Annotated in this window: 56 protein-coding genes; 34 read left to right on the top strand and 22 right to left on the bottom strand. The window is 34.2% G+C overall.

The window, feature by feature from the left end:
- The first annotated feature begins 61 nt into the window (after positions 1-61).
- The 12 genes from paaD (at position 62) to ED556_RS00225 (ending at position 10,709) form a co-directional block, all read left to right on the top strand.
- On the top strand, positions 62-562 hold the full coding sequence (gene paaD, locus ED556_RS00280) for a 1,2-phenylacetyl-CoA epoxidase subunit PaaD (protein WP_296318522.1): 501 nt from the start codon (positions 62-64) through the stop codon (positions 560-562).
- A gap of 230 nt (positions 563-792) precedes the next feature.
- The gene (locus ED556_RS00275; protein ID WP_296318520.1) at positions 793-1,572 is read left to right on the top strand and encodes an enoyl-CoA hydratase-related protein; all 780 of its coding nucleotides are present in this window, start codon (positions 793-795) and stop codon (positions 1,570-1,572) included.
- Between the two features lies 1 nt (position 1,573).
- A complete protein-coding gene (locus ED556_RS00270) occupies positions 1,574-2,509 on the top strand; it encodes a pyridoxal-phosphate dependent enzyme (RefSeq protein ID WP_296318518.1) in 936 nt (311 codons plus the stop codon).
- Positions 2,510-2,518: 9 nt separating this feature from the next.
- The gene (locus ED556_RS00265; RefSeq protein WP_296318517.1) at positions 2,519-3,676 is read left to right on the top strand and encodes a 3-hydroxyacyl-CoA dehydrogenase NAD-binding domain-containing protein; all 1,158 of its coding nucleotides are present in this window, start codon (positions 2,519-2,521) and stop codon (positions 3,674-3,676) included.
- Positions 3,677-3,783: 107 nt separating this feature from the next.
- Positions 3,784-4,188 (top strand): hotdog fold thioesterase, encoded by a 405-nt coding sequence (locus ED556_RS00260; RefSeq protein WP_296318513.1) that lies wholly within the window; start codon positions 3,784-3,786, stop codon positions 4,186-4,188.
- On the top strand, positions 4,185-4,748 hold the full coding sequence (locus ED556_RS00255) for a hypothetical protein (protein WP_296318511.1): 564 nt from the start codon (positions 4,185-4,187) through the stop codon (positions 4,746-4,748). Before ED556_RS00260 ends, ED556_RS00255 begins: the two co-directional genes overlap by 4 nt.
- A 30-nt stretch (positions 4,749-4,778) precedes the next feature.
- Positions 4,779-5,993, top strand: a complete 1,215-nt coding sequence (gene pcaF, locus ED556_RS00250) for a 3-oxoadipyl-CoA thiolase (protein ID WP_296318510.1) — start codon at positions 4,779-4,781, stop codon at positions 5,991-5,993.
- An 89-nt stretch (positions 5,994-6,082) separates the two neighbouring features.
- Positions 6,083-6,685 (top strand): short chain dehydrogenase, encoded by a 603-nt coding sequence (locus ED556_RS00245; protein WP_296318509.1) that lies wholly within the window; start codon positions 6,083-6,085, stop codon positions 6,683-6,685.
- Between the two features lie 32 nt (positions 6,686-6,717).
- Positions 6,718-6,915: a GIY-YIG nuclease family protein gene (locus tag ED556_RS14620; RefSeq protein ID WP_366663733.1), complete on the top strand. Its 198-nt coding sequence runs from the start codon at positions 6,718-6,720 to the stop codon at positions 6,913-6,915.
- A gap of 154 nt (positions 6,916-7,069) precedes the next feature.
- Positions 7,070-9,568 carry a phenylacetic acid degradation bifunctional protein PaaZ gene (gene paaZ, locus ED556_RS00235; RefSeq protein ID WP_296318507.1) on the top strand — a complete coding sequence of 833 codons (2,499 nt, stop codon included), beginning with the start codon at positions 7,070-7,072 and terminating at the stop codon, positions 9,566-9,568.
- A 70-nt stretch (positions 9,569-9,638) separates the two neighbouring features.
- Positions 9,639-9,911 (top strand): GIY-YIG nuclease family protein, encoded by a 273-nt coding sequence (locus ED556_RS00230; RefSeq protein ID WP_296319791.1) that lies wholly within the window; start codon positions 9,639-9,641, stop codon positions 9,909-9,911.
- A gap of 45 nt (positions 9,912-9,956) precedes the next feature.
- Positions 9,957-10,709, top strand: coding sequence for an enoyl-CoA hydratase/isomerase family protein (locus tag ED556_RS00225; protein WP_296318505.1), 753 nt, complete (start codon positions 9,957-9,959; stop codon positions 10,707-10,709).
- Here the strand turns inward: ED556_RS00225 and ED556_RS00220 are convergent, their stop codons facing one another.
- Genes ED556_RS00220 through pgsB form a run of 5 tightly spaced genes read right to left on the bottom strand, consistent with a single transcriptional unit; the run spans position 10,710 to position 15,517 of the window.
- On the bottom strand, positions 10,710-11,828 hold the full coding sequence (locus ED556_RS00220) for a hypothetical protein (RefSeq protein ID WP_296318503.1): 1,119 nt from the start codon (positions 11,826-11,828) through the stop codon (positions 10,710-10,712).
- A complete protein-coding gene (locus tag ED556_RS00215) occupies positions 11,803-12,720 on the bottom strand; it encodes a hypothetical protein (RefSeq protein ID WP_296318501.1) in 918 nt (305 codons plus the stop codon). The genes ED556_RS00220 and ED556_RS00215 overlap by 26 nt, the downstream gene beginning before the upstream one ends.
- 12 nt (positions 12,721-12,732) lie before the next feature.
- A complete protein-coding gene (gene pgsW / locus ED556_RS00210; RefSeq protein WP_296318499.1) occupies positions 12,733-13,842 on the bottom strand; it encodes a poly-gamma-glutamate system protein in 1,110 nt (369 codons plus the stop codon).
- 19 nt (positions 13,843-13,861) lie between these two features.
- Positions 13,862-14,320 (bottom strand): poly-gamma-glutamate biosynthesis protein PgsC, encoded by a 459-nt coding sequence (gene pgsC / locus ED556_RS00205; protein ID WP_296318497.1) that lies wholly within the window; start codon positions 14,318-14,320, stop codon positions 13,862-13,864.
- Between the two features lie 15 nt (positions 14,321-14,335).
- Entirely contained in the window at positions 14,336-15,517 is a 1,182-nt protein-coding gene (gene pgsB / locus ED556_RS00200; RefSeq protein WP_296318495.1) for a poly-gamma-glutamate synthase PgsB, read from the bottom strand.
- 144 nt (positions 15,518-15,661) lie between these two features.
- Between pgsB and ED556_RS00195 the strand changes: the two genes are divergently transcribed.
- The 5 genes from ED556_RS00195 (at position 15,662) to ED556_RS00175 (ending at position 20,925) form a co-directional block, all read left to right on the top strand.
- The gene (locus ED556_RS00195; RefSeq protein ID WP_296318493.1) at positions 15,662-16,183 is read left to right on the top strand and encodes an RNA polymerase sigma factor; all 522 of its coding nucleotides are present in this window, start codon (positions 15,662-15,664) and stop codon (positions 16,181-16,183) included.
- A gap of 61 nt (positions 16,184-16,244) precedes the next feature.
- The gene (locus ED556_RS00190; protein WP_296318491.1) at positions 16,245-16,997 is read left to right on the top strand and encodes a GDSL-type esterase/lipase family protein; all 753 of its coding nucleotides are present in this window, start codon (positions 16,245-16,247) and stop codon (positions 16,995-16,997) included.
- A gap of 33 nt (positions 16,998-17,030) precedes the next feature.
- Positions 17,031-17,957: a FecR family protein gene (locus ED556_RS00185; RefSeq protein ID WP_296318489.1), complete on the top strand. Its 927-nt coding sequence runs from the start codon at positions 17,031-17,033 to the stop codon at positions 17,955-17,957.
- Positions 17,958-20,303, top strand: a complete 2,346-nt coding sequence (locus ED556_RS00180) for a TonB-dependent receptor plug domain-containing protein (RefSeq protein WP_296318487.1) — start codon at positions 17,958-17,960, stop codon at positions 20,301-20,303. It abuts the gene before it with no gap.
- Between the two features lie 22 nt (positions 20,304-20,325).
- On the top strand, positions 20,326-20,925 hold the full coding sequence (locus ED556_RS00175) for a transferase hexapeptide repeat family protein (protein WP_296318485.1): 600 nt from the start codon (positions 20,326-20,328) through the stop codon (positions 20,923-20,925).
- Between the two features lies 1 nt (position 20,926).
- Here ED556_RS00175 and ED556_RS00170 read toward each other — a convergent pair whose 3' ends face one another.
- Entirely contained in the window at positions 20,927-21,400 is a 474-nt protein-coding gene (locus ED556_RS00170) for an Lrp/AsnC family transcriptional regulator (RefSeq protein ID WP_296318483.1), read from the bottom strand.
- Positions 21,401-21,588: 188 nt separating this feature from the next.
- On the opposite strand from ED556_RS00170, the gene ED556_RS00165 reads away from it, so the two are divergent.
- Genes ED556_RS00165 through ED556_RS00145 form a run of 5 tightly spaced genes read left to right on the top strand, consistent with a single transcriptional unit; the run spans position 21,589 to position 27,481 of the window.
- Positions 21,589-22,869, top strand: a complete 1,281-nt coding sequence (locus tag ED556_RS00165) for a dihydrolipoamide acetyltransferase family protein (protein WP_296319790.1) — start codon at positions 21,589-21,591, stop codon at positions 22,867-22,869.
- Positions 22,869-23,207, top strand: a complete 339-nt coding sequence (locus tag ED556_RS00160; protein ID WP_296318481.1) for a hypothetical protein — start codon at positions 22,869-22,871, stop codon at positions 23,205-23,207. The genes ED556_RS00165 and ED556_RS00160 overlap by 1 nt, the downstream gene beginning before the upstream one ends.
- Positions 23,204-24,271 carry a branched-chain amino acid aminotransferase gene (locus ED556_RS00155; protein WP_296318480.1) on the top strand — a complete coding sequence of 356 codons (1,068 nt, stop codon included), beginning with the start codon at positions 23,204-23,206 and terminating at the stop codon, positions 24,269-24,271. The genes ED556_RS00160 and ED556_RS00155 overlap by 4 nt, the downstream gene beginning before the upstream one ends.
- Positions 24,272-26,344 carry a thiamine pyrophosphate-dependent enzyme gene (locus tag ED556_RS00150; RefSeq protein WP_296318479.1) on the top strand — a complete coding sequence of 691 codons (2,073 nt, stop codon included), beginning with the start codon at positions 24,272-24,274 and terminating at the stop codon, positions 26,342-26,344.
- Positions 26,345-26,377: 33 nt separating this feature from the next.
- Entirely contained in the window at positions 26,378-27,481 is a 1,104-nt protein-coding gene (locus ED556_RS00145) for a bestrophin family ion channel (protein WP_296318477.1), read from the top strand.
- A gap of 39 nt (positions 27,482-27,520) precedes the next feature.
- On the opposite strand, the gene ED556_RS00140 is transcribed toward ED556_RS00145, so the two are convergent.
- The 4 genes from ED556_RS00140 to ED556_RS00125 all read right to left on the bottom strand — a co-directional run bounded on the left by ED556_RS00140 (position 27,521) and on the right by ED556_RS00125 (position 32,054).
- On the bottom strand, positions 27,521-29,170 hold the full coding sequence (locus ED556_RS00140) for a SulP family inorganic anion transporter (protein ID WP_296318474.1): 1,650 nt from the start codon (positions 29,168-29,170) through the stop codon (positions 27,521-27,523).
- Between the two features lie 121 nt (positions 29,171-29,291).
- Positions 29,292-29,864 (bottom strand): DUF4136 domain-containing protein, encoded by a 573-nt coding sequence (locus ED556_RS00135; RefSeq protein WP_296318472.1) that lies wholly within the window; start codon positions 29,862-29,864, stop codon positions 29,292-29,294.
- Between the two features lie 10 nt (positions 29,865-29,874).
- Positions 29,875-31,878: a urocanate hydratase gene (locus ED556_RS00130; protein ID WP_296319781.1), complete on the bottom strand. Its 2,004-nt coding sequence runs from the start codon at positions 31,876-31,878 to the stop codon at positions 29,875-29,877.
- A gap of 14 nt (positions 31,879-31,892) precedes the next feature.
- Positions 31,893-32,054 (bottom strand): DUF5522 domain-containing protein, encoded by a 162-nt coding sequence (locus tag ED556_RS00125; protein WP_296318470.1) that lies wholly within the window; start codon positions 32,052-32,054, stop codon positions 31,893-31,895.
- Between the two features lie 49 nt (positions 32,055-32,103).
- Between ED556_RS00125 and ED556_RS00120 the strand changes: the two genes are divergently transcribed.
- Genes ED556_RS00120 through hemL form a run of 4 tightly spaced genes read left to right on the top strand, consistent with a single transcriptional unit; the run spans position 32,104 to position 35,434 of the window.
- Positions 32,104-32,427: a hypothetical protein gene (locus ED556_RS00120; protein WP_296318468.1), complete on the top strand. Its 324-nt coding sequence runs from the start codon at positions 32,104-32,106 to the stop codon at positions 32,425-32,427.
- 6 nt (positions 32,428-32,433) lie between these two features.
- Positions 32,434-33,333: a pyridoxal-phosphate dependent enzyme gene (locus tag ED556_RS00115; protein WP_296318466.1), complete on the top strand. Its 900-nt coding sequence runs from the start codon at positions 32,434-32,436 to the stop codon at positions 33,331-33,333.
- Entirely contained in the window at positions 33,333-34,145 is an 813-nt protein-coding gene (locus ED556_RS00110) for a glucosaminidase domain-containing protein (RefSeq protein WP_296318464.1), read from the top strand. The genes ED556_RS00115 and ED556_RS00110 overlap by 1 nt, the downstream gene beginning before the upstream one ends.
- Positions 34,145-35,434 carry a glutamate-1-semialdehyde 2,1-aminomutase gene (gene hemL, locus ED556_RS00105; protein WP_296318463.1) on the top strand — a complete coding sequence of 430 codons (1,290 nt, stop codon included), beginning with the start codon at positions 34,145-34,147 and terminating at the stop codon, positions 35,432-35,434. The genes ED556_RS00110 and hemL overlap by 1 nt, the downstream gene beginning before the upstream one ends.
- 37 nt (positions 35,435-35,471) lie before the next feature.
- Here the strand turns inward: hemL and ED556_RS00100 are convergent, their stop codons facing one another.
- Positions 35,472-35,903: a hypothetical protein gene (locus tag ED556_RS00100; protein WP_296318462.1), complete on the bottom strand. Its 432-nt coding sequence runs from the start codon at positions 35,901-35,903 to the stop codon at positions 35,472-35,474.
- A gap of 146 nt (positions 35,904-36,049) precedes the next feature.
- Complete coding sequence (locus tag ED556_RS00095) at positions 36,050-37,531, bottom strand: hypothetical protein (RefSeq protein WP_296318461.1); 1,482 nt, start codon at positions 37,529-37,531, stop codon at positions 36,050-36,052.
- Between the two features lie 151 nt (positions 37,532-37,682).
- Between ED556_RS00095 and yiaA the strand changes: the two genes are divergently transcribed.
- Both yiaA and ED556_RS00085 read left to right on the top strand, forming a co-directional pair.
- Positions 37,683-38,165 (top strand): inner membrane protein YiaA, encoded by a 483-nt coding sequence (gene yiaA, locus ED556_RS00090; protein ID WP_296318460.1) that lies wholly within the window; start codon positions 37,683-37,685, stop codon positions 38,163-38,165.
- Between the two features lie 79 nt (positions 38,166-38,244).
- Positions 38,245-38,937, top strand: a complete 693-nt coding sequence (locus ED556_RS00085; protein ID WP_296318459.1) for a CPBP family intramembrane glutamic endopeptidase — start codon at positions 38,245-38,247, stop codon at positions 38,935-38,937.
- Here the strand turns inward: ED556_RS00085 and ED556_RS00080 are convergent.
- Together ED556_RS00080 and ED556_RS00075 are read right to left on the bottom strand one after the other, a co-directional pair.
- A complete protein-coding gene (locus tag ED556_RS00080; RefSeq protein WP_296318457.1) occupies positions 38,934-40,148 on the bottom strand; it encodes a hypothetical protein in 1,215 nt (404 codons plus the stop codon). The two genes, ED556_RS00085 and ED556_RS00080, sit on opposite strands and share 4 nt — an antisense overlap.
- An 87-nt stretch (positions 40,149-40,235) precedes the next feature.
- A complete protein-coding gene (locus ED556_RS00075) occupies positions 40,236-42,725 on the bottom strand; it encodes a zinc-dependent metalloprotease (protein WP_296318455.1) in 2,490 nt (829 codons plus the stop codon).
- 143 nt (positions 42,726-42,868) lie between these two features.
- On the opposite strand from ED556_RS00075, the gene ED556_RS00070 reads away from it, so the two are divergent.
- On the top strand, positions 42,869-43,351 hold the full coding sequence (locus tag ED556_RS00070) for a hypothetical protein (RefSeq protein ID WP_296318453.1): 483 nt from the start codon (positions 42,869-42,871) through the stop codon (positions 43,349-43,351).
- A gap of 74 nt (positions 43,352-43,425) precedes the next feature.
- Here ED556_RS00070 and lysS read toward each other — a convergent pair whose 3' ends face one another.
- The 4 genes from lysS to ED556_RS00050 form a co-directional block, all read right to left on the bottom strand.
- Complete coding sequence (lysS, locus tag ED556_RS00065) at positions 43,426-45,117, bottom strand: lysine--tRNA ligase (RefSeq protein WP_296318452.1); 1,692 nt, start codon at positions 45,115-45,117, stop codon at positions 43,426-43,428.
- A gap of 58 nt (positions 45,118-45,175) precedes the next feature.
- Positions 45,176-46,063, bottom strand: coding sequence for a hypothetical protein (locus ED556_RS00060; RefSeq protein WP_296318450.1), 888 nt, complete (start codon positions 46,061-46,063; stop codon positions 45,176-45,178).
- Positions 46,064-46,154: 91 nt separating this feature from the next.
- On the bottom strand, positions 46,155-46,565 hold the full coding sequence (locus ED556_RS00055; RefSeq protein WP_296318448.1) for a DUF1573 domain-containing protein: 411 nt from the start codon (positions 46,563-46,565) through the stop codon (positions 46,155-46,157).
- A 108-nt stretch (positions 46,566-46,673) separates the two neighbouring features.
- On the bottom strand, positions 46,674-47,732 hold the full coding sequence (locus tag ED556_RS00050) for a LuxR C-terminal-related transcriptional regulator (RefSeq protein WP_296318446.1): 1,059 nt from the start codon (positions 47,730-47,732) through the stop codon (positions 46,674-46,676).
- A 105-nt stretch (positions 47,733-47,837) separates the two neighbouring features.
- Here ED556_RS00050 and ED556_RS00045 point away from each other — a divergent pair, with 105 nt between their 5' ends.
- Genes ED556_RS00045 through lipB form a run of 3 tightly spaced genes read left to right on the top strand, consistent with a single transcriptional unit; the run spans position 47,838 to position 49,533 of the window.
- Positions 47,838-47,996, top strand: a complete 159-nt coding sequence (locus ED556_RS00045) for a YqaE/Pmp3 family membrane protein (protein ID WP_296318445.1) — start codon at positions 47,838-47,840, stop codon at positions 47,994-47,996.
- Positions 47,997-48,038: 42 nt separating this feature from the next.
- Positions 48,039-48,839 (top strand): hypothetical protein, encoded by an 801-nt coding sequence (locus tag ED556_RS00040; RefSeq protein ID WP_296318443.1) that lies wholly within the window; start codon positions 48,039-48,041, stop codon positions 48,837-48,839.
- Positions 48,832-49,533 (top strand): lipoyl(octanoyl) transferase LipB, encoded by a 702-nt coding sequence (lipB, locus tag ED556_RS00035; protein WP_296318441.1) that lies wholly within the window; start codon positions 48,832-48,834, stop codon positions 49,531-49,533. Before ED556_RS00040 ends, lipB begins: the two co-directional genes overlap by 8 nt.
- Here lipB and ED556_RS00030 read toward each other — a convergent pair.
- The 4 genes from ED556_RS00030 to ED556_RS00015 are packed head-to-tail and all read right to left on the bottom strand — an operon-like array spanning position 49,530 to position 54,235.
- The gene (locus tag ED556_RS00030; protein WP_296318439.1) at positions 49,530-50,264 is read right to left on the bottom strand and encodes a M50 family metallopeptidase; all 735 of its coding nucleotides are present in this window, start codon (positions 50,262-50,264) and stop codon (positions 49,530-49,532) included. The two genes, lipB and ED556_RS00030, sit on opposite strands and share 4 nt — an antisense overlap.
- 15 nt (positions 50,265-50,279) lie before the next feature.
- The gene (locus ED556_RS00025; protein WP_296318437.1) at positions 50,280-51,212 is read right to left on the bottom strand and encodes an ion channel; all 933 of its coding nucleotides are present in this window, start codon (positions 51,210-51,212) and stop codon (positions 50,280-50,282) included.
- Positions 51,213-51,255: 43 nt separating this feature from the next.
- A complete protein-coding gene (locus tag ED556_RS00020; RefSeq protein WP_296318435.1) occupies positions 51,256-53,598 on the bottom strand; it encodes a hypothetical protein in 2,343 nt (780 codons plus the stop codon).
- A gap of 34 nt (positions 53,599-53,632) precedes the next feature.
- Positions 53,633-54,235, bottom strand: a complete 603-nt coding sequence (locus tag ED556_RS00015) for a ribonuclease HII (RefSeq protein WP_296318434.1) — start codon at positions 54,233-54,235, stop codon at positions 53,633-53,635.
- A 204-nt stretch (positions 54,236-54,439) separates the two neighbouring features.
- On the opposite strand from ED556_RS00015, the gene ED556_RS00010 reads away from it, so the two are divergent.
- Positions 54,440-57,478 carry a SusC/RagA family TonB-linked outer membrane protein gene (locus ED556_RS00010; protein WP_296318432.1) on the top strand — a complete coding sequence of 1,013 codons (3,039 nt, stop codon included), beginning with the start codon at positions 54,440-54,442 and terminating at the stop codon, positions 57,476-57,478.
- A 12-nt stretch (positions 57,479-57,490) separates the two neighbouring features.
- On the top strand, positions 57,491-57,671 hold a 181-nt coding region (locus ED556_RS00005), incomplete at its 3' end, for a hypothetical protein (RefSeq protein WP_296318430.1).

Below are 57,671 nucleotides of genomic sequence, written 5' to 3'. Positions count from 1 at the left end.
GATGTCACCTTAAGCGTGGTCACTGAGCGAAGTCGAAGTGCAGTTGAGGGGTTTAAATAGAATGACAGCAACAGAACAAAATATTGATAAGAGATTAATACCAATCTTAGAAAAGGTGTCAGACCCTGAGATTCCAGTGTTATCAATAATGGATATGGGAGTTGTACGTTCTGCTGTAATCATAAATAATAAGGTTAAAGTCGAAATTACACCAACATATAGTGGTTGTCCTGCTATGGATGTTATTGGTGATGATATTAAAGCAGCGTTGCATGTGGCAGGTTATAGTGCAGAAGTTGATCTTATATTGTTTCCTGCTTGGACTACGGATTGGATTACATCTAGAGGTCGAAAAGCACTAGAAGATTATGGTATTGCAGCACCTTTAGAATCTGAAGCCGACAAGGCAGTATTGCTTGATGGAAAAAAACTCGTAAAATGTACCAATTGTGGTTCTAAAAATACACGATTAGTAAGTCAATTTGGTTCAACAGCTTGTAAAGCACAATTTCAATGTGAAGATTGTCATGAGCCATTTGATTATTTTAAATGTCTTAAATAGAAAATAGAGAATAGACCGCTTCGCTTATAGATATTATCAATGCGAAGCATTGAAATAAATGTTGAAATGCAGAATATAAAAATCAAATCGTTAAGAATTCAGGAAGCCTTGGACTGAATTTAGATTTTATTTTTGATTTTCAATTTGACTTTTTTTGGCTTGGTTTACCCTGAGCGCAGTCGAAGGGTTTTTGTGTCATGACAAAAATGAACAGAAAGAAATAAAAAGATATGAATTCAATAGAATTAACAATAGAAAATAAGGTAGCGTATATAACACTTAATAGACCTGAAGTATTTAATAGCTTCAATCGCGAAATGGCGTTACGGCTACAATCAATATTAGATGATTGTGAATCTAACGATGAAGTCAGAGCAATTGTGCTAACAGGGAATGGTAAAGCGTTTTGTGCGGGTCAAGATTTAAAAGAGGTTACATCTCCAGAGTTGAATCCGGGATTTAAAAAGATACTTGAAGAACACTATAATCCAATAATAACAAGATTACGGGCAATTAAGAAGCCTATTATTGCTGCAGTCAATGGTGTTGCCGCAGGTGCAGGAGCTAATATTGCTTTGGCATGCGATATAGTAGTGGCTCATGAAAAGGTGAGTTTTATTCAGGCGTTTAGTTTAATTGGTTTGGTACCAGATAGTGCTGGTACCTTCTTTTTACCACGTTTAATAGGTTTTCAGAAAGCACAAGCATTGGCAATGTTAGGTGATAAAGTTTCGGCTGAAGAAGCAGAAAAAATGGGAATGATATATAAATCGGTGTCATTCGAAGAATTCGAAGAAACTATACATCAACTAGCTATTAAACTTGCTCACATGCCTACTATGGCATTAGGTTTTATTAAAGAATTGTTTAATCAATCAATGACGAATACTTTAGAAGATCAGTTAGCTCTGGAGTCTAAATTGCAAATAGAAGCCGCAAGTAGTAATGACTATGCAGAAGGTGTTGCAGCATTTATAGAAAAACGTAAACCAAATTTTAAAGGAAATTAATTTGGATAAAACTACCCTCATAGAAGTTCACGATCGAATAAAACCCTTTATTCATAAAACACCAGTTTTAAGTTCTAGCTTAATTAATAAAATGGTTGGCGCCGATATTGTATTTAAATGTGAAAACTTCCAGAAAATGGGTGCCTTTAAAATGCGCGGTGCAGCTAATGCTATATTGTCTTTATCTGAAGAAGAAAGAAATCGAGGCGTCGTAACACACTCATCAGGAAACTTTGCACAAGCGGTATCACTAGCTGCCCAGAAATTAGATGTCAAGGCTTATATTGTGATGCCAGAAAATGCGCCACAAGTAAAAAAGAATGGTGTAAAAACATATAAAGGTGAGATTATAGAATGCGAATCTACACCTCAAGCAAGAGAAGCAACTGCAAATAAAATAAAGGAAGAAAAAGGTGCCTCTTTCTTGCATCCGTCAAATCAAGATGAGGTAATCTATGGTAACAGTACAGCGGCGATAGAATTACTTGAAGAATGTCCAGAATTAGATGTAATTTTAACACCAGTTGGCGGTGGCGGATTAATTGCAGGAACAGCCTTAGCTGTACATAATTTTTCTAAAAAATGTAAAGTTATAGGTGGCGAGCCCATGGAAGCAGATGATGCATATCGATCTTTAATTTCTGGTAAAATAGAAACTAACGATAGCTTTCATACCGTCGCAGATGGGTTAAGAACTCATTTAGGCGACCGTAATTTTCCAATTATAAAAAAATATGTTGAGAAAATTATTCGTGTTGAGGAAGATGAAATTATAAAAGCAATGCAAATCATTTGGGAACGAATGAAAATAATTATTGAGCCTTCATGTGCTGTTCCTTTTGCTGCAGTATTAAAGAATAAAGAAGAATTCAAAAATAAAAACGTCGGAATTATTTTATCTGGCGGAAATGTAGATGTAAAAAATCTACCGTTTTAATATATAAATATGAACGTAGGAATTATAGGTTCTGGAACAATGGGTAGTGGTATAGCGCAAGTTGCTGCTACTGCTGGTTGTACAGTTAAATTATACGATACAAATCAAGCTGCTTTAGATAAAGCAAAGGCAAGTCTCGACAAAATATTGAATCGTCTAATTCAAAAAGGAAAAATTGATACTAGAGAAAAAACCCGAATTCAATCCAATATAACCTATGTTGATAGCTTAAATGATTTGAGAGATTCAAATCTTACAATCGAAGCCATCATCGAAAATCTTGAGATTAAACAAAACGTATTTACTGAGCTTGAAAGTTATGTTTCTGATGATTGCATTATAGCGTCAAATACCTCTAGTTTATCAATTGCATCTATTGCCGCATCCTTGCAAAAACCTGAACGTTGTATTGGTATTCATTTTTTCAATCCAGCGCCATTAATGAAATTGGTCGAGGTAATTCCTTCAATTCAAACATCTCATGAGATTTTGGAGCGTTCAGTGAAGATCATTTCAGATTGGAACAAAGTCGTTGCTGTAGCTAAGGATACACCTGGATTTATTGTTAATCGCGTTGCTCGACCATTTTATGGAGAATCACTACGTATTTACGAAGAAGGTATCGCAGATTTTGCGACCATAGACTGGAGCTTAAAAACACTTGGCGGTTTCAGAATGGGACCATTTGAACTCATGGACTTTATTGGGAACGACATCAACTATACAGTTACAGAAACCGTGTTTACAGCATTTTATTTCGATCCAAGATACAAACCAGCATTCACACAAAAGCGCTTTGCAGAAGCAGGTTACTTGGGTAGAAAATCTGGAAAAGGCTATTATGACTACTCTGATGATGCAGTCAAACCTAAGCCAAAAGAAGACAAAGCTTTAGCTGAACAGATTTTCAATCGTGTTTTAGTTATGTTAATTAACGAAGCTGCAGATGCCTTGTTTTTAAATATTGCCTCTGCTGAAGATATTGACAATGCCATGACCAAAGGTGTAAATTATCCAAAAGGCTTATTGGCTTGGGCAGATGAAAAAGGTATTGTTTGGTGTGTAGATTTGCTTGATGATTTATATAATGAATATCATGAAGATAGATACCGTTGCAGTCCTTTGCTTCGTAAAATGAATAAAGAAGGTAGAACATTTTTTAATTAGATTATAAATATAATAGAGATGTCACCTTGAGCGTGGTCACTGAGCGATGTCGAAGTGCAGTCGAAAGGGCTCTCAAAATAAAATTCCCTATTTCGTGGGAAGTGAACATGAAAGGAGAAGACATTCCATACAAAATGTTGAGTCAAGATGCATTTAGCTCTTGGATGGGAATTGAGATCATAGAGTCTCAGGTAGGTCGTGTTAAAATAGGAATGACTATTCGTAGAGAAATGCTTAATAGTATGAATTATGCACACGGCGGTATTAGTTATACATTAGCCGATACAGCATTCGGGTTTACATCAAATACGCATGGTAAGTATGCCGTATCTATAGAAACAAGTATAAATCATATTGAAGCATTAAATGAAGGCGATTATTTAGTAGCAGAATGTATTATCGAAAAAGTAAACAATAAATTAGGATTTAATATAGTCGAAGTTAAACGTAATAATCAATTAGTAGCACTATTTAAAGGTGTGGTATATAGAACAAATAAAGAATGGGAATGAAAAAAATTATAATTTTTACTCTTGTATTTACGTGTACAATAGGATTTGCGCAAAATAAAAAAGAGAAAGTTTCAAGAAGAATTCAATTAGTAGAAAAGTATACTAGTCCAGATTTTAAAATGCCTAAAAAAATTCTTTGGTATACCGGAGGAAACTTCTCTTTAGAAGACAATTACAGGTCGTTATTTAAAAAACTTGATAAGCGATTGAATAAAAGCGACAATAATAATGTTTTCCGATATAAGAGAAATGCAAGCCTTCCAAAAAGTATTACGTCTTTTGATGAATTAGACTTAAAGTTCAATAATTCTGATTTTAATGCTATATGCGTTGTGTTAGCCGGAGATTATGAAATGTCTCAGCCAACTACTAAAAATGGCAATGTTGTGCTTTATGATAACCGTATGCCTGAATATTTTTATGATTTCTATCTTATTCTTGTTGAATCTAACACAAATCGAATATTAATGAAACGTAAGTACTCCGTAAGAGATACGGATATGTTTAAAAAAGATAATAAAGAATTAGTTAAAGTTATTTCGAAAGCGTTTAAGAGGTAAATTCGAATTCAATACATCTATCTCATACAAATGAAAGAAGCATATATTATAGATGGTGTTCGTACACCAATAGGAAATTATAAAGGAACCTTATCAGCCGTTCGAACAGATGATTTAGGAGCATTAGTGATTTCAGAAATTGTAAAACGAAATCCAAACATTCCAAAAGAGGCATATGATGATGTCATTATGGGTTGTGCTAATCAAGCCGGAGAAGACAATCGAAATGTGGCACGTATGGCCTCGTTACTAGCTGGATTACCATTCACGGTGCCTGGTGAAACAGTAAATAGACTATGTAGCTCAGGATTATCTGCAATTATACATGCAAATCGCGCTATTAAAGCTGGTGATGGTGAGGTATTTATTTCGGGTGGCGTAGAAAACATGACTCGCGGACCGTATGTGATTGCTAAACCGTCAAGTGCTTTTGGAAATGATTCTAAAATGTACGACTCTAGTTTTGGATGGCGATTTATCAATCCAAAAATGCATGAGATGTATGGTACAGATGGAATGGGAATGACAGCTGAGAACTTAGTAGAGAAGTATAACATATCTCGAGAAGACCAAGATAAGTTTGCCTACTGGAGTCAAATGAAAGCATCAAAAGCGCAACAGAATGGGCGTTTGGCAAAAGAAATTGTAACTGTCGAAATCCCTCAACGTAAAAGAGACCCTATTCAATTTTCTAAAGATGAATTTGTCAAACCAAATACATCATTAGAAGTTTTAGGAAAATTAAGAACAGCATTTAAAAAAGAAGGTGGCAGTGTCACTGCCGGAAATGCCTCTGGTTTAAATGATGGCGCCGCTGCAACTATAATTGCATCAGAAGATGCAATAAAAAAATATAACCTAAAACCACTAGCAAGAATTGTAAGTTCAGCAGTTGTAGGTGTAGAGCCGAGAATTATGGGAATTGGACCTGTGCGAGCTTCAAATAAAGCATTAGAAAAAGCAGGTTTAACCATGGGTGATATAGATGTGATTGAGCTTAACGAAGCATTCGCAGCACAGGCTTTAGCATGTACTCGAGCTTGGGGATTGGCAGATGATGACCCAAGATTAAACCCAAATGGAGGATCTATTGCTATTGGTCATCCATTAGGTGTAACCGGTGCAAGAATTGCATATTCAGCAGCATTAGAATTACATGAGCAGAATAAAAAGTACGCATTAGTCACAATGTGTATAGGGGTAGGACAAGGTTATGCTGCAATTTTAGAAAACACTAATTTATAGATTAGAATATTAAGTTGAATTTTGTCCCCTTGAGGGGACTTTCGGGGTGTTAATCTAACTTTAAAAATAACTAAAGGAGAGCATTAGAAATGAAAATATTAGTCATAGGCGGAAACGGTACCATCGGCAAAAAAGTAAGCGAGCGCTTAGCCCAAAAACATGAAGTACTCGTAGCAGGTCGAAATTCCGGAAATGTTACTGTCGATTTTACAGATGCTCAATCTATTAAGTCAATGTTTGAAAATGTTGGCAGTATTGATGCTATAGTAGCAATTGCTGGTGATGCTAAATGGGATAAATTAGACAATCTCTCTGAGGAGGATTTTTCCATTGGTATTAAGAGTAAAATGATGGGTCAGGTAAATGTCGTAAGAATAGGTAAGGATTATTTAAATTCAGGTGGCTCAATCACTCTATCCACTGGGATATTAGCAGATGATCCTGTTAATATGACAACAAGTGCTGCATTAGTGAATGGTGCAATTAATAGTTTTGCAAAAGCAGTTGCTCTAGAATTAGAAGATGGAAAGCGTATTAATGTAGTATGCTCAGATTTGGTAGAAGACTCATTTGAAAAATATAAAGATTATTTCCCGGGAAATACACCTGTACCAATGCATAAAATTGTAGATGGTTATGTCAAATCTATTGAAGGGAAAATTACAGGAAGAATTTTAAGAATAATGGCATAAATTCCTGCGAAGGCAGGAATCTCTTTATAAAAGTGAATGAAACTTGGTATGTCTATATAATGACAAATAAGGCTAACGGCGTAATTTATATTGGTTTAACCGATAATATTGATGAAAGAGTTAAAGAGCATAAACTAAAAGTATATCCTAAAGCTTTTACTGCAAGATATAATTGTGATAAATTAGTTTATTTTGAAGAGTTAGAAAATGCAGATGAAGCATTAATTTGAGAAGTTCGGTTTAAAAAGTGGAAAAGAGATGAGAAAATTAAGTTGATTGAAGAGATGAATCCAAGTTGGTCGGATTTAAGTTTGAATTGGAATTTAGGCACAAGAAGATTTAGAAGAAATTATTAATAAGATAACTGCTTTCGCAGGCATGGTTATGGAAAAAATACAACATTACGTCCAAGGACAATGGACAACAGGTACAGAAGATGGAACACCAGTTCATGATGCAATCACTGGCGAAGCTTTCACAAGTGTTGCCATAGAAGGATTAGATATTCCTGAAATACTACATTACGGACGAACTAAAGGCGGAGAACAACTTCGGAAAATGACCTTTCAAGAACGAGGTAATATGCTTAAGAAATTGGCATTATATCTTACAAAACGTAAGGATGCTTTTTATGATTTAAGTTATAGAACAGGAGCAACTAAAGTGGATAGTTGGATAGATATTGAAGGAGGTTTTGGTAACTTATTTGCAAATGCCTCATTAAGAAAGTTGTTCCCAAATCAACCGTTTCATGTAGAAGGTGACCCTGTAGATTTATCTCGTGGCGGACGTTTTATGGCACATCATATTATGGTGCCAAAAAAAGGCGTTGCCGTTCATATTAATGCCTTTAATTTTCCAGTTTGGGGAATGCTAGAAAAATGCGCTGTGAATTGGATGGCAGGAATGCCAGCTGTGGTTTTACCTGCGCCTTCATCATCATATTTAGCAGAAGCTGTTGCGAGAACTATTATCGATTCGGGTATACTGCCAGAAGGTGCATTGCAAATTATTAACGGAACGGTAAAATCAATTTTAGACACTGTTGAATCTCAAGATGTAGTAACATTTACGGGTTCTGCTCAAACAGGTAGATTATTAAAAGCACACCCAAGATTAATACAAGAATCTGTACCATTTACAATGGAAGCAGATTCTTTAAACGCATCAATTTTAGGAGAAGATGCTGTTCCTGGTACACCAGAATTTGATTTGTTTATCAAGGAAGTCAGAAAAGAAATGACTGTCAAAGCTGGTCAGAAATGTACAGCCATTAGACGAATCATAGTCCCTGATAATTTAGTTGAAGATGTACAAATTGCATTAGGGAAAGCACTTGATAAAGTTACGATTGGTGATCCTCGTTTAAAAGAGGTTAGAATGGGCGCATTAGTGAGTCGTCAACAAGTACAGGCTGTTAAAGATTCGGTTAACGATTTGGCTAAAGAAGCTCAAATTGTATATGGAGATTTAGATAAAATAGAAACTATCGGAGCTGACGCTAAAAAAGGTGCATTTATAAGTCCTATTTTATTACGAGCAGACCATCCTTTCAAAAATACTGTTATTCACGAACGAGAAGCTTTTGGGCCAGTAAGTACAATTATGCCCTATAAGAGTTTGGATGAGGCTGTACAATTGGCACAAATGGGTAAAGGCTCATTAGTGTCTTCAATAGCAACGTTCGATGATAAAATTGCATCAGAATACGTAGTCAATGCTGCAAGTCATCATGGGCGTATTTTGGTTATTAATCGTGAAATGGCAAAAGAAAGTACAGGTCATGGTTCGCCATTACCATATTTGGTTCATGGTGGTCCAGGACGTGCTGGTGGTGGTGAAGAAATGGGAGGCATGCGCGGGATTAAACATTACTTACAGCGTACGGCAATTCAAGGTTCACCTACAACTATTACCGAAATCACAGGCATTTATCAGCAGAAGGCAAAATATAAGGAAGCAGAGCAGCATCCATTTAAATACCATTGGGAAGATATTCAGCCAGGAATGTCAATGAAGACGCACAAACGTACTATAACAGATTCGGATATTATTAATTTCTCGAATCTTACATGGGACCATTTTTATGCACATACAGATATTACGTCTTTAGATGGTAGTATTTTCGAAAAGCGCACTGCTCATGGCTATTTCATAATATCTGCTGCTGCGGGATTATTCGTGTATCCAAATAAAGGCCCTGTGTCTGCAAATTATGGATTAGAAGAATGCCGATTTTTACGGCCTCTTTATCACAACGATACCATTTATGTGCGATTAACATGTAAGCAAAAAGTAGATAGAGATGTGGCCTCTGCTGAACATCCTAGCGGTATTGTAAAATGGTTTGCCGAAATTTTTGATGCCGACGATGAATTAGTGGCATTGGCAACGGTGTTAACAATGGTGCAGAAAAAGCAAGAAACTTTTGTTGAAATAAATGATGATAAGATTGATGAATGTTTAGCTAAACTTTCTGAAGATGCAAAACCTTTATGGGGAATTATGACGCCACAACATATGCTAGAGCATTTAGAGTATACGTATAAAATTGCTGCAGGAGAAATTCAGGATTTTGAAATCTCTACACCAGAAAAGATTTTAGAAAAAGTTAAGAACAGTCTATATAATTACAGAAAGTTTCCAAAAAACAGTCAATTTCCTTTACTGGAAAAAGATACTTTAGATGAACTTAAGCATCCCGATTTTGTCACAGCTGTTGAAAGTTTTAAATCTCAACGTCAAAAATATTTAGATTTTTTTAAAGACAACCCAGATGCGACATTATCTAATATGGTATTTGGTGAATTGAATAGATACGAGTGGTATTTGATGGAAAGAAAACATCTGAATCATCACTTTGAACAATTCGATCTGTTATAACAGATCGAATTGTTCAAAGTTCCCACGAAAGTGGGAATCTAAGATTAAGTTCTAGAATATGTGACACTGCATATATATCATCACAAACAAAAGGGATGGTGTTTTATACATAGGAAAAACTAAACGATTAAAAGCAAGAATATATCAACATAAAAATAAAGCTCATCTAAAGACATTTTCAGCAAGATATAATTTGGACAAATTAGTTTATTTTGAAGAGTCTGACACTGAAGATGAAACCAAATTAAGAGAAAAGAGAATGAAAAAATGGAATAGAGCTTGGAAGATAGAACTAATAGAAAAATCAAATCCTTATTGGAAGGATTTGTATGAAGAATTATAAATTGAATATTATTTAATAAGATTACCGCTTTCGCGGAAAGTAAACATGACACAACCTTACGTAAAGCAAACCATTGAAAATGGTGTAGGATATATAGAATTTTTTCACCCTGCACATAATTCACTACCAGGACATATTTTAGCAGAATTGGCACAAACTATAACTGATGCTGGGAACAACGATGATATAAAAGTTATTGTTTTAAAAAGTGGAGGCGATAGAACCTTTTGTGCTGGGGCTAGTTTTAAAGAATTGATTAATATTAATGACGCTGAAACTGGTCGTGTGTTCTTTTCAGGGTTTGCTAATGTGATTAATGCGATGCGCAAGTGTCCAAAGTTTATTATTGGACGCGTTCAAGGTAAAACTGTTGGTGGTGGAGTTGGCTTAGCTTCGGCAACTGATTATTGTATGGCTACAAAATTTGCCGCAATAAAGTTAAGTGAGCTTAATGTTGGTATTGGGCCATTTGTAGTTGGTCCAGCAGTTGAGCGTAAACTTGGATTAAGCGGAATGTCTCAAATTGCTATTGATGCTAATAGTTTTTATCCTGCCGAATGGGCAAAACAAAAAGGCTTATTCACACAAGTTTTTGAATCGACAGAAGACCTTGATGATGCTGTTAAAGCGTTTGCAGAAAACCTCTGTAATTACAATACAGAGGCCATGAAAGAAATGAAGCAAATGTTTTGGAAAGGAACAGAAGACTGGGATAATTTGTTAGCCGAACGCGCTCAAATAAGTGGGCGTTTAGTATTAAGTGATTTCACAAAAGAGACTCTGAAGAGGTTTAAGTAATCAAAACCTAAATTTTACACCCAAAGACACATCACTATAATCATAGCTTCTAAAGAAAACGGAGTTGATGTTGGTTCTGTTTGAGTTTCTATTTGTGAAATTTCCATTAAGAAACACAGTCCATTTATCATTGATTTCTTTTTCGATATTCAAGTTAAAGCGAATGTATTTGTATTCAAGCTCACCTAAAAACTCATCATTAGAATTTGTAGCTTCGATAGTGTCATAATTTCTAAGCGTATAACTTGTGGTAAAATTAGCATCCCATGATTTGGTGTTATACCTCAAATGTAAAGCCGGGCTTATTTCCTTAAAAGAGAAAGCATCGTCATTATTGTCTTTTCTTATTTTATAAGCTAGCATAGCTTTAATGTCTATAGGTTTGCTAATTGGATATTTGTAAAATAATTGAACACTAGCATCTTGCCATGTAAAATTATCGGTTCCTGAGTTTTGTATCCTAGTAAAGGCTTTAGTGTTATAATTCAGCTCAAAACCATAATGATGATAACCCATTCGACGTTTGAAAATATTTTTAAAAGCGTACTTCCCAGCAAAGGCATTATAGGATAATTCTGAAGTCTGGGTAGCATCATAGTTTTTAGAGTTGAAGCTTATCCTTAATTGCGAACGGTTATTTTCATGCAATCTAAAATCTAATCTCGAGTAAATGCCATAATGGGTATAGCCTAACGGAAATGCTAAATCACTGGCATCAGCATTTAAACCTTCTCTATCTTTTAATCTATACCAAATGGCTGTTCTTAATTTGGTGTGTTCTCTTAAGTCATAATCATATTGAAGCTTTGTAAAGAATTCCGAATAGCTTGCGTCCGATTCGGAATAATACACTCGAGCTTGTGGGCTAAATGATAGGCTTAATTCCGATTTTCGCCAAGTGCGTTTTGCAGCTAATCGCGCATAAAATCTTTGGTAGAAACTACTTGCAAGTGCGTCACTACCCGTTATGGTATTACCGTCACTATCTACATAAGTATTTGGGAATTTAAAAATATTATGTTCAAAACCAGTATTGGTTTCAATAGTTGCACTGGTCTCTATTTGAGCATGGCACAGTAAGATGCTACTTAAACTAATAAGAGAAAGCAAATTTTTCATTGATGTTTGTGTTAAGTAGGTTAGTAGCTGTTGCAAATACTCTGATAAGTGCTGTGGTATCCTCGTCCTTTAATGAGACTTCTATATTATGAACACCATTTAGAGGAATATCTATATAGATTTTCTCTAGTGCACCAGGTATTAATTTAGGATGAGTTAAGTTCTCAAGCCTGGAAGATTTTTTACTTACAATCTTAAAAACGGTAGGCTTTCCATCAATTTTTATTTGTAGTCGATTTACACAATCTTCTAACATTTTATAATCAAAGTTTGCTCGGAAAAACAATCGCACGTTGTTAGTGTTTTTATCAGTCTTAAATGCAAAAGCTTCTTTTTTACTAATCTGAAAATAAGTCACTTCTTTATTGCGCTTGACATCTTTAAGTAGCACCTGTTTTGCGGAGTTTGATTTTAGTTCATTCCAAGTTAATTTGGTATTTTTTACAAATGCAAACCTTGATAAAACTTGCTGTTTTGTGGTTTGTCTGTAAAACGAATAGCTGTGTTTTCCATCAGGAACTTTAATTTTAATCTTATGTGCTTTAGTTGTAGCTTTATCTGTGTTATTCTTTAATCTAGAACGTTTCGATTTTTGCTTCTTAGGAATTTTTTGAGTTCGTATTTGTTTTCCATCGACATTATATTTCAAAATAAACGGAATGGATTGTGTTCTATTAGTTGTTACAACAGTTCTGTTATAAATGATAAGCTCGCCAGGACCTTCAACAGTAACTGTAACAGGTTTATATTTTGAAAGGTTATAATAAGTTGAATTCGTTTTTCCAGTGGAAACTATAGTTTTAGAGTTCTCCGTTTTTGGAACTATTTTTTGTTGAGCAAAAGTTAAGTTTACTAATAGAAATAGACTTAATAGATTAAATAGTACTTTCATTTTGAATAGGTTTTATGCGTCTTGAGTTTTAATGATTTGTGTGCCTAAAGCATTTTGTTTCTTATCGTAATACATTGCAATAATCAACAAACTAATAAGTAGTGATATCGCGATACCAACAGTTAGGAGATCGTATTTATAGGTATTGTACAAAGTGCCTTCTCCAGGTTTAGGTAAGGGTAATGGATCTCTAGGTAATTGATAGCGTTTTAAAAGCCTGTCGATATTCAAAAGGTTAATTATTGGTATATCCTGCTTTACCATCTCATAGACAATACCTTGCTTGTCTGCGAAATTGACATGCTTTAAATTATCTCTCAAGCCAGATGGTAATTTTTTGGAGTTATTGTGACTGCCTAAACTAGCCACTCCGCCACCAACATTAATGAAAAGTTTAATACCTCTTTCTGCGTTAAAAAGTGCCATGCGTTCAGCAATATTATCTTCAAGGGTGTTGCCTTTTATTAGTGGAATATTATGGCGCATAATAGCGTTTATTGCTTTTTGTCTTCCGTCTTTGCTAAGCGTAACACCGATGTCCTGATTTCCGCCAATTGAAGATGCGATAGGCATAAATGATATAAGTTTGCTTTTATGCAATTCATTTTGCATATCTATCCATGTTAAGTTAGCATCATTTGCGCCCCAAGACGATGAGGTAACTGATGTAATTAATACAGGCTCAAGCTCTAAAGTTTCTATAGCGGCAATAACTGCCATATTAAGTGCTGGGAATGAGCCAGTGAAACACATAGCAACTTTATCTCCTTTTTTTAGCCCTGCATCTTTTATCTGCTGAACAACCATGGCCGAAAAATTAGGATTTAAAGTAGATAACTTTATGGGTAAAGATCCACGACCAGATGTGATTTCGGTAAATTGTTGCCCTATAAGCCCCGTATTATTTGGATCGTTAATATTATTGACGATGATTTCATCCTTAAAAAATTTTTGTTTCAGATGCTTTTGAAGTTTTCTGTTAAGATGAGCGGCGTCAATTTTTTCATAGTAATACTTCTGTTTTTTATAGCTTTTCAAGTTCTCTACCACTACTAATGCAATTATGGTAATTATAGCTATCACAGATAATACAGCTGTTGACCTTATAGATATATTTTTCATGTGTTGAAATTTTGAAGTGTTAATACAATTCTGGAAAAAGTTTGCCAGAAAAAATAAGGATGACCAATAGTCTAACAATCACAGATGAGATAGACAACATGGCCATGGTTTTTATATAACCTTGTTTTGCTGCTGTATGCGCTATTAATCCAGGGATTACCCAACCAATAGCACTGAGTTCTATAGTCGTAGTTTGCGTTTCTACAATAAATAGATGATGTGATATAATGGACAAGATGGTGCCAATAAGTAATGCGACTACCATTTGGCGTCTCCCAAATAAAAAAGTGAATTTTGAAATCAGTTTTATTAACCCAAATGTGGCTAAAGAAATAATCACTAGACCTATTAAGCGATCTATATTAGTGAGCTGCAATGCAATATATCCTGGTACAATGATACCGCCTGATGCTAGTCCGAATTTTTCAATAAAGAATAAACTGATAACGATACCAAGTGTTACTGAAAGTTCTATCATAATTAGTATTTGGTTTTAAGCATTTGTGTTTTGGTGAATAAGTTCAAAATGTTTGGATAATTCGGCACCGCCAGCACCCATATTACCTATAGCAATGATGGTAGTTTTTGAGGCTGAAGCAGTAACTAAATCATTGTATTGTTCAATAGTAGGTTTTGAGCCAATAGCATGAATCTGTTCGGTCGAGATATTTTTCTCTTTACACATTTGTACTACCATATCTAAAGACTCACCAACCAAGGCTATGCTTGAATAGTCTAACTGACTCATCATATCTACAAGTCGTACTGCTCTGTCTTGGCGGTCTTGTCTGGTATTTAGCAAGAACATGAAATGCTCATCTTTACCTGATTGTACTTTAATAGCGTCCCAAATCATTATGGTAGATTCCGGGTCATTTGCGGCTAATGCATTGTAAAAGTGAATGCGTTTTTCATTTTCATGAACTGTAAATCGACGTAAGACACCTTCGTCCGGTATTGCCATTTTCATTTCGGCTAATGCAACATTTCTATTCACACCCATTTGGGTACAGATATCTAATGCTAAGGCTACATTTTCTTTATGTTCTATGTATGTGAATCCTTCTAGGTCTTCATTGCTAATGGTTTCAGCTTTACTTTGATGAATTTTGGTTTTACGCCTTTTTGCTATCGCCGACATATAATGGATATAACGGTCTTCAGCAGTAAACAATCGTGTTCCTTTCGGAATAGTACCACAAATAGCCTTAGCAACATCATTAAGTGTAGGTCCCATGACATCTAGATGATCTAATCTTATGTTTGTGATTACACCTATGTCAGCTTTTACCATTTGATGTTCAGTGATTTTTTGATATATAGGTTGTAATGCCATGCACTCTATTATTAACACATCAGCATTTTGTTTTGAGCAATAATCGATAATATCTAATTGCTCTAATATGTTGGCTTTTTCTTTTCTGTGTACAACAGCTTCAGTACCATCACTAAGAATAAGTCTTGGAAACGTACCAGTAACTTTGGTAATAGTCTTGTAACCACCTGCGCGCAGGCCAGCGCCTACTAATCTGGTGACACTAGATTTACCTCGCGTACCATTAATGTGAATTCTTGTAGGTATAGCTTTTAAGTTGTTTTGATGAAGTTTGTACTCAATCATTCCATAAGTCACAAGTATCGAGGTAATAATGATTAAAAGAATAAGGCTCTGCATTGTTTTTAATTTGCGATTGTTGCATTAAAAACAGGATGAGAAAATTTTACCCTATATGTATTTTTAATTTTTTTTGATTGGTTTGAAAAACTACCTAATGATGTTTTAGAAAATACGTTATGTTTGTAGTGCTAACTTTACACTATGAGCAATTCTGTTTTGAGTCATGTTTGTGACGAAGCTGTATTTAAAAAGGTGTTTGACACCCATTTTCAAACAGTTCGAAATTTTATCTATATAAAGTGTAAAGATGAAGCTCAGGCCGATGATTTAACACAAGATGCTTTTGTGAAACTTTGGAATAACTGTAAAAAAGTTACCAAAGAAAAGGCTGTATCCTATTTGTTTACGATAACAAAAAACGCATTTTTTAATGCTTTCGAGCATCAAAAAGTAGTACTGAAATATAAGTCTATTAAAAGGGATTCAGCTAATATTGAAGATCCAGAATTTTTAATGCGCGAAAAAGAATTTCATATTCAACTTAATGATGCCATTAATCAATTGTCAGACAAACAGCGCGAAGTATTTTTACTTAACAGGATAGAAAAGAAAAAATACAGAGAAATTGCTGAGTTATTAGATATATCAGTAAAATCTGTTGAAACAAGAATGCAACGCGCATTAGAACAATTGAGAAGAAATATAAAAAATTATAAATTTTAACATAGGGTAATGTTTTATATAACGGTTAGTATCTAAAATATGTGATATTAATTTTTAGATTATGATTATTAAATTAAAAAAAGCGCTCTTACTTTTAGGTATTACTTTTTGGTTGTCTGGTTGTTCTTCAGATGACGGTTTTGCTCAAAATAATGATGAACAACCTAATAATTCAATTAACAAAATAATGCCTTTGGGAGCATCAAGAGTGCAAGGAAATAGACCCGCTTATGAAAGTTATAGGTATGAACTTTGGAAAGATCTAATTGATGGCAACTACACATTCGATTATATAGGTACTGTTGATGATGAAGGAACATATCCAAATTATAATAATATATCTTTTGATATTAATCATGAAGGAAGAGGTGGATGGACTTCAGGGCAAATCTTAAATGGAATTGAAGGCTGGCTAAATCAAGCAGGTATACCTGATATTGTGTTGTTTAGCTCACCAGGAGGAAATGATGCGTTGATTGGATTGTCCTTTGATAACGCAATAAATAACATAAATACAATAATAGATATTTTACAAACTGCTAATCCAAATATTACAATAATTATAGAACAAATGGCACCGGCGAAAAGCTCAGAGATGACACCAGAGTTAACGACTTATTTCAATCAACTAAATAGTCAAGTGCTACAGATATCTGCTGCCAAAACTACAGCTAACTCTAAGGTGATTCCGGTAGATATGTTTACAGGATTTACGGATGATTTGCTCGCCGACGCTGTTCATTATAACGAAGCAGGAGCTAATTTTGTAGCACAACGTTATTATAATATATTAATAGATGTTTTAGAAGAATAAAGATTATAGAAAGCTTTAATTAATACCTTATGTATGGAGCAAAATTACTCAGACAATTTTTTAGCACGATGGCTAGCAGGTGAGCTTTCAGAATCTGAATTAGAAGCTTTTAAAACATCTGAAGATTATGACGCCTACAAGGCAATAATTGATACAGTTGATTCTGCCGAATTACCAACTTCGAACTTGTCAAGAAATTATGAAGGCTTCCAGACTAAGATTAAAACGCAAAATAATTCAGTTGACAATAAAGAGTCAAGTACAAAGCGAATAATACCGCTTTGGGTATATACTGTTGCTGCAGCCTGTGTACTTTTAGTTATTGGGTATACTTCATTTTTTCAGCAAACAGAGTACACTACTGATTTTGCCCAACAACAAGTAGTAATGCTTCCAGATGGTTCCGAAGCCATATTAAATGCAGATTCTCAGCTCGATTTTAAAACATTTGGATGGAAAGCTAATCGTGAATTAAGTCTAGAAGGTGAAGCCTATTTTAAAGTAAACAAAGGTGAAACATTTACAGTAAACACCAATAAAGGAATTATTACCGTGCTTGGTACTGAGTTTACAGTAATATCAAGACCTAAGTTTTTTGGTGTACAATGTTTTGAAGGTAAAGTACGTGTTTCAACTAATGAAGAAAAATCTGTAATTTTAACTCAAGGTATGGCTATAAATGTACAAGGTGGTACTACTATTCAGTACAATTTTAGCGAAAGTGAACCTAGTTGGATTACAGACGAAAGTTCATTTACAGGTGTTGATATTACTGAAGTTATTAATGAGTTAGAGCGCCAATACAATATAGAAGTAAGAGGAAAAGCACTATTGAAACCTGCACAATTTTCAGGAAGATTTACGCATAATAACCTAAATCAAGCTGCATTAACTATCTTCACAGCAATGGATATACCTTATAGGTTATCAGAAAATGGTATAGAGATTTTAAAGTATTAAATGAGGAAAGTACTTCTGTGCGTTTTGCTTTTGGTTGGAATGTTAATTCGTGCACAAGAGCAAAATTTAGATTATAATAACGAGCCATTAGAGGATGTGGTTCGTGATATTGAGAGCCGATTTCAGGTTCGTTTTTCGTTTAATATAAAAGCACTTCAAAATCAGTTTATAACATATTCTGGGACAATGGTCTTAGATGCATTTATTAATCTTATCGAGAGTCAGACTCAAGTTAAAATTCAGCAAATTGATTCAGATAATTTTGTCATTATAAAATCAGATGAAACATCGATTAAAGATTTAAATCTATTAGATGAAGTTGTTGTGGTGTCAGAGTATTTGACCTCAGGTTTTGACCTCAATAAAAAGACAGGTGCTATAACCGTTAGCCCTAACAAACTTTCTGTCTTACCAGGACTTGTAGAGCCAGATGTATTGCAAAGTTTACAGTCTTTACCGGGTGTTACTAGCCCAACCGAATCGGCTTCTCGATTGCATATTCGAGGCGGAACACCAGACCAAAATCTCATTCTTTTTGATGGTATTACGATGTATCACGACGGTCACCTTTTTGGTATGATTTCACCTTTTAATCCGTACGTAACTGAGCAAATTGAGGTCCTTAGAAGTGGTGCTAGTGCAGAATATGGTAAGCGCGTTGCTGGTGTTGTGAATATTAAAACAATTAATGAAATTCCGGATAACATAAAAGGGAGTTTAGGGACAAACACCATTCAATCAGATATTAATATTAGCGCTCCAATTATTAAAGATAAACTTGGTATTATTGTGGCAGGAAGACGTGCGCTAACAGATATTTGGGATTCATTTACCTTCAGAAATTATAGTGATAAAATATTTCAAAACACCAAGATTGAAGAAATCAATAATATTCAAACCGAAGAAGAACTTTCGGTTTTAGATAATACTCTGAATTTTTCGGATGTATTTGCTAAGGCTATTTACAATCCAACAGAAAATCACAGCTTTAGTTTGAGTGGCATATTTGTAACTAACGATTTAAACCATGTGAGTCAAGATTTAGATCAAGAAGGTTCAGCCGATAATTTAAAACTAAAAAATGATGGCTTTAGTTTAAATTGGAATGGAACCTACAAAAAACAATGGCGTTCGCTATTTAAACTTTATTATTCTGATTACATTTCAGAAAATTTTACCCGACAATTTGATGAAGCATCAGAGGATGTATTCACAAGAAATAACAGAATAAAAGATTTTGGTCTATCTGCTATAGCATATTATAAACCATCCGATAAACATGAGCTATCTATAGGCTATGATTTTTCAAATTATGATGTGTTTTTAGAAATTTTAGAGAATCAAGACGGTGATACATTTAGCCAACGCTCTAATACAAAACAAAATAGGCATACCTTGTTTTCAGAATACAATTACGCTTCAAATAAATGGTATGTTCGTGGTGGTTTGAGGGTAAATAACTTTTCGGATTTAGACCTTATAAATTTTGAGCCAAGATTGTATTCAGAGTATCATTTAGGTAATAATTTTAAAGTAAAACTTTCAGCCGAAAAACGTTATCAAATTATTAGTCAACTTGTAGACTTTGATGTCAATGATTTAGGGCTAGGTAATGAAGTTTGGGCATTAACCAATGAAGACATTCCTATACTATCGAACACGCAATTCACAACTGGAATTTTATTCAATAACAATGGTTGGAAACTCGATATTGAAGCTTACCATAAAAGATTAAATGGGTTATCATCCTTTACAAGAGGATTTAATTTAAATGCTACTAACGATACTTTTACTTCGGGTACTAATACTATTTATGGTTTAGATGTATTAGTAAAAAAACGAATTCAAAGATTTAATTTTTGGTTAGGTTATTCTTTAAGTAAAAATGAGTTCAATTTTCCCGAAATCCAAGACACTAAATTCCCTGGAAACTTCGATCAACGACACGTACTTTCATTGTCTAGCACTTATAATTATAAAAGATTACAGTTGTCTCTTGGTTGGCAATATGCTACAGGAATTCCTTTTAGTGATGCGAGTTCAGTTGAGGAATTTACAAATGACATGAACCAAACTGATTTTAGGATTGATTATAATGAGCAAAATGGTGGGCGTTTACCTAGTTATCAAAGACTTGATGCAAGTGTTATCTATGATTTTTATTTTAATGAAAAACGAAAGCTTAAGGGAAGAGTTGGCGCTTCAGTTATAAATGTATTTAATAGAGAAAATGATATAGATAGATTGTTTTCGTTAGATGAAGACAATTCGCCACCAACTTTAATTCAAGAAAATAGTATTGGATTAAATACGACTGCCAATGTAGTCTTTAGAATAAATTTTTAATTTTAAATAGAGAATTTTTAAAATGATTTACGAGTTTCAAGGATATATACCCATAGTTCATCAAAGCAGTTTTGTGCATCCATTGGCTGCTGTTACTGGTAATGTAATCATCGGGAAAAACTGTTACATTGGTCCAGGTGCTGCAATTAGAGGTGATTGGGGACAAATCGTATTAGAAGATGGAGTCAATGTTCAAGAGAATTGCACTATTCATATGTTTCCTGGGAAATCTATAGTGTTAAAAGAAAGCGCTCATGTGGGTCATGGTGCAATTATTCATGGTGCTAATTTGGGTAGAAATTGTTTAATTGGTATGAACTCGGTAATAATGGATGATGCCGAAATTGGCGATGAATCTATTGTAGGTGCTATGGCGTTTGTAAAAGCCGAAACCAAAATCCCGAAGCGTAGCTTGGTTGTTGGTAATCCTGCTAAAATAATTAAAGAAGTTACTGACGAGATGATTGCTTGGAAAACAAAAGGCACAGAATTGTATCAGCAATTGCCTAAAGAATGTCACGATTCTCTAAAAGAAGTAGAGCCTTTGCGAGAAGTACCAGAAAATAGAAAACTTCAAGACGATGTCTATAAAACACTTCGAGAGACTTTTAAAAAGAAGTGATTTAAACTCGGCTTAAATCAATCTCATTGGTTTCTTTCCCAGTAGAAAGTGTAATTAAACTTTGAACATTCCCCAAATAAGGTAGAAGTGTCAATTTTGAAATAATGAATGTTTCATAGGCTTCAATATCTTCAACTACAAGTTTTAGTAAATAATCAAAGTTTCCACTAACACGATGACACTCAATTATCTCAGGAAAATTATTGATTTCCTTTACAAATTTTTCGAGATAACTTCTGGTATGGCCTTGAAGTGTAATGCCAATAAATACAGTAAGTTTTAATCCTATTTTTTTATTGTCCAATACAGCGACATATTTCTTGATATAGCCTTCTTTTTCTAGTTTTTTTATGCGTTCAAAAACAGGTGATGTTGTCATGCCTAATGCCTCCGCAATGCTTTTTGTTGTGCGGTTGCTATTATTCTGAAGCATGTCTAAAATTTTGGTGTCAATACTGTCTAATGCATATGCCATAGAAAATTATCCTTTCGCTTTTTAATATTTCAAATATAAAAAGAATTAAATACTTTTTATTTTAAAAATTAAAGAAAATTATCCTGTTAAAATTTAATTTATAAGTTATTAACAATTTAAAATACAGCAATTTATTAGTTTTGATGCTGACTTAAAAAGGTTAAGATTTGAGCAAATTTGAATTAAAAATGCCCAAAATGGGCGAAAGTATTACTGAAGGCACCATAATAAATTGGTTAGTTGACGAAGGTGATACGTTTAATGAAGGTGATATTATTCTTGAAGTGGCAACAGATAAAGTAGATAATGAAGTGCCAGCGCCATCTTCAGGAACTATGATTCAAACACTTTTTAAGGCAAAAGATGTGGTTCCAGTTGGTGAGGTGATTGCCCTTTTAGAAGTTTCAGGTGAAGTTAGCTCTAAAAAAGAGCCAAAAGTTGAAAAGGTTGATACCCCTAATTCAGAGAAGAAGAAAGAAAAAACTAAACGTGTAAAACCAGTTCAGGCTCCTGTACAGTCTAATAACTTTAGTGTCTCTAATAGCAATACGTTTTTTTCGCCATTAGTATTAGAGATAGCAAAAGCCGAACATATTAGTTTTGAAGAATTAGCTAGAATCCCAGCTACTGGAAACGAAGGACGTCTTCGTAAAAGCGATGTTTTTCAGTATATCGAAGATGGACGACCATACAAATTTGCGCAGCCAGTAACTCAAGACCCAACAGCTTATAGAATACCACAATTAACATTTGATAAAGGAAAAGGGAAAATTATAGAAATGGACCGTATGCGTCAGATGATTGCTGACCATATGGTTTATTCTAAACACACTTCGCCTCATGTTACGGCTTATGTTGAGGCGGATTTAACCAATATGGTACAATGGCGAAATGCGAACAAAAAAGCATTTCAAGACAAATACGGCGAGCGATTAACATTCACACCTTTATTTGTTGAAGCTGTTGCAAAAGCAGTTAAAGATTTTCCAAATATTAATGCCTCAGTTGACGGCACCAATATCATTGTAAAAGACGATATCAATATTGGTATGGCTACTGCTTTACCAAGCGGAAACTTAATTGTTCCTGTAGTAAAAAATGCAGATGCCAAGGATTTAAAAACCTTAGCTGCAGACGTTAATGATTTAGCAGCAAAAGCTAGAGAAAATAAATTGGCTGGAGATGATATTAAAGGCAGCACGTTTACGATTTCTAATGTGGGGACTTTTGGAAGTGTTATGGGAACACCAATTATCAATCAACCAGAAGTAGCCATTTTAGCTTTAGGAATTATTAAAAAACGACCTGAAGTTATTGAAACTGAACATGGTGATGAAATCGCTATAAGAAGCATGATGTACTTGTCGTTGTCCTTTGACCATCGCGTCGTTGATGGCTTCTTAGGCGGAAGTTTTGTACGTCGCGTTGCGGATTATTTTGAACAATTTGATATCAATAGAGTGATATAATGGACGTCATTGGAATTGTTAAACTCAAAGCCTTTTGGAAATATTATGATGAGTTTGCAACTATGTACGATATGCGAAATGGAAATTGGCATAAAGTAATTTTAAAGGGGATTAGTGAAGAAGAGATACAAGTTTTAAGAATACTAGAATATCATTACTTTCTAATTAATGCAAAAACGGATTCAGAACAATTAGTTGATAAATATAAACGAGTTATAGAAGATAATAAGCATAGAGTAACTCCTGAGGTGTTAGGGTATCTTGAAAAAGGTATAAAGCCTGAGATTAAAAAAACCAATAGTTCGTGGTTTCATAGAATTTTAAAAAATAGATTATGAGTTATAATATAAATATTACCAAAGTAGAACAGTCTAAAGTAGATGCTTTAGATTTCGACAATATACCATTAGGAACCACCTTCACGGACCACATGTTTATTTGTGATTACGAAAATGGTGTATGGGTGAATCCTAGAATTGTCCCAATGGGAATGATTCCAACGCACCCTGCAGCAATGGCATTACATTACGGACAAGCAATATTCGAAGGTATGAAAGCTTATAAAGACGCTCAAGGTGAGCCAATGCTGTTTAGACCAGACCAAAATGCTAAGCGATTAAACACGAGTGCTGATCGCATGGGTATGCCATATTTTCCTGAAGATTTGTTTGTAGAAGGATTAAAAGAATTAGTCAGTTTAGAACATAACTGGATCCCACCAAAAGATGGTAGTGCTTTGTACCTAAGACCTTTTATGTATGCCGATGAACCTTTTATTGGGATGCGTGCGGCCACACATTATAAATTTATTATCATGGCATCACCAGCCGGTCCATTTTTTAGTAAGCGCATTAAACTTTGGGCTGAAAAACAATTTATAAGAGCTGCTCACGGCGGAACAGGTGAAGCTAAAGCTGCCGGAAATTATGCTGCAGCAATTCGTCCTACTGAATTGGCTAAAGCAAAAGGTTATGATCAAGTATTGTGGTTAGATGCTGCAGAACATAAATACATCCAAGAAGTAGGTACGATGAATATCTTCTTCAAGATTAATGGTGCTTTTATTACCCCAAAATTAGATGGTTCTGTATTGGATGGTATTACACGAAAAAGTGTTATTGACGTATTAAGAGACAAAGGATTTGAGGTAACTGAGCGCTTAATCACTTTAAAAGAGATAAAAGAAGCGTCACAAAACGGAACTCTAGAAGAAGCCTTCGGTGCAGGAACAGCAGTTGGTATTGCTTATATTCAAGAGATTGGTTTAGAAGGGGAAACTATTCATGTCTCCGACGAAAGCCCTGTTGGATTAGAGATTAATAACACTTTAGATGCTATTAAAACCGGAAAGCAAGAAGACAAATTTGGCTGGATGCTAAAAACCAGAAAAGAGCTAGCTTAAATGGATAAAGACATCTTAAAAAAAGGGTTTTCAAAACTTTGCACGGCAAAAGCAATGGCAGAGTTGTATGAAGAAAATTTTAAGCAAGTTTCAAAATATGTACATGCTACTTCTCGTGGCCATGAAGCCATACAAGTGGCTTTAGGAATGCAATTATTACCTCAAGACTATGCATTTCCGTATTATCGAGATGATGCCATGTTGTTGTCATTTGGTTTAGAGCCTTATGATGTGATGCTGCAATTATTGGCAAAAAAAGATGACCCATTTTCAGGCGGCAGAACTTATTATTCTCATCCTAGTTTAAAAGACGACGACAAGCCAAAAATTCCACATCAGTCTTCAGCAACAGGTATGCAAGCTATTCCTGCTACTGGCGTGGCGATGGGTATGCAGTATATCGAAAAACAAGGTTTAAAAAATCCTGTCACGTTGAGCGCAGTCGAAACGTCTCAAGAAAATCCAATTACTGTATGTTCATTAGGCGATGCTTCAGTTACAGAAGGAGAAATTGCTGAGGCCTTTCAAATGGCGGCTTTAAAACAAATGCCTATACTCTATTTGGTTCAAGATAATGGTTGGGATATTTCAGCTAATGAAGCAGAAACCAGAGCGCAGAATGCGGCTGAATATGCAGCAGGATTTCATGGTCTGGAGGCCATAAGTATTGATGGTGCTAATTTTATAGAAAGCTATGAAGCTATCGAAAAAGTAATAGCAACAATACGTAAAGAACGACGCCCATTTTTGGTTCATGCAAAAGTGCCACTTTTAAATCATCATACATCTGGTGTTCGTATGGAATGGTATCGAGATGATTTGGATGAAGCACGTTCTAGAGATCCATATCCAGTACTTAGACAACAGTTATTAGATAACGGATTTTCTGAAGCTGAAGTTGATACTATAGAAACTGAAGCAAAAGACAAAGTAGCATCAGATTTTGAAAAGGCCTTAAAAGCTGAAGATCCAAAACCTGAGGATTTATTTACTCACGATTTTGCACCAACGCCAATAACTGAAGAAAAGGGTACACGTGAACCTGAAGGTGCAGAAAAAGTAGTGATGGTAGATTGCGCACTATTTGCGGTCGAAGAGTTAATGAGAGCACATAAAGAATGTTTGTTGTATGGTCAAGATGTTGGTGGACGACTAGGTGGTGTATTTAGAGAAGCGGCAACCTTAGCGCAAAAATTTGGTGATGATAGAGTGTTTAATACACCTATTCAAGAAGCATTTATAGTAGGTTCTACAGTTGGTATGTCTGCAGTAGGTCTAAAGCCAATTGTTGAGGTGCAATTTGCAGATTACATCTGGCCAGGATTAAATCAATTATTTACTGAGGTAAGTAGAAGTTGTTACTTATCTAACGGAAAATGGCCAGTAAGTATGATTCTTCGTGTGCCGATTGGAGCGTATGGTAGTGGTGGACCTTATCACTCGTCTTCAGTAGAAAGTGTAGTTACTAATATCAGAGGAATAAAAATAGCTTATCCAAGTAATGGAGCAGATTTAAAAGGCTTAATGAAAGCAGCATATCATGACTCAAATCCAGTTGTGATTTTAGAACATAAAGGCTTGTATTGGTCCAAAGTTCCAGGAACGCAAGGTGCTACTTCTGTAGAACCTAGTGAAGATTACGTGTTACCATTTGGTAAGGCTTGGTTGCTTCAAGAAATATGGAAACAAGAGCGTGTTGAAACCTGTACTATTGTTACCTACGGAATGGGAGTTCATTGGGCATACAATGCGTCAGGTGAATTAGGTATGCGAGACCAAATAGAAATTATCGATTTAAGAACATTGTATCCTTTAGATGAGGAAACAATTATGAAATCGGTTAAGAAAACAGGTAAGTGTTTGGTGGTTACTGAAGAACCTTCAAACAATAGTTTTGCAAGAGCTTTAGCAGGAAAGATTCAGGAAGAATGTTTCAAGTATTTGGATGCTCCAGTGATGACTATTGGTAGCGAAAATATGCCTGCAATTCCTTTAAATTCTACTTTGGAGCAAACTATGATTCCTTCAACTGAAAAGGTAAAAGCTAAAATTGAAGCTTTGCTTAATTACTAGTCTTTTGTATATTACATGGAATAAATTTATTTCATGTATACAAGACGGATATTCCCTGTAAAAGGCGTCATCAAATGGACAAGGCGTCGCATATTTTTATTTTTAATTCTCGCAACTGTTCCCGTAATACTATTTGATATAGTGGGTTTGAAATGGCTTCATGTACCATGGTTGCCACTTGGTGTTTTAGGTACTGCTGTAGCTTTTTTGGTGAGTTTTAAAAACAATGCATCTTATGATAGGCTATGGGAAGCACGTAAAATATGGGGCGGTATTGTTAATGCGTCTCGTTCTTGGACCATACAAGTGAAAGATTTTATAACTAATGAGTATGCTGATAAAAAGATAAGTAACGAAGAACTTAAAACCATTCACAGGGAGTTGGTACACAGACACGTGGCTTGGCTTACAGCCTTACGCTATCAATTACGTAAAGACAAGCCGTGGGAAATGCATTTAAAAAACACAAAATCTAATAAAGAATTTCGTGAGTCTCAATATTTAGTTTGTGAAGACACCATCCCCATAAAAGAAGCGATAAGTCCTTACATTACTGAACAAGAATATGATGAATTGTTCGCAAAGGGAAATCAAGCATCTCAGATTTTAGGAATACAATCTAGACGTTTAAAAGAGCTAAAATCATCAGGCCTTATTGATGATTTCAGACATATGGAAATGGAAAATATACTGGTAGAGTTTTATACCCTGCAAGGAAAAAGTGAACGGATTAAGAACTTTCCTTACCCAAGGCAATATGCTACTATGAATTATATATTTGTCTGGTTGTTTATACTAATGCTACCTTATGGTATTATGGAGGAGTTTGAATCGATAGGTCAACATATTCTTAATGAATTAACGGTCCATCAATCAAGGACAACTTGGGGGCATTTAATTCAAGAATTTATCGCTACGCATTTTGTGTGGTTTTCAATTCCTTTTAGTGCCTTATTAGCTTGGGTTTTCCATACTATGGAAGCCATAGGAGAAAACACTGAAAACCCATTTGAAGGTGGTCCTAACGATGTACCGATTACCAACATGAGTCGAGGAATTGAGATTGATATAAGACAATTAATAGACGATACAGATATCCCTGAACCTTACGAATGGAAAAATGATATTGTAATGTAAAATAGAAAAAGGCTTTCGAATAGTTGAAAGCCTTTTTTATTATATACTATATTCTGAAAGTGGTTTTGTATACTTTTCAGGATTTGCTGCCAAATGATACCTCGGGTCGTTAATATCCTCAATAATAACTTCCTTAAATTTTGGACTCGCTTTATACATTAAATTTTTACAATCTCTACTTAAATGTTTCAGTTTGATGGATTTTCCGGCAGCTTCGTATTTATTCACTAAATTGAAAATTGCCTCTAAAGCCGAATGGTCACTTACTCTAGATTCAACAAAATCGATTTCAACATTTTGAGGGTCATTTTTCACATCGAATTTTGCATTAAAGTTTTGGATAGAACCAAAAAATAGTGGACCCCAGATTTCATATGTTTTAGTTCCGTCTGGCTGCATACGTTTACGTGCTCTAATCATAGTAGCATTTTTCCATGCAAATACTAATGCCGAAATAATAACACCGGCAACTACAGCAATGGCTAAATCTTTCCAAACTGTGATTGCTGATACAGTAATTAATACTATGGCATCAGACAAAGGAATTTTTCTAATAATCCTGAAACTAGACCAAGCAAAAGTCCCTATTACAACCATAAACATAACACCAACCAAAGCTGCAATAGGTATTTGTTCTATTAGTGGTGCACCAAATAGTACAAAACATAGTAAAGCAATGGCTGCTACTGCGCCAGATAGACGACCTCTTCCACCAGAATCTACATTAATTATAGACTGACCAATCATAGCGCAACCACCCATTCCGCCAAATAGTCCATTCAAAATATTTGCACCACCTTGAGCAATACATTCTCTATTTCCACTTCCTCGTGTTTCGGTAATGTCGTCAACGAGATTTAAGGTCATTAATGATTCTATTAGACCAACTGCAGCTAGAATAAAAGCTGTTGGTAAAATCGTGCTTAAAAGATGTCCGTCTAGAGTGCCAAATAGCCCAAAGATTTGGTCTTGAAAAGTGGGTAAACTTCCTTGTAAGCCATCTTTTCCACCTCTATCTGCAATAAAAGATCCAACCGTACTTACATCGATGTCACCAAATATCGTAATACAAGCAATGACAATTATTGCGACAAGTGCTGCTGGAACTTTTTTAGTAAGTTTAGGTAATCCAAACATAATCCCCATGGTTAATGCAATTAGCCCTAGCATAATCCATAAATTTTGTCCAGTCATATATTGTAATTCTCCATTAATTTGTTCCTTAAACAAACCAAGCTGTGCTATAAAAATTACAATGGCTAACCCATTAACAAACCCCATCATTACTGGATGAGGTATTAAACGAACAAATTTTCCTAACTTAAAAATACCTGCTAAGATTTGAATACCACCTACAACTAAAAGTGTTATAAATAACCATTGTAGCCCTAAGTTTTCGATAGGTGTTTCTAATCCAGAACCTATTTCATTTCCTTTTCGAATGAGGTTTACCATAACTACTGCCATTGCACCAGTTGCACCCGAAATCATGCCAGGTCTTCCACCAAAAAGTGCAGTAACAATTCCCATCATAAACGCCCCATAAAGTCCAACTATTGGAGGTATTTCTGCAATAAAAGCAAAAGCCACAGCTTCTGGCACCAATGCTAAAGCTACAGTTAATCCGGAAAGAATATCATTCTTAGGGTTTTGAGTGAAGTTTTTTCGAGTAGTATGTCCTAAAATCATAACGCAATTCTTTTAAAAGTCGGCAAAGATAAACTTTTAGTGTATACGAAAAGTCGTGAGAATAAAAAAGAGCATTCAATTGGTGCGAATGCTCTTAGGAAATAGTCGTGAATACTATTATTTATTTCGTAGTTGGAGGATATTGCTCTATGGTTTTAGCGACAAACTTTTTAATTCGTTCTTCTTTTTTATCAACGTTTTTGGTTACTAGGTATCCAGTTCCAGAGCCTTGCCAAATTAATTCTTTTTTTGCGGTATCTATAAAGTCGATAAATAAGATACCTTCAGTTCTGGTAGAGACATTATTTCCACCCCAACCTTGACCCCAAAATCCTGGGCCCCAGCCCCAACCCCATCGGTTGAAACCACCCCAGCCCCAAGCGCCAACGCCCCAGGCGTTATTGTATACATCGACACGTTGATTCGATTTTGTAAAAATGCTAACAAGCATATCAGGGTTTTCAGATTTGGTCATACCTTTAGCCATAAGTTCTGCTTCGATTGCTTTTAGAATTCTTCGCTTATCTAAATCACTGATTTCAGCTTTATCGATACCTGGCTTGAAAAATGCAAAGGTCTTGTAATTATTAAATTGTGTGTCTTTATTATAATCTGATGCCACACGCACAGAGCTACACGAGCTTAATACTAATGCTATTAATAGCAGCGGTAAAAATTTAATAGTCTTTTTCATAACGTAGAATTTATTTGAGTTCGAGTGTTTTTAATAATTCACCATCTACATAATTTGGCAATGTAACTTTTAGGTTTGGTTCACTTTCCATAGCACGTTTTATTGCAAAAACGGCACCTTCATTTTTAGCCCAACTTCGTCTAGAAATTCCATTGTTTACGTCCCAAAACAACATCTGTTTCAGACGCTTAGATGCTTCCTTAGTACCATCAAGAACCATGCCGAAACCACCATTAATTACTTCGCCCCAACCAACACCACCACCATTGTGAATACTTACCCAAGTTGCACCTCTAAAACTATCACCAATAACATTATGGATTGCCATGTCTGCAGTAAATCTTGAACCATCATAAATGTTACTAGTTTCTCTATACGGTGAGTCTGTACCCGAAACATCGTGGTGATCACGGCCAAGAACTACATAGCCTATTTCTCCTTTTGAAATAGCTTGATTAAAAGCTTCGGCAATTTTTAGTCGTCCTTCTGCATCAGCATATAATATTCTTGCTTGAGAACCGACGACAAGTTTGTTCTCTTGAGCGCCTTTAATCCACTGAATATTGTCAGACATTTGTTGTTGGATTTCCTCAGGAGAGTTTTGCTTAATATCTTCTAATACTTTACATGCGATCTCATCAGTTTTGGCTAAATCTTCGGCTTTACCTGATGCACACACCCAACGGAATGGTCCAAAACCATAATCAAAGCACATTGGTCCCATAATATCTTGTACATAACTTGGATATTTAAATTCACGTCCTAATGTTTTATTTTTAGACATGATATCTGCACCAGCTCGTGAGGCTTCTAATAAAAATGCATTACCATAATCAAAGAAGTAAGTGCCTTTTGCTGTGTGTTTATTTATAGCATCTGCATGTCGTCTTAAGCTCTCTTGGACCTTTTCTTTAAATTTTTCGGGCGCATTTGCCATCATATCATTAGAGGTTTCAAAAGATAAGCCAACAGGATAATAACCGCCTGCCCAAGGATTATGAAGAGATGTTTGATCACTTCCTAAATCAATGTAAATACCTGCTTCGTTAAACTTCTCCCATACATCTACTATATTTCCTAAATAAGCAATAGAAACTGTCTCTTTGTTTGCTTTAGCATGTTTAACGCGCAATACAAGCTCGTCTAAGTCTAATATTTTTTCGTCGATCCAACCTTGCTCTAGACGTACTTGTGTAATTTTTGGATTGACCTCGGCACATACGGTGATACAACCTGCAATATTACCTGCTTTAGGTTGTGCGCCAGACATACCACCTAAACCAGAAGTCACAAAAAGATTTCCTTTTGGCGATTTTCCAATTTTTCTAAAACCATTAAGCACGGTAATAGTTGTACCATGTACAATACCTTGAGGACCAATATACATATAACTACCTGCTGTCATTTGCCCATATTGGGTAACGCCAAGTGCATTAAATTTTTCCCAATCATCTTGTTTGGAATAATTAGGGATCATCATGCCATTAGTTACTACAACTCTTGGAGCGTCTTTATGGCTAGGAAATAGACCCATTGGATGTCCAGAATACATAACAAGCGTCTGTTCATCATTCATTTCGGCCAAATATTTCATGGTAAGTCTATATTGTGCCCAGTTCGAAAACACACCACCATTACCACCATAAGTAATTAGCTCATGAGGGTGTTGTGCAACAGCATAATCTAAGTTATTCTGAATCATCAACATTATTGCTGCAGCTTGCTTAGATTTTGCAGGATAGTCTTCTATTGGTCTCGCATACATTTTGTAATCAGGCCTAAACCGATACATGTAAATACGACCATAGGTTTCGAGCTCATTTTTAAACTCTTCTATTAAGATACTATGATGCTTTTTGTCAAAATAACGCAAGGCATTACTGAGTGCAAGTTTTTTCTCTTCTAGGGAAAGAATATCTTTTCTTATTGGGGCATGATTTATGGCATCCTCATAAGGCTTAGGTTGTGGAAGTTCATCAGGAATTCCTTCTAAAATCTGCTCCTTAAATGACAAGCTCGTAATTTGCATTAGTTTGTGTTTTGCTTTTTTTTATTAAAACCATATGGACAATGTCTGCAACCACTTTCACAGCAGTATCCTCGTTTTAGATGATATTGTTCGGTAAAACAACGATATCCTTCAGGTGTTAAATAATAATCACCATCTTCAATCGGGACATATTTCTTCATACTTAACAAAGATAACTGATTTTGGATTGATTTTTGAATATCTTGTAGTATGGTAATTATTTCAAAATATATTGTTCCTAAGGGTTATTTTGGTTTGACAGTGTTTCCTTTTATTTTTTTAAATAGAAAGGAATTAAGACAAAATCAAGTGCTTCTGAATCATGAAAAAATTCATCTGCGCCAACAATTAGAGTTATTGGTAATACCATTTTATGTGGTTTATTTTTTCGAATTTATTTTTCGGTTTATCAAGTTAAGAAATTGGCAAGCTGCTTATAGAGCCATTTCTTTTGAACGTGAAGCTTATGAGAATGACTCTGACTTAAAGTTTTTAAAGAAACGTCCGTTTTGGAATTTTATCCATTATTTTTGATTTTCAATGACATCGCCACTAGAGGAAATTCATATTAAAAACGATGCTAATATTCAGCTTTATATAAAGCGTGAAGATTTACTTCATCCTCATATTTCAGGAAATAAGTATAGAAAATTAAAGTATAATTTACAGGAAGCAAAGCAAAAAGGAAAAGATACATTATTGACCTTTGGAGGGGCCTTTTCTAATCATATTGCGGCTTCAGCTTATGCGGGAAAGTTAAATGGACTTAGAACCATTGGGGTTATTAGAGGAGAAGAATTAAAGTCCAAGATTTCAACTAACCCTACGTTAAGTTTTGCTCAAGAATGTGGTATGATATTTTATTTTATGTCACGTGAAGCTTATAGAAAAAAGGAGGATCCCGATATCCTTAATCAATTATATGAAAAGTATGGTGATTTTTATCTAATCCCTGAAGGTGGTACAAATACATTAGCTGTTAAAGGATGTGAAGATATTTTGGATGATAGCACCAAAAAGTTCAATTATATATGCACATCAGTTGGAACTGGAGGAACTATTTCTGGTATTATAAATGCATCGGAAACACATCAAAAAATATTAGGTTTTCCTGCACTTAAAGGCGCCTTTTTGAGTAAAGAAATCACTAAATTTGCAACTAAAACTAATTGGCAGTTAATTCCGGGTTATAATTTTGGAGGTTACGCAAAAATAAATACTGAATTAATTACGTTTATTAATGATTTTAAGTCAATGTATAATATTTCATTAGACCCTATTTATACAGGGAAAATGATGTTTGGAATTTTGGATATGATTGCCTTAAACCAATTTGAAGAAAACTCAAAAATACTTGCAATTCACACAGGTGGTTTGCAAGGAATTTTAGGAATGAACCAAAGACTGAAAGCCAAATCAATGCCCCAAATTAAGGTGTAATGAAAATTAGAATTCTTATCGTAATAATTTCATGTTTTATTCTAGGATGTGGTCCTAAAAAGGGTGTGGTTACCAAAAAAAAGAACTCAAAAGAAAAGACTGAAATCGAAGCTGTTAAAAAGGAAACAGAAAAGACTCCAGAACCAACTTCGAAACCTAAAGAAAAACCAGTAAAGAAACGAACTTCAGTAGATAATTACATCGATACTTATGCAGCAATTGCAATGGATGAAATGCGAACATCAAAAATACCTGCTAGTATTACGCTTGCTCAAGGCATTTTAGAATCGGGTTCGGGAAATGGACGATTGGCTAAAGAAGCAAATAATCATTTTGGAATTAAATGTCATGGATGGAAAGGCCAGAAGATTTACCATGATGACGACCGTAGGCAAGAATGTTTCAGAAAATACAAAGCTGCAGCAACATCTTACAAAGATCATTCGGAATTTTTAACTGGAAGAAAACGCTATGCAGGTCTGTTTAAGCTGAAACCAACGGATTATAAAGGATGGGCAAGAGGCTTAAAAGTTGCAGGATATGCTACGGATAGAAAATATCCTCAAAAGTTGATTAGTCTTATTGAACGCTACGAGCTCTATAAGTACGACCAGCAAGTTCTAGGTGCTAAAACTGATGTTAAAGTTGATACTGAAGTAACTGCTATAAAACATATAGTAGTAAAAGGGGATACCTTATATTCTTTGAGTAAAAGATATGGCTTAGCAGTCGACACGATTAAGTCTACTAATAATCTTAATTCTAATACTTTATCTCTAGGTCAAGTACTTCTAATAAAATCTAATAATTAATGCTATACCAAAGAAGTAGTGCGCTTTTTAAAGAAGCACAAACTGTAATTCCAGGAGGTGTAAATTCTCCCGTAAGAGCATTTAAAGGCGTAGGAGGCACTCCAATTTTTGCCAAGTCTGCCAAAGGTGCTTATGTCTATGATGAAGATGGAAATCGTTTTATTGATTACATAAACTCTTGGGGGCCAATGTTACTTGGACATGCTTATGAAGCAGTTGTAAATGCAGTGAAGACAAAAGCTGAATCAGGGACTTCATTTGGTATGCCAACAGTGATTGAAACAGAGATTGCAGAACTAGCAGTGTCTATGGTTCCAAATATCGATAAAATTCGATTTGTTAATTCTGGTACTGAAGCATGTATGAGTGCTATTAGGTTAGCACGTGGTTATACAGGTAAAGACAAGATTATAAAATTTTCGGGCTGTTATCATGGACATAGTGATGCATTTTTAATTGCAGCGGGTAGTGGTGGTGCTACATTTGGTACGCCAAATAGCCCAGGTGTTACTCAGGGTACAGCAAAGGATACCTTGTTGGCAGACTATAACAATCTAGAAGATGTAAAAGATCTAATTGCTGCTAACGAAAATGAAATTGCTGCTATAATTATAGAGCCTGTTGCTGGTAATATGGGATGTATTCCACCTAAAGAAGGATTTTTGGAAGGCCTTAGGATGTTGTGTTATGAAAACAATATCTTACTTATTTTTGATGAGGTAATGACTGGTTTTAGATTGGCAAAAGGTGGTGCACAAGAGTTATACACTATCAATGCAGATATAGTTTGCTTCGGTAAGGTTGTTGGTGGTGGATTACCTGTAGGTGCATTTGCTGCAAGAGATGAAATTATGAATCATCTTGCGCCTTTAGGACCTGTATATCAAGCAGGAACTTTAAGCGGTAACCCATTAGCAATGGCTGCTGGTTTAGCTATGTTAAAAGCAATTAATGAGGACTTAGAGTTGTTTAATAGGTTAAGTGAGAAAACCAAATATCTTCATTTGGGGATTGCTGATGCGTTACATAAATTTCAAGTTAAGCATACTATTAATAGAGTTGGATCAATGATTTCTGTTCATTTTGACGAACATCCTGTTTATGATTTTAAAACTGCGGCAAATGGTAACAATGATACGTTTAAAGCATTTTTTCATCATATGCTCAAAAAAGGAATATATATTGCACCGAGTGCATTTGAAACCTGGTTTATAACCGATGCGTTATCATATAAAGATTTGGATGAAACTATCTCGGCAGTTGAAGAGTTTGCAAGGATACAAAACTAAAAAAGAGCGCTAAGAGCGCTCTTTTTCTTTATAAGAATTACCTTCTTTTTCTGCGTTGTTTTCTTCGCTTCATTTTTCGATCCATCATCTCTGAGTATTTAGCATATTGCTCCGCGTTTAGAATGCCTTTCATTTTTTCTTTTAACGCAATTTGGGCATCAAGTCTTTCAACTTGCATATTATGGCGTTCAGCTTCAGTCAATTCCTTTCCTTTACTCTTTTTAGCATCCATTTTATTTTTACCTTCAGTATATGCAGCTGATAATAGCTCTTGAACTTTGGATTGTTGATCCTTGGTCAAGTCTAATTTTAGAGTAAGATGTTTTGTTGCTACTTCGGCACGCTGTTCAGGTGATTTAGGGTTTTTTGTTAACCGTTCCATTAACGTTTTTTTCTTCTCTTCACTTTTTTCTTGTGCAAAACCTCCAAGCGTATATAAACTCAAGGCTAAAATCAATAATTTTTTCATGTTCTAAATTTTTATAGTTTTTTAATTGATGGGAATGGTTTTAAATTTAAAATCATTCACGCTTATCTAAATTCTCTTGTAAGACTTGATAAAGTATAAAGCGTTTAAAAATACTACTTTTTTTAACATAAGTTTTGGAATTAACATTATTTAAGCAGGCGCAATGTAGTTTGGTAAAGTGGTGTGTTTTCTTGTTTGCTTTTTAACCATGCATAGATGCTGGTAACAAAAATGTCATTGTTTCTGTTATTGAGTTGTTTCATTATTTTAAGCTTTCCAAGTTCTGCCTTATTATCGATATTTAAATACACCATTTCAGCAATTTTTAAAAAATCTAAAACTTGCATTTTATTGTTGTCGGCGAGATATTTCTTATATCGTTTTTTGAAACTTCGCAATCTAGAATAGAATAAATTTTCTTCTTTAAGTTCAATATATAGTAGTAATTCTGCTATATTTTTCTTCAAAATCCAATCTATACCTGCTTTTTCAATGTACCATTGATCTGTGTGGTAAAACTTAGCTAATATAGATTTAGCCTTTTTATAATTTTCTTGCTGAAAATAAAACATAAGTAAGCTTAGGTGTAAATCAAGTATGGCTTCAATATCGTTATGCTTTTTGTTGATGATTAATTCAACAAGGGATATGGCTTTATCGGGACTATTATTATAATTAAGGTTTAGTGCTTTTACTAAGGTGTGCTTTAAAACAAAATCATTATAATGCACCTCTTTTTTAGAACGCATAAGTTGCTCCATCTCATCAATATAGTTTAATGATGCGCTAAATTTTCTGTTTCTAAACAATGTATTAGCAATTATATATACAATATGGATTTGATAAAATAATTGTTTGTCTGTTTCTTTTTTGCGCTTTACTATATCATAGCTCTTTAATACAAACGGCTCAATTTCGTAATATTTAGTGGTTACAAAAGCCGAAATATTACTTACGGCTAAAATTTGGTATAGAGATTTAAAGGATAAAGATTCATCTAGTTTTAAGTTAATATCGTTAAGGCTTTTATTTAATACGGTTTCAAAATCTAAGTCTTGTGCTTTGTAGTTAATTGTATTCAAAGCCAGTTTTAATTTTGAATACAATATGTTTAACTGATCTTCAAGTTGATGTCTTTTTTGATTTTCGATTTGTTTCTTAATCAACAAGTTTAAATCTATTGTGGGATAATCTGGTGCGTACTGAATTTTAGTATGGTAAATCTCATTAAGTATTGGAAATAATGAATGTTCATCTGCTAAGTGTTCTGCTCTATCTAGGAGTTTATAAGCTAGCTCATAATTTTTTTGAAGTAAAAAGGTGCGTGATGCCAAGAGATACTTAATTATTTTCATGTCAACAGAATTCTCATCTGCTAAATTTTTGTTAGCAGTGTAATCTATTAAAGCGTCAACTAAGCGTTTACGTAAGGCGTGATATGCATTTTTGTTATCGCCACTGTAAAGTTTATTGCAAATAACTTCAGAATTAGTTTCGCCTTGTGCTAATAACGCAAACAACTGAATGTTTTTAGTGTCTTTTCTTTTGTTTTTCTGCTTTAAGTAACTAATAAACTTTTGCTGCTCGTTGATATTAAAACTGTTTATTATGGAATTAATATTTAACATTTAATCATAAGTTTTTATATGTTAAATATAAGTATAAATGGAGTATTTAATTTTTATGTTTAAAAAATATCGTAAGGTTTGTTTCAATTTAAGTTTTTATAGATATCGTTTAAAGCACATTTTTGTGGTGTAATCATTAAAACACTATGTTATGAATTATCAAACAACAGTATCTCTAAAAGAAGAGAATACTAAAACAAAAAAGAAAGAGAAAAAAATTTATGATCAAAAACCTACTCCTGCATTTATTGGTGCATCTTGGGCTGCGGTATTTATTGGTGTGGTATCTTATTGCATTGGGTTATGGAATGCCTATATGGAACTCAATGAGAAGGGATATTATTTTACAATATTACTCTTTGGACTCTTCTCTGTAATATCTGTTCAAAAGGCTGTAAGAGATAAACTCGAGGATATTCAGGTAACGAACATGTATCATAGTATTAGCTGGTTTACAACAATAATTTCAATTTTATTATTGGTTATAGGCCTATGGCATGCCGACATAGAATTAAGCGAAAAAGGATTTTACGCTATGTCATTTACACTAAGTCTTTTTGGAGCTATAGCTGTTCAGAAAAACACTAGAGATGTTGCATACATTGACAATAGAGCACAATCTAAAGACAATTAAAATTAGTTTTAATGATTGGTTTGCATGTAACCTAAAACCTCAGAGTCATTCATGATTCTGGGGTTTTAAACCAAAAGTTATGAGACAGAGATTAACAAAATATCTAAGTGATTTTTCAGATTTAAAATTGATAAGACCAATTTCTAATAGGGTAAGACTAATAGAAATAATTGGCGTAGTACTAACTGGTGTTGGTAAGTTCATTTTTATGGATTATTTAAATTGGCGATTACCATTTGTAATCGTAGCAATTTTGACCTGGTCTAGTTATGTTATGTATCGCTATAAGAAAGATAAAAATGTATTAAAAGATTGGGGTTTTAGGTTAGATAACACTCATAAGGTTTTAAAGTTGATGTTACCTTTTGTCCTAGTTGCAATAATTGCTTTTTTAGTAGTTGGGTATTTGCGAGGTACTATTAATGTAACGTGGCACATTATTCCTTTATTAATCACATATCCTTTATGGGGATGCATTCAGCAATTCTTAACAATTGGGTTACTTGCTGGTAATTTAAAAGAACTTAAAGGCGTAGAAATCAATACTTTTTTGATTATTCTGTTAACAGCAATATTCTTTTCTAGTGTTCATTATCCTAATCCATGGTTAATGTTAGGGACTTTTATTTTAGCATTGTTTTATGGCTATGTCTATTTAAAATCTAAAAATATTTATATGCTAGGATTGTTCCATGGTTGGCTAGGTGCCTTATTCTATTATACTGTTGTAGGGCAAGATCCTTTTGCAGATGTTTTCTTGAAGTATTTTTAGTTGCCTACAGGAATCTTAAAGTTTATTCCTGTTTGAATATCTGGAGCGTTATTTACTGAGAAGTCTTGTTTAACATATAGCGATAGCTTATAACGTTCTCGACCATATGTATAGATAAGAGACCAATTAGATAACGGAACATACAAGCGCGAAACTCCATTGTGCCAACCTGCGTTGATATCTCTAAAATTACCAAGAAGTCTATAATATTCAGTTTCGACTTTTTTATTATATCGCGATTGGATTTGATAATTAAGGCCAAAGGCATTGTAATTCCCTTTTTGGGTGTATTTTGTAAATTCGACATCGGCCTCAAAGGTTGCTAAAAATGGATTATTACCTAGGTCTATAACCTCGTCAAAGTCAATTACATTTTTTCTTAAAACACTCGCACCTGCCGCAACATCTAACTCATTGTTGTTTTTAAATTTAAACTGTTTTAGAGCGTTTATAGAGACACCGATATCTACGGATGGATTAAACTTAGAAAGGTTTATGCCAAGGTGGCTTCCAAAATTAAAATAGAGATTCCTAGTCTCGTTAAAACCAAAAGTTGGGTAATAGTGATGGTTAAGCTCTAATCCACCAATGAAGAAATCATTTTTATCAAGTTTCAGGACATTTCCATTTCGATCTTCGTATCTAAAATCAACTTGATTTAAACCATAAAAACGTCTACCAAATGGGTCTTCGCCACCAGCAATATTGCTGTGAAACCATTCAATCGTTTTATCACTTGTAAAAAACGAAAACGGGTAACTTCCGTCAGTTATTAAATAAGACCTTAAGTTAATTCCCAATTCGTGCTTTTTTGCAATCGGAAACGTGAGGTCAACTCTAAATTCTTTTATTACAGCATCGATAACAATATTGTAATATTCTGCTGGTGTGGTCTCTTGATCTATAAACTCAAACTGCCTCTGAAACCAAATAAGCTGACTAAGTTCTTCCCTAACATCGGGATCACTTGGTAAATGCGTTTCAACAAAAGGTTGAAAATTATTACCGCTTGCATAATTTAATGATAGTAGCGTTTGTCGATTAGGTTCTCTTTTAAAATTTTGCTGAATCCTTGAGCTAAAAATCCCGAAATGATGTGTGGTCTGCATGTTTGGATTATCGATTCCATTCTTAAAAACAATGCTGTCATTGGACTGTGCAAAGTTTATAAATGGAATTGCGAAAAAAAGAATTAGCAGGTGTTTTTGCATGACGCAAAAATACTATTTGAAATAAGACTACAAAAAAAGGTTTCAAATACTATTTGAAACCTTTTTAAAATCAGTTAGTATATATAGTTACTTAGGGTCTAAAATATCATTTACACGTTCTAAAGCGTCAGAAATATGTATTCTGCTCATGGTATCACCACCACGAGCATTTCTTAACTGCGAACGTAAAGATTTTAATTCAGCTCTTACAATTGCTCTGATATCTGATTGGCTAACATTTACATTTGTACCTCTAACGAATCGTCTAAATGCAGCTGGAACTTGTGGTTGTTCATTCTTCATAATGAATTCCATACGCTCTATATAAGCACGTTGCAAGTTACGTCTGTAAATATCTATTTTTCTTCCTGTACGTAGTTCGCTAAATAGTCCACTTCGTATGTCTTTCATCATATCATATAAACCATAAGCATCCGAACCGTTTATGGACTCATTTTCTAAAAGGCGTTGCATTCGTCCAAAATCCATCATATTGTTCAATGTTCTAGTCTGGATACCTCTAACTCGTTCTATATGACCTGCACTTTCAATTTTATTAAATATGTTATTATCTAACATCCAATCTGGAGTTGTAAATAACTGGTCTTGTAAAAACTGCATTGCTTTTTTCTGATGATCGGTTGCAACATGAGTGTATACAGCACCATCTTGATCATAGGTTTTGTAGTACTCATAGACACCACCAATATTTGATGATACGTGCCCCATGTAACGGTTAAATTGGCTTAATACCTGACCATACATTGTACCTAGGTCATCATAATTTTTACCATCTTCAGCTGTCCACTTGATAAGGTTTGGAACAATACGCTTCAAGTTTTTAATACCATAGTCACTAGCTAATACGGCATCGTCTCCTAAGTCTTCAGTTTGAGAACTTGGGTCGATAACACCAAATTGCTGTCTTCCAAAACGGTACATTGGATCATCAGCTTTTTCTAGAATCCATTTGTCTAATGTTTTCTTTTCATCTTCGGCTGTTTTAGCATCAAGAATTGGTCTATAGCCCCAATTAATAGAATGCTTATCATAAGGTCCTATATTTGGCATTAAAGCAACACCTTCATCTCCAGGCTGTGCTACATAGTTAAATCGCGCATAATCCATAATTGATGGCGCAGTACCATATTTTTGAGTAAATGACGCATCACGTAATTTTTCTACAGGATATGCAACACTACTACCCATGTTATGTGGTAATCCTAAAGTATGACCAACCTCATGAGCAGATACAAATCTTATAAGTCGTCCCATAACCTCGTCTTTAAAAGCTACGCCTTGAGCATCAGGATTTATAGCTGCTGTTTGCACAAAGAACCAGTTACGTAATAAAGTCATTACATTATGATACCAGTTAATATCACTTTCTAAAATCTCTCCAGAACGTGGGTCACTTACATGAGGTCCATTTGCATTTGGTATTGGTGAAGCCAAATATCTTACAACAGAATAACGCACATCTTCAGGTGACCATTCTGGGTCTTCTTCGACAGTTGGTGGATCTTTTGCGATGATAGCATTTTTAAAGCCCGCAGCTTCAAAAGCAACTTGCCAATCTTCGATTCCTTGTTTGATGTACTTTCGCCATTGCTCAGGTGTTGCTCTATCAATATAGTATACAATAGGTTTTTTAGGTTCTACTAATTCACCACGTTTAAATTTTTCAATATCTTCATCCTTAACCTCTAAACGCCATCTGTCAAGGTAACGTACAGTTTTACTTTCTTGAGCATCTAATCCATAATCTGTTTGACCTCTTGCAAACCATCCTACGCGTTGGTCAAAATAACGACGCTTCATAGGTACTTTAGGTAATAAAATCATTGAGTTATTGATCTCTAAAGAAATTGTTCCTGTGCTTGAATTTGAAGGCGGACGACCAGCAGCGTAAGTTTTTACGTGTCGTGCTTCAATATTTTCTGGGTAACTTTTTAATGATTCTATAAATGATTTTTCACTATCCAGTCTTGTAATTCTATATTGCTGTCTTCTTCCTTGAGGGAATCCTAATGCTTTTACATCCTTAGAAAACATTGGTGTAACGTCAATTACCGTTTTGGTAGAATCTTTACTAAATGCCTTAATTGGGAACGTGTACAGTACTGGCTCAAAATTAGAATTCACTACCGCTTCGTGTACCGGTAAAGAATCCGCAGCAACAACTTGGTGAGATACAACTCTTAATAGTACTTTTTTATCTTTCTTTTGCCAGCGTAATACTTGCGTATTTTGTTTTCCACCACCAAATCCAATACCGTTTGCAGTTTTTGCAATACGAGTTACCATTAGCATTTCTCTTTCAAAAAGAGTGTCTGGAATTTCGTAATAGAATTTTTCATCTATTTTGTGTACGTCGAATAATCCTTTGTCGGTTTTTGCTTTTTTGGTAATAACCTTGCTATAAGGTTTAATATCGTTTTTACCAGGTTTTTTGGCTGGTGGTTTTGCGGCCGCAGCAGTTGCTTTTTTTGATTTACTTGCCTTTTTAGCCGTATCGCAAGAGAACGCCAAAAGTGCACATGCGATGAAGAGAATTTTAATCTTAAAATATTTCACGGTTAGTTGGTTTTATTAATTCCGGTGAAATTACATAATCAAATCACTTACTATCATGTTAATTAGTATTTTTTTAACTTGTTTGGTATGATTTGTAAGCTTTCCTAATATCCCTTCGACTGAAGCTTGAAATTATTTTAATTATGAAATATCTAAATATATGTATTCTGTTTGGGGTTTTGTTTGGAGCTACACTAAACGCTCAAGAATTAAATATTGTAGTTCCAGGTACTGCTAAACAAATTCCTGATGGATGGCACAAGTTCAGATTTCAAGGCGCAAAATTTGATGTTGGAGTAAAAGAAGAACGTTTAACTGAAGGTAATGTGATTTGGTTTGACGATTCGCGATATTCTGGTACGTTTAGCGGTTACAACATTTCTGGAAAAGGAACTTATATATGGCCAAACAAAGAACGCTACGAAGGTAGTTTTAGAAATAATATGCGTCATGGAAAAGGTACAATGTACTATTTAGACGGTACACGTCATTATGGTAAATGGAAGAACAATAAAAAGAATGGTAAAGGCCAGCTGTATGATAAAGATGGTAATTTACTTAAAGATGGCGTTTGGGAAAACGACATTTTTGTAAAAGCTGCAAAACCTAAGAAAAAGAAAAGATAAGTTGAGTTTAATATTGAAAAAAGGCGAAAAAGAATTATTCTTTTTCGCCTTTTTTATTGCAATATTTTTAGTATTTAAATGAGTTCAACAAAAAGACCATCGTCAGTTTTTTCGACCTTGGTAACTCCTAATTTACCTAAACCTTTAATGCCTTTATCCCAAGCTTTATTACTTAAGCCAGATTTAGATTTTAGCTCATTTAAATCCATACGATTTTCAGACTTTAAAACCTCGAAGATGGCTTTCTCATTATCGCTCATCTCAATGGCTTTTTTCTCTGGTTTCATTTGCGGGAAGAATAACACTTCTTGAATACTCTGATTATTGGTTAAGAACATAATTAATCTATCCATACCAATACCCATACCTGAGGTTGGAGGCATACCGTATTCTAGAGCTCTTAGGAAATCGAAATCTATAAACTCAGTAGCTTCATCATCACCTTTTTGAGCTAATTTAAGCTGATGTTCAAAACGTTCTCTTTGATCAATTGGGTCGTTAAGCTCGGAGTATGCATTTGCAATTTCTTTACCGCAAACCATTAATTCAAAACGCTCGGTTAATTCAGGATTATCACGATGCTCCTTGCACAATGGGCTCATTTCTTTTGGATAATCAGTTATAAAGGTTGGTTGGATGTAATTACCCTCACATTTTTCTCCAAATATTTCATCAATAAGCTTGCCTTTACCCATGGTTTCATCAACTTCAATATTCATGTCTTTGCAAGCTTGGCGTATCTCATCTTCAGATTTATCATTAATATCAAAACCTGTAAATTCTAATATTGAATCACGCATTGTGATACGCTTGTATGGTGCTTTAAAATCTACGTTGTATTCGCCAAATGTTGCTTCAGTTGTACCATTAACAGCAATTGCGCAATGTTCTAGAAGCTTCTCACAAAAATCCATCATCCAATTGTAGTCTTTGTAAGCGACATAGATTTCCATAGCAGTAAACTCAGGATTATGCGTCCTATCCATACCTTCGTTTCGGAAGTTTTTAGAAAACTCATACACGCCTTCAAAACCACCAACAATAAGACGTTTTAGATAGAGTTCATTAGCAATTCTCATGTACAATGGAATATCTAAACTATTGTGATGCGTAATAAATGGTCGTGCTGCTGCACCACCAGGAATTGGCTGTAATATTGGTGTTTCAACTTCAAAATAACCTGCGTCATTAAAAAACTGCCGCATAGCATTAAATAGTTTTGTACGCTTAACAAAAACATCTTTGACATGCGGATTTACCGCTAAATCTGCGTAACGTTGTCGGTACCGCTGTTCTGGATCGGTAAACGCATCGAATACATTGCCATCAGCATCTACTCGAGGCATTGGTAATGGTTTCAGAGCTTTACTTAACAATGTAAAGTTCTTTACCATAACAGTTTTTTCGCCAACTTGTGTTGTAAATAGTTCGCCTTCGATACCAATAAAATCACCTATGTCAAGGAGTTTTTTGTAGACATCGTTGTATAAGGATTTGTCATCTCCAGTACAGATTTCATCTCTGTTAAAATACACTTGAATACGACCTTCACTATCTTGAAGTTCTGCAAAAGATGCTTTACCTTGAATTCGTCTAGACATTAAACGGCCAGCTATAACTACCTGTTTACCTTCAGAAAAATTTTCTTTTATGTCCTTAGATAAATGGTCTGCAGGATATAAATCTGCTGGGTAAGGATTAATACCCAGAGCTCTTAATTTTTCTAGTTTTTCGCGTCTTACTAATTCTTGTTCTGAAAGCTGCATTTTTCTTATTTTAAAAATGCAAAATTACACTATTTCAAAAAATTAGCGAAAGCCTTGTTTACTTAGTTTTAATTGCTTCAAGATTTTTTTTGATATCTGTATTATCGGGTAATTTTGTTAGCGCATTTTCTAACGTTTTAATTGCCTCATCTTTATTGCCAATAGTATTCAATGCCTTTGAAAGTGAAATGTGTGCTTTTGGGTTATCTGGAAAAAACTTTGTGTTAAGCTTTAATACTGCAATTGCTTTTTCGTTTTCTTCTGAACCGAGAAGAACTCTTGCATACGTGTTTAATTCGTACATGCTTAATACTTTTTCTTTATATGTGTTAATAAGCTTATCAGTTTTCTTTTTTAAGCCTTTAATTCCTTTTTTATCAAGAATAGTATTCACCGTAGTAACTATGGCATAGTTTGATTCATAGTTATTATTCGTAATAATAGTTTGAATATCCTTTTCAAAACTCTCGACAGGATGTTCAACAATACGGTTATGTTCTTTACCTTTTTTACTTAAAATAAGGGTAGGTACACGATGAATGTTAAGTCCTTCTTCCTCGTGCTGAGGGCTTTTTTTATAAAGTGGTTTTGTGCGTCCTACTGCAACTGTCGTTAGTTGTTCCATAGGAAAATTAGCCGCTTCTAATATTTTGTATATTTTAGGAACTTCACGCTTACTATCACCACACCATGTACCCATAAATAATATGATATTGTATTCACTTAAAAGATCAGATATTTCATTAATTGTAGTGCTATCTGGATTATAATTTTGATAGTTTTTTGTAAACCATTGGTAGTTTCCATTTTCCAATCCAGACTTGTCTATCTTTCCTAAAAGGTAAGGGGATTTTGTGTTTTCTGTGATTTCATTATTAAGGGTTTGCGCACTCATAAACAAGCATGTTAAAAATGCTATTGTGCTATACAACATCTTTGTTTTCATAATAATTGTTTTAAATATTGATTGATTTATTTGAGCGTAATCTGGTGATTTTGATTACGCTCAAAAGAGCAGTAAGAATCGTTTAAGGATATTAAGGTGTAACAATTTTTCCTTTTATTTTCAGAATTTTATTACCGCCTTCGGCATTAGAAATAACAGTTACTGTTTTGGTGAAATTGCCGAGTCTTTTAGTATCATACTTAATTTGAATTTCACCTGATTCACCAGGTAGAATAGGTGCTTTTGAATAATTTGGGACCGTGCATCCACAGCTTGTTTTTACCTGAGTTATTACTAATGGAGCATTACCTTCATTTGTAAACGTAAAAAGACGCATACCATCAGAGTTTTGCTTTATAATACCGTAGTCAATTACTGTAGTTGTAAATTTTATTACGGCGATCTTACTGCTGTGAGTTTCGAATTCTAATTCTGCTGGTGCACTACTAAAAAAACCAATAGATAATGTAAGAAGAAAAAGAAATTTAACCGTTCGTTTCATGATAAATAATTTTGTAATTAATAATGAAACAAACATCACTATTATAGCTATTAGTTAAGTGCAAATAAGGTTTGAAAATGGTACTAGTACCTAGGTTGAATTTTTTAACTAACTAAAAAACAGAGACTTAGTTTCGTCTCTGGAATTTACCTCTAGCTTTTTGAAAATGTTATTTGTATGCGTTTTTATGGTGCTAACGCTTAAAAAGAGTGTCTCGGCAATCTCTTTGTTGCTTTTGTTTTGTAAGATTAAATCTAAAACGACAAGTTCTTGTTTGGATAACCGTTCTTTCAATTTTTTGGTTGATGACTGCTTGGCTTTTCGCTTTTGAAATATAAAAAACACATTAAGTAAAAGTGAAGCTATTAGCAATAAATAAATAAGCCATTGCCATTTAAAAGTTGCTTCATTTTCCGCTGATGATTCAAGCATAAACTTATCGGCTGCTAATTCATTATCATATTGATTTGTATACAATGAAACGGGATATTTTTCAGTTAATCTCGTTTTGAGATTATCGTAATAATCATTTTGTCTTAAGTCTTTAATGTAATAGCTATGAAAATCACTGGCCCTATCAGACAGGTAAGCATAAATATATAATTCGGCAAGTGGTTCGTTTAAAGATTTGCCATAATCTTGTAGTGTTTTAAACCATTTTTTATTATTGAGTTTCCTGTTTGCTTCGCTTCTAAATTCGCCATAGGCAAAACGCATATCGGCCTTTAAAGAATCTATTTTTACAAAGGCGTTAGACTTTGGATTGGTAGAAATTATATTGCAAAACACTTCATTTTCAAAAGAAAAAGGCAGTTCTATATTATCATTATTATTTGCAATAAATATTAAGGTTTTACTATCGGTACAATGCCCATTAAAATGATTAACTTCTTGCTTATCTTCTGAGCACTTATCTACATGAATGCGGTATATTTTGTTCTTTTCATCGAGTATGTTTCCGTTAAACTCAAAGAAGCCATTTTCGTCAGCCGTAGTTTTTGCAATAATCTGCTCTGCATATACGCCAGATAGTTTTCTATAATCTTCAACAAGGGACAAATAGACGGTACTATTCCATTCATCTGAATCTATATATCCGGAGAATGAATATTGCCCATAACTAAAGAGGCTCAAAAGCAAAAGAACGATGGCGTACATTAATCTCATAAAACGAAACTAATCAATTTTTCAGAATTAAAACTTATTTAAATCATCTGTAACAATTCTTTAAGCTGTACGTCACATAGTTACATCAAATCAAAACATAAAATTATGAGTTTTTGGAGAGTACTTCTCGCTATTATTTTTCCGCCACTATCAGTTATAGGTAAGGGTTGCGGTTCTATTTTTATCGTCTTTTTACTTTGGCTATGCGGTTGGGTTCCAGGTGTAATTGCAGCATTAGTAATTTTAAACAATCCTGAGCGATAAATTCGTATCTTTGCTTTCCAATTTTAAATCAATAATTATATCATGAAGAAATTGTTAGGCGTCCTTGTGTTATTAGGCTTTTTGTCGAGTTGTAATGTTACTGAAACTATTGTGTTTACTGAAGATGGCTCAGGAGATTTTTTAGTGACTTACGATATGACGCAGATGATGTCGCAAATGAAGGAATTGGGTATGAATACAGATTCTTCTGAGAAAAAAGAAGGCAAAGAGGTTATGGATACAACTATGGTTTTTGCTGAAATTATGGAGAATCATAAGGATAGTATTGCTGCTTTACCTGAAGAGCAACGTCTAGCCATAGAATATGTTAAGGATATGTATATGACCATGCATGTTGATGAAGAAAAAGCAAAAATGAATATGGGTATTGGAATGAAATTTAACTCTATAAATGATTTAAAGGATATCCAAAAGAAAATAAAAAAGGCACAAAGTTTAGGTGATGAAAACAAGCAAATTGATGCTATGCGAGATGGTTCTCCTATGGGTAAGTTTATGGGAGATAATGACGGAAATGTAGCTTATAACTACACGACAAGTGGTTTTACGCGTTCAACTGCAATGCCAGATTTATCTGAGGAAGAATACAATGAAATGAACGCACTTTTTAATAATACCAGTGAAAGTGATAAGGAGTTTATGGACTATTTTAAAGCCTCGTATTACACTGTAAAATTGGTCTTTCCTAAGCGCATTAAATCGACTACAATAGAAGATGCTCAAATTTCTGATGATGGTAAGACTTTAACTTACAAAACGTCTTGGCTTGATTATATAAAGAATCCGAAAACACTCGACGTAGATGTAAAATTCTATGAATAAGATTGTAAAATTAGAAGACTTAGGTACCAAAGATTTTAAGGCTACTTGGGATTATCAGGAGCAGCTTTTCAAAGCTATTTTAGATACTAAAATAAAGAATAGACGAGAAGATGCCGGTTTGGAAACTAACAACCATTTTCTATTTGTTGAGCATCCACATGTGTATACTTTGGGTAAAAGTGGCGACTTATCTAATTTGTTACTTTCAGAAGAACAACTGGCAGAAAAAGGAGCGTCATTTTACAAAATAAATAGAGGTGGAGATATTACATATCATGGTCCTGGACAAATTGTTGGATATCCAATTCTAGACCTTGATAATTTTTTTACTGATATCCATAAATACCTACGATTCTTAGAAGAAGTCATTATTCTTACACTTGAAGAATATGGACTTAAAACTGATCGTAGTCCCGGTGAGACTGGTGTTTGGCTTGATGTTGGTACGCCATTTGCTCGGAAAATTTGTGCCATGGGTGTACGTGCAAGTCGTTGGGTTACTATGCATGGTTTTGCGCTTAATGTAAATGCTGATTTAGGCTATTTTGATAATATTATCCCTTGCGGCATTAGAGGTAAAGCTGTGACATCACTTAATGTTGAATTAGGTTTAGAAAAAGTAGATGACCAAGATGTTAAGTCAAAACTTTTAAAGCATTTCGCTAAGCTTTTTGAGGCTGAAATGACAAATTAATGAGCAGGACGTTTTTTGCTTCTAATGTATAAGCTGTATAGCAACAAGGTAAAACTCAGAATAAGAATAACAGTTGCCCAGAAATTATAAGTTAAACCGATACGCTCTGCCATAGCTCCAGTATCTGATAGTTTTTCAACACCATTACTTATAAAGCTTTTTGTATATAAATAATCAATTTGTTTGTAGGTGTCTATAATGGCTATTACACCTAAAAACTGTACTACTAATTGTTGTAATGTTTCGTTTCCTTTTATTGCAACATAAAGAAGTATGCTCCCTAAAGATATTATAACAACAATTCCAACGGTAGTCCTAACCCATATAATAACAGATATTAGCATTACTATTGAAAGCAAGTACAGCATTATTTTTGAACGCTTTTCTGTTTTACTCATGATTATTAAAATAGACCCAATAATAGGTGGCCCAAACAGTCCTGAAGCAGATACTAAACCTAAAGCAATATTTTTATTGAAGTAAAAATCAGAATCGAAATAACTACTGTGAGCAAGACCAGATCCATTGGAGAATATTTCTAGTTTATTAAAACTACCTCCAACCACCATGGACATAATTCCATGCCCCATTTCGTGAAACCAAGTTCCCAGAATGGTAAAGGGATATAAAATGTAGTAACCATAATATGTTCTCCATACAAGAACTAATATCACTGAAGCTAAAATAAAGGCAAAAATTGATTTATAATCGATTTGATAATCCTTGGCCATACTTAATATTTTGCTCTAATTCAATTCGGCTTTTTCAGTATCATCAATTTTGCTAACATCTACAATTAGTCTACCATTATTTCGACTTACAGCATAAATAAATTTTTCACCCCAAAATAGCTCGTCAGCTTTGTAAGAACTTCTAGAATATACAGGTAAAGAAGAAGACTCATCAAAAGCCTTGAGCATTACAATAAATTCGGCATCCTTTTCTAATAAATCTTGCTGAGATAATTGATGTATTGGACTTTCTTCATTTATTGGATGAACTATAGTCCACATCGCCGGAAAAAACATCACTTTTTTTCGTTCTAATTTAAGACTGTAAAAGTTCCTTAATTCAGAATTATCGCGCTTAACAGAAAGACTAACATCTATTTCAACTTCAAGCAATTGGTTCTCTTTAGGATTAACGATTCTAAACATAAAACCATTAATATCATGATAAGGTGCAATCACAGCCTTATTACTGTATTTAATCGTTGTATTTGGTTTAGAAAATCGCCCGTAAAGTAAACCAGTAGCCAATGCAAAAAACAGCAATCCTAATAAGGACTCAATAGCTGCCACGATATTAGCTGGTAAGCCCAAGGGAGCCACACGTCCATACCCCAAAGTTGTAATCGTTTGTGCACTGAAAAAGAAAGCTTCCATAAACTGTTCAAAAGGATTCATTCCTTGAGTGCCAGTTAAATTTTCAACTCCAATCAAGCTATAAATAGAGGCAAAAATTAGATTAACTATAAAATAACCCAGAATAATAAATCCGAAGAAATGTGACCATTTCATAGTTACTAATGTGTGGAAAAAATTTTGACGCTCAATAAAAGGAATATTAGCCTTCGTAATATTGAATGTTCCATCCTTATTCAGAGCACGATATCCATTGGACGAAGATTTTTCACCTAAGCCAAAGTCATTATATTTTTCTGAGTTTTGTTTTGCCATTACTCGTTATTGAGCATTAATTATTTGATGTTAAATTATAAAACTAATTTAGATTATAAACCAATATGGTTTTACTATCGGTTTGAGTAATGAGTTTTAATTTCTTTTTATTATCTAAATCAACCAACTCTGCGCTAGCTACTCCAAAGACAGGAAAATTTTTAATTGGCTTGCTTTGACTATCGTAAAGGAATACTTTTTTAGATTGCAGATCTGTAACTGAGACATATATTTTGTCATTCAGATAAAATAGATTTGGGTCAGTGTAATTACCAAAATCTAAATCGATAATATTACTTTTAATTTTAAGCCTATTTTCATCTAGCGCAACAAGAGTTTTACTTGTCGTGTTTAATTTAGAATCACCTTCTAATCCAATATTTTTATTAGAGATTCTGCCTCGAGTATCTACTTGCACGAGTGCTCCATTTTTGTTGAGCGTTGTGAAGGTGTTTTTGTATTTAAAGATAGAGTTATTAGAAAATGAGATATCTCCTTGAACTTTAATACGTTCTTGACCTTGACGATTAAGGATTTCAAGTTTCTCTCCATGAGAAAACACAATGTAATCTTTTGATGCAATTCTAAAATGCTTCGGCTGACTACTAATTGTGTTTTGTGCGTTACTATACCTAAAGCCATTAACGCGTTTTGCTTTGGCATCGTACATTAATAGTGATCTGCCTTGGGTAACGAGCAATCGGTAATTCTTTCTGTTGTCGTAATCAAAAACGGACAACGGCTGAGTAATGGCGTCATTAAATTTTAAAGGAAATGGTCCTACGTCTTTTCCATTTCTATCAATTACATATACACGATTTGGTGTTGCAAAAGCCAGTTGAAGTCTTTTGTTTTTATAAATATCTATTTGTTCTATTTTTCCTAGGATAGCTCCATTTAGCTGTTTTTTCCAAAGAATTTTTCCGCTATTAGATATAAGATAGACCACATTATTAATGTCTTGAACCATAATTTCTTTAGTGCCATTACGATGATTCGTTACTGTTTGCGGTGAAGACAAAATGTCTGACGGTATTTGTACTGAAAAGTCTTCAGTAATAGTATTTGTATTTTGTCTTTTTTTATACTTTGAAAATACACCATTAATGTGTGCAAAGTCTGAGTCGTATACATATTGTACTGCATTAGCATTGTAACCATGACTATCTCCGGATAAAAAATCCTCAAGACCCTTTTTATTTTTATACACTAGGTAAGAAGATTCGTTTGAAAGCTGATTGCTAATAGCATTAAACTTATCAAAGTTTGATAATACTTGATTGTTAAGTTTGTTAGTAATTATGTTTTGTAATGTTTCAATGTCGTTAGAAAACACTACAAATGTTTCATAACTAAAAAAGAATGAGACGTTATCTACTGATATAAAAGGAGAAAAAATATGTTTAAATGTATTTTGTTGATCATATTTAAAAATGGGAATACCCTTAAAAGTTTCTTCAATTGTTTGAGACTCTAAAGACTCTTTTAGAAGATTTCCATCTAATGCTCCTATAACTATTGCATCACTAATGTTAGTTTCGATTAATGCAGCTTCGTTTGAAAACTCTATAAATTCAGAAATACTATCTGTTGAAATTTCATTTAATTCTTTTAAATTATTTAATAGGGCACCAAAATCATTATATCCAATTCTAGTCACTGAGGTAACATCATTAGGAATTATTTCAGCTAATTTAAATTGTTGCGGTCTAGTATTTTTAAAAGTATTAATAAAGTAAAGACTATCGTTGCTCACAGAAATACCATTAAATATAATGTCATCTTTATCCATTGCTACATCCAATATATGATATGAAGATGAACTTCTGGCATTCAACTTATTCAATAAAACAGGTGTTTCATCAGTGGTATTATATATAATTGATGCTACAGCTTTGTTATTTGAGGTGCTAATTACATTTTGTAATTGTAGGTTTTCATTTTTTTCGATGCCCTTAATCAATTTAAGATCAGTAGAAGTCATAAAGACACTATCAATGACTTTATGATATATTGTGCCATGAGCATTTGAAGTGATTACGATATCAGATGTATAAGAGGTATTAATTGGTGTAGAAGGAGCGTCAGATTTTAAAAGTTCGTCATGATATTTGGTAAATAGATAATAACTAGAATCGGTATTAACTATATATAAAGGATACTTTGGTTCTATATGCTCGTATATATTAAGAATCGCATCTGTTGTATTGTCATTAAAAGGAGTGTTTAAGTTAGAAAGTGTTTTAAACTCCGATAATGAATTAATCTTTAGTACAGTTTCGAAAGATTGAGGAATAAAATCAGAAACTTCAGTCTTTTTACTGTAGCGTTTAGAGCACGTGCAAAAGAATAAAACAAAAACTAAATAAAGAAAGGGATTTTTCATCAGCTATGAATCTTCTACAAAGATAGATTAAGACCTATAAATCTAATTTGTATTGTTCAGGAATTAAACGAAAGGATTTACGATGGTATTTTGTAATGCCATATTTTTTAATGGCCTCTCTATGTTCTTTTGTTGGATAGCCTTTATTTTGTTTCCAATTGTACATTGGATACTCTTCATGAATGGTATCCATATATAGGTCTCTATATGTTTTTGCAAGGACAGACGCCGCTGCAATACTTAAGAATTTACTATCGCCTTTAATGATTGTTTTGAAAGGCGTCTTATTATAAGGTTTAAATTTGTTACCATCAACAATAATAAATTTGGGTTGCGGTTGCAATTGTTTTATAGAATTGTGCATTGCTTTTATTGAAGCGTTTAAAATATTTATGTCATCGATTTCTTCTTGAAATATATGTGCTACACCATATGATAGAGCATTGGACTCAATAACTGGTTTAAGTAAGAAGCGCTTTTTTTCTGATAATTGTTTGGAATCATTCAAAATTTTATTCTCAAAATTATCCTTTAAAATTACCGCTGCAGCAGTAACCGGACCAGCCAGACAACCACGACCAGCTTCGTCTGTGCCACACTCTATTTTCTCTTTTGAGTACCTAATTGTTAAATCCATAAATTTTCAAATTGAAAAATACGTCCAATTATTAAAAAAACAATATCAGAGGTGTTGATTTTTTTATTCCTCAAAGTATTAAATCAGATATTGCCGCATTATTAAATTTTATGCGACTTCCTTTAACATTTTTTTATGGCTTTCCCTTGGATTTTTAATATTTTATTATGATGTTTGCGGAAGACTAACTCAAATAATTGTTTTATGAAATTAAAGTTAACATGGTTATTAACGCTATTTATGGCGTTTGTAATGCAGCTTTCTTTTGGACAAGAGAAAGACATTACGGGTACAGTTACTGCAGCTTCTGATGGTTTACCATTGCCTGGAGTTAATGTAATTGTTAAAGGTACCGCGAGAGGTACGCAAACAGACTTTGATGGAAAATATTCTATCAAGGCAAATCAGGGAGATATTTTAGTCTTCTCGTTCGTTAGTATGAAAACGACCGAACAAACAGTAGGTTCTAGTAATGTTATAGATTTGGCAATGGCTGATGATGTTGCCTCTCTTGATGAGGTTGTCGTTACTGGATACAAAACCACTGCAAAGGCAAAATCTAACGTTGCTTCTGTTAGAGTCTCTAGCGAAACGATAGAGAACAGACCTAATGCAAGTTTTGTTCAAACACTTTCTGGTCAAGTTCCAGGTTTGAATATTACAACAAGTACAGGTCAACCTGGTGGTAACTCATTAGTTCAATTACGTGGTGTAGGTTCTATTAATGGTAATACGGAACCTTTATTCATTATTGATGGTACTCCAGTTGATGAAGATAACTTCCGTTCGTTAAACCCTCAAGACATTCAATCTATTGATGTACTTAAGGATGCAGGTGCTACTGCAATTTATGGTAATAGAGGTGCGAATGGTGTAATTGTAATTAAGACGAGACAAGGTAATTTTAATCAAGGACTTAAAGTAAACTATAATGGTTTTGTATCATATAGTACTCTACAAGATGCTGATTACAACCCAATGTCTTCACAAGAATTATTAAGATTAGAAAGAGAACTAGGAAATGGTGCTGGTGCTGGTAACTCAACTGGTGCTTTTAACCCTGGAAATGGTTCTCCATTAACAGATGCTCAAATTGCAGCAGCGCCGAATTTTAGCTGGACAGATTTTTTCTTCCGTACTGCTGTAACACAAAACCATACGGTATCATTATCTAGTGGTGGTGAAAATGCATCGCAATTTACATCTTTTGGTTTCTCAAATACAGAAGGTATTCTAGTTGATTCTGACTTACAGAGATTTAATATCAGATCTAATGTATCTGGAAAATCTAAAAATGGTAAGTTTACATATGGGTCTAACTTAACAGTTAACTATTCTAAAAATAATGAGCCAAGTAGTATTGGATCAGGAGCAATTAACAGAAACTTTGTATTAGGTGCATACATTTCTGTACCTTATGTTACTGCTGATGATTATGTTGATGGGGCAGCTTTATTAGCACCATTATCTTTTACAAATACGCCTTTATTCCTTTTAGATAGATTATTAACTTTTACGAGAGTAGAAGAGGAAGTAAAATTAGTAGGTAGTGCCAATTTTAATTATCAATTAACAGATTGGTTGTCTGCTAATGTAGTTATGGGTGGTGATTACCAAAACGAAATTTTAACTCAGGCTCAAGATCCACTATCATTTAATGCTTTGTTATTTGGAGCAAACAACCAACGTGTATTCCAACAAACTACTCGTGTGTTTACTTATAACCAAGTAACATCGTTAAATGCAAATAAAACATTTGGTAAGCATAATTTTGATTTAGGGCTTTACACTGAGTATTTTAAAGCACACTTAAGAGACTTTGGATTTAGACAATTAGGTCTAGACCCTAGAACATTCTTCCCTGGTGATGGTGCTGGTTTTATACCTGATAACGCTGCAGATGATTCATTTATTGATACTGCAAATGCAACAATTAGAAACGCTGGTTTATTCTCATATTTTGGGTCTTTAAATTATGACTATGATGAAAAGTATGGTTTAGGAGCTACAGTTCGTAGAGATGCATCATATAGATTTGCTCAGTCTAACCGTTGGGCGACATTCTGGTCTGTTTCTGGTCGTTGGAATATTTCTAATGAACCATTTATGGATGGATCTGACATTAACAACTTAAAGTTAAGAGCTTCTTATGGTACTGCTGGTAACCAAGACATCGTTGGAGGTGGACCATTCTCTGCTCCAGATCGTACATTAGATTTCTTTGCAACTGGTGCAGGTTATGGTAATGTGAATTCAATCTTATTTTCTCAAATTGGTGATAGAAGTTTACAGTGGGAAACAATTGCACAAGCAAATATTGGTATTGATTTCGGAGTTTGGAATAACAGGTTAAGAGGTTCTATTGATGTATATGAAAGACAAACATTAGACTTATATAACAATATTCCTTTATCAGCAGTTACAGGATTTACATCACTTCCTGCTAATACTGAAATTGAATTATTCAACAGAGGTGTTGACTTTGAAGTTAATTATGATATTTTTAGAGCTAAATCAGAAGGTGACTTTGCAATGACATTAGGAGTAGTTGGTAACTATAACGAGAATGAAATTACAAACTTATCTGGTAATGGCGAATTAATTGGTGTAGGTAGAAATGGAGGTCCATTAGGTGAATACTTTACATTACGTTATGTAGGTGTTAACCCAGCAAATGGTAATCTATTATACTTAGATTCTAATAATAATGTTACTGAAAATCCAAATGCAGATACAGACCGTGAGTGGATTGGTAAGAATATTATTCCTGATTGGAATGGTAGTATTAACTTAAATATCGATTATAAAGGATTTTTCCTAACTACACAATGGAACTATGTACTAGGTGTTGATCGTTTCGATAATGATTATGCTGATTTAATAGATATTTCAGGCTTAAGCCAGTTTAATTTATCGACAGATGTATTAAGAAGATGGCAACAACCTGGAGATATTACTGATATTCCTAGCTTTACAGCATCTAACTTATTTACTTTTGGTAATTCTGATAGATTCTTAAGAGACGCTTCTTATTTAAGATTACGTTTTGCTAGTTTTGGATATAACTTCCCACAAAGTGCGTTAGAGAACACTGGAATATCTAGTGCAAGAGTTTTCTTAAATGGAGAAAACTTATTTACCTTCACAGAATGGAGAGGATTTGATGCAGAAGCGAGAAGTAATGGTTCTAGAATATACCCAACTCCGAGAACAATTTCATTTGGAGTAGAATTAGGATTATAAAAAAAAATTGATATGAAGAATATATTTAAAATAACACTAGTTGCAGCCTTGACATTTTTAATGGGTTGTAACGATGCGATAGAAATCGCTCAACCAGGAAGGCTTGCTGCAGCGAATGCTTTTACAAATCTTGAAGATTTACAGTTAGGTGTTCTAGGTTTATACGCGAGTTTAGATTCAACACCAGAGATAG

The organism is Winogradskyella sp. (assembly GCF_003712105.1).
In the GTDB taxonomy this organism is placed as follows: Bacteria; Bacteroidota; Bacteroidia; order Flavobacteriales; family Flavobacteriaceae; genus Winogradskyella.
This window is presented reverse-complemented; position numbering and strand designations above follow the sequence as displayed.

Coding starts and splice junctions, on each gene's coding strand:
- paaD (WP_296318522.1), top strand. CDS start 62: ATGACAGCAACAGAACAAAATATTGATAAGAGATTAATACCAATCTTA.
- ED556_RS00275 (WP_296318520.1), top strand. CDS start 793: ATGAATTCAATAGAATTAACAATAGAAAATAAGGTAGCGTATATAACA.
- ED556_RS00265 (WP_296318517.1), top strand. CDS start 2,519: ATGAACGTAGGAATTATAGGTTCTGGAACAATGGGTAGTGGTATAGCG.
- ED556_RS00260 (WP_296318513.1), top strand. CDS start 3,784: ATGAAAGGAGAAGACATTCCATACAAAATGTTGAGTCAAGATGCATTT.
- ED556_RS00255 (WP_296318511.1), top strand. CDS start 4,185: ATGAAAAAAATTATAATTTTTACTCTTGTATTTACGTGTACAATAGGA.
- pcaF (WP_296318510.1), top strand. CDS start 4,779: ATGAAAGAAGCATATATTATAGATGGTGTTCGTACACCAATAGGAAAT.
- ED556_RS00245 (WP_296318509.1), top strand. CDS start 6,083: ATGAAAATATTAGTCATAGGCGGAAACGGTACCATCGGCAAAAAAGTA.
- paaZ (WP_296318507.1), top strand. CDS start 7,070: ATGGAAAAAATACAACATTACGTCCAAGGACAATGGACAACAGGTACA.
- ED556_RS00225 (WP_296318505.1), top strand. CDS start 9,957: ATGACACAACCTTACGTAAAGCAAACCATTGAAAATGGTGTAGGATAT.
- ED556_RS00220 (WP_296318503.1), bottom strand. CDS start 11,828: ATGAAAAATTTGCTTTCTCTTATTAGTTTAAGTAGCATCTTACTGTGC.
- ED556_RS00215 (WP_296318501.1), bottom strand. CDS start 12,720: ATGAAAGTACTATTTAATCTATTAAGTCTATTTCTATTAGTAAACTTA.
- pgsW (WP_296318499.1), bottom strand. CDS start 13,842: ATGAAAAATATATCTATAAGGTCAACAGCTGTATTATCTGTGATAGCT.
- pgsC (WP_296318497.1), bottom strand. CDS start 14,320: ATGATAGAACTTTCAGTAACACTTGGTATCGTTATCAGTTTATTCTTT.
- pgsB (WP_296318495.1), bottom strand. CDS start 15,517: ATGCAGAGCCTTATTCTTTTAATCATTATTACCTCGATACTTGTGACT.
- ED556_RS00195 (WP_296318493.1), top strand. CDS start 15,662: ATGAGCAATTCTGTTTTGAGTCATGTTTGTGACGAAGCTGTATTTAAA.
- ED556_RS00190 (WP_296318491.1), top strand. CDS start 16,245: ATGATTATTAAATTAAAAAAAGCGCTCTTACTTTTAGGTATTACTTTT.
- ED556_RS00185 (WP_296318489.1), top strand. CDS start 17,031: ATGGAGCAAAATTACTCAGACAATTTTTTAGCACGATGGCTAGCAGGT.
- ED556_RS00180 (WP_296318487.1), top strand. CDS start 17,958: ATGAGGAAAGTACTTCTGTGCGTTTTGCTTTTGGTTGGAATGTTAATT.
- ED556_RS00175 (WP_296318485.1), top strand. CDS start 20,326: ATGATTTACGAGTTTCAAGGATATATACCCATAGTTCATCAAAGCAGT.
- ED556_RS00170 (WP_296318483.1), bottom strand. CDS start 21,400: ATGGCATATGCATTAGACAGTATTGACACCAAAATTTTAGACATGCTT.
- ED556_RS00165 (WP_296319790.1), top strand. CDS start 21,589: ATGCCCAAAATGGGCGAAAGTATTACTGAAGGCACCATAATAAATTGG.
- ED556_RS00160 (WP_296318481.1), top strand. CDS start 22,869: ATGGACGTCATTGGAATTGTTAAACTCAAAGCCTTTTGGAAATATTAT.
- ED556_RS00155 (WP_296318480.1), top strand. CDS start 23,204: ATGAGTTATAATATAAATATTACCAAAGTAGAACAGTCTAAAGTAGAT.
- ED556_RS00150 (WP_296318479.1), top strand. CDS start 24,272: ATGGATAAAGACATCTTAAAAAAAGGGTTTTCAAAACTTTGCACGGCA.
- ED556_RS00145 (WP_296318477.1), top strand. CDS start 26,378: ATGTATACAAGACGGATATTCCCTGTAAAAGGCGTCATCAAATGGACA.
- ED556_RS00140 (WP_296318474.1), bottom strand. CDS start 29,170: ATGATTTTAGGACATACTACTCGAAAAAACTTCACTCAAAACCCTAAG.
- ED556_RS00135 (WP_296318472.1), bottom strand. CDS start 29,864: ATGAAAAAGACTATTAAATTTTTACCGCTGCTATTAATAGCATTAGTA.
- ED556_RS00125 (WP_296318470.1), bottom strand. CDS start 32,054: ATGAAGAAATATGTCCCGATTGAAGATGGTGATTATTATTTAACACCT.
- ED556_RS00120 (WP_296318468.1), top strand. CDS start 32,104: ATGGTAATTATTTCAAAATATATTGTTCCTAAGGGTTATTTTGGTTTG.
- ED556_RS00115 (WP_296318466.1), top strand. CDS start 32,434: ATGACATCGCCACTAGAGGAAATTCATATTAAAAACGATGCTAATATT.
- ED556_RS00110 (WP_296318464.1), top strand. CDS start 33,333: ATGAAAATTAGAATTCTTATCGTAATAATTTCATGTTTTATTCTAGGA.
- hemL (WP_296318463.1), top strand. CDS start 34,145: ATGCTATACCAAAGAAGTAGTGCGCTTTTTAAAGAAGCACAAACTGTA.
- ED556_RS00100 (WP_296318462.1), bottom strand. CDS start 35,903: ATGAAAAAATTATTGATTTTAGCCTTGAGTTTATATACGCTTGGAGGT.
- ED556_RS00095 (WP_296318461.1), bottom strand. CDS start 37,531: ATGTTAAATATTAATTCCATAATAAACAGTTTTAATATCAACGAGCAG.
- yiaA (WP_296318460.1), top strand. CDS start 37,683: ATGAATTATCAAACAACAGTATCTCTAAAAGAAGAGAATACTAAAACA.
- ED556_RS00085 (WP_296318459.1), top strand. CDS start 38,245: ATGAGACAGAGATTAACAAAATATCTAAGTGATTTTTCAGATTTAAAA.
- ED556_RS00080 (WP_296318457.1), bottom strand. CDS start 40,148: ATGCAAAAACACCTGCTAATTCTTTTTTTCGCAATTCCATTTATAAAC.
- ED556_RS00070 (WP_296318453.1), top strand. CDS start 42,869: ATGAAATATCTAAATATATGTATTCTGTTTGGGGTTTTGTTTGGAGCT.
- lysS (WP_296318452.1), bottom strand. CDS start 45,117: ATGCAGCTTTCAGAACAAGAATTAGTAAGACGCGAAAAACTAGAAAAA.
- ED556_RS00060 (WP_296318450.1), bottom strand. CDS start 46,063: ATGAAAACAAAGATGTTGTATAGCACAATAGCATTTTTAACATGCTTG.
- ED556_RS00055 (WP_296318448.1), bottom strand. CDS start 46,565: ATGAAACGAACGGTTAAATTTCTTTTTCTTCTTACATTATCTATTGGT.
- ED556_RS00050 (WP_296318446.1), bottom strand. CDS start 47,732: ATGAGATTAATGTACGCCATCGTTCTTTTGCTTTTGAGCCTCTTTAGT.
- ED556_RS00045 (WP_296318445.1), top strand. CDS start 47,838: ATGAGTTTTTGGAGAGTACTTCTCGCTATTATTTTTCCGCCACTATCA.
- ED556_RS00040 (WP_296318443.1), top strand. CDS start 48,039: ATGAAGAAATTGTTAGGCGTCCTTGTGTTATTAGGCTTTTTGTCGAGT.
- lipB (WP_296318441.1), top strand. CDS start 48,832: ATGAATAAGATTGTAAAATTAGAAGACTTAGGTACCAAAGATTTTAAG.
- ED556_RS00030 (WP_296318439.1), bottom strand. CDS start 50,264: ATGGCCAAGGATTATCAAATCGATTATAAATCAATTTTTGCCTTTATT.
- ED556_RS00025 (WP_296318437.1), bottom strand. CDS start 51,212: ATGGCAAAACAAAACTCAGAAAAATATAATGACTTTGGCTTAGGTGAA.
- ED556_RS00020 (WP_296318435.1), bottom strand. CDS start 53,598: ATGAAAAATCCCTTTCTTTATTTAGTTTTTGTTTTATTCTTTTGCACG.
- ED556_RS00015 (WP_296318434.1), bottom strand. CDS start 54,235: ATGGATTTAACAATTAGGTACTCAAAAGAGAAAATAGAGTGTGGCACA.
- ED556_RS00010 (WP_296318432.1), top strand. CDS start 54,440: ATGAAATTAAAGTTAACATGGTTATTAACGCTATTTATGGCGTTTGTA.